Here is a 42114-nt window from a genome sequence, read left to right as displayed (position 1 = left end):
CTAATCACTAATCACTAATCACTAATCACTAATCACTAATCACTAATCACTAATCACTTATCACTAATCACTAATCACTAATCACTAAAGGGTTCAGGGTTCAGGGTTCAGGGTTTTTTGAATCCTCTTCGGCTCAGCCAGCAGGGGGAATTACAGTTCTAGGCAAACGTGACCCCAAGTTCACGGCCATGGGTAAAAGTTGGCTTCCGACGCTGCTTGATCTGCTTGGTCGCGCTTTGGGATAGCCCGGTCACCAGTATCGGCATGGCAATTGTTGGATCGCAATAGACCGAAACACTTCGCAATTCCTTGGAGGGCTTGGTCCAGTTTTCTTTGTCTTCCAAATGACCGGATATAGAACTGCTCATATAGGGTGATTCAGTAATGACTTGCAAAAAGTATTTGTGGTCGCGAATTCGGGAATTGATCACCGACGCCGTTGAGTGGGCTTGTTTTACAAAATTTGGTGGTGTCCCGGTTCCGAAAAAGGTCGCCCCCGTGTTTACGGAACCCGCCAGAATATGAGCCATTTCGACCACATCTTGAATCACATCAAACATAAATGGTGACTTGCGATCAATTCGACTGGCTGCAATCCCTCGGGCTAACACTGAGTCAACCACACCTGAACAAAATACCGGAACACGGGCTTTAAACGCCGAGGTCAGAATGCCATCTTCATTGGCAATTTCAGAAAGCTCGTGACCAAGTAAATGAAGAAATTCACGGGTGGAATACGGGCGATTTTGTTCGAGCGTGTTGATAAAGGAGGCCAACCATTGATCAGCTTCGCGGAATTCCTCTTCGCTCATCAGGGTGTCGTACACCCGACCAATCGCCAGATTCTGCAATTCAGCGCTATCGAGACTGGGAGAGCCCAAATAATGCTGCCGCCCCAGTGTTTCATGGACATCATGAAAAATGTTGGCGCCATTTGAAACCACCACGTCAACATACCGATTGCGAATCAACCAGGCGATGATCCGTCGCATCCCTGCCGCCACCAACGCTCCGGAAATCCCCAAGACAATGGTCGTGTTATCGTCCAACATGTTGAGCCAGATGTTATGGGCGATAGCCAGATTGCGGGCCTGGAATGAAGACGTCTCCATCTTGTTCAATAGACCAGCGACGCTCCGATCACGATCAATCTGGACGGGTTGGGTTGGGTGCTTGAGGTACGGGGAGGTTTTTGATTTTTTCATCATACGCCGGTTGGAATCAGGATTGGAGAAAGCCGAAAATGGGAAAAATCAAACGGGAAGTCGTTCTTTTTCCCATTTCTCGAGCTGGAAGGTTGACAGCAGCAACCAGCTACCCGAGGTAGGTGTAGTAATTGATGCTGTTTTCGTACTCACGACATAACTTGTCAGCCTCAGATGGAGAGAGGTCTCCAGCTTTGACTTGCTCGGCAGCCAGACGCGAAAAGCTGTCGTGGAGGAATGAGCGCTCATAGCGGGCAGTGGCCGAGGCATCTCCAAGATTGCTTCCCTGGACCACTTTCGTGACCAGATAGCCGCCATCCTGGATCAAGACGTGAGCTTCATTGATGGATCCAAACAGGTTGTGACCATTTCCCATCACTTCCTGATACGCCCCCACCAAAAAAATACCGAGGAAATACGGTTCACCTTTGAAAGGATGCAATTCCAGGGTTTCCTTCACATCCTTTAAATCAATAAACTTGTCAATGATCCCGTCTGAATCGCAGGTAATGTCCACCAGGGTGGCACGTTCGGTTGGGCTGGTATTGAGCTTGTGAATCGGCATGATTGGGAACAGTTGCTCAATTGCCCAACTGTCAGGAACCGACCGGAAAATCGAGAAATTACACAAATACTTGGCCGCCAGCATCTGGCTCAGTTCTTCATATTCATCAATGAAGGGTTTGTGCTTGTTCTGCTGAGCCAGTTTGACTGTCTTTTCGCACACTTCCCAAAACAAAATTTCACCTTTTGCCCGATCTTCGAGGCTGATGATGCCCAGATTAAACAAGGTGAACAGTTCGTCTTTATGCTCAAGGGCGTCGTGGTAATACTCGGTGTAGTTCTTTGAGGTGATCCCTTCACAGACATCCTTGAGTTCAAACAATACCTGGGGATCATCGTCGTCAATTTTCACTGAGCCATACTCACCGACAACCGTTTCAATTTCTTCGTGAATATTGGTGATGAGTACGGCGTGATAGGCAGACAGGGCACGACCGGATTCAGTGATGATGTTGGGTTCAGGAACGTCTTCATCTTCACAAACGCTTTTGATGGTGTAAATAACGTCGTTAGCAAATTCTTGGGGGGTGTAGTTGGCGGATGAATCGGAGCTGGTTTTGCTGCCATCATAATCCACCCCCATGCCCCCGCCAACGTCCAGATACTTGACGTCAATGTGCATCGCCCGAATCTTGGCATAGACCCGTGCCGCTTCTTTCATCGCGTTTTTGATGCGTTTGATGTTGGTAATCTGCGAACCGATGTGGAAATGAAGCAGTTTGAGCTGGTCAATTGAATTCCGGTCCCGTAACAACCGGATGACTTCCAAAACTTCACTGGCGGTCAACCCGAACTTGGCCGTCTCGCCACCTGAGGTTTCCCACTTCCCGCTTCCCCGTGAATACAGTTTGACCCGGATGCCAATCATGGGCTTGATGCCGGTTTCTTCAGTCAATCGCAGAATGGTGTGAAGCTCACCCAGTTTTTCAACCACAATGACCACGTTTTTCCCAATCTGGGTACCAAGAAAGGCCATGCGGATGTAGGCTTCATCCTTGAAGCCGTTGCAAATCAAGAGTGATTCCTCAGACTGCTCCAGGGCCAGTGCCGAATACAATTCCGGCTTACTTCCAACCTCAATTCCAAACCCATACCGCTTGCCACTGCGCAAAAACTCCTCGACCACTTCCCGGCGGGGATTGACTTTCATGGGAAAAACTCCGAGGTAACGCCCTTTGTAGTCAAACTCTTTAATGGCAGCCTGGAACGAATTGGAAAGTTTGCGGACTTGATTTGCGAGAATTTGTGGAAATCGAAGCAGGATGGGAGATTTGATGTTACGCCGGGTCAGATCGTCAATCAGTTCCATTACGTCAACGGAACGCCGATCTCCCGAACTCGGGCGGACAATGAGATGTCCTTTCTGGTTGATGTCAAAGTAGCCGGCACCCCAGTTTTCTATGCCGTATGTCTGGGCGACTTCTTCAAGTTTAGCTTTCATCCTCGTCTCTCTAGGTGGAATGTAAAGGGGTGTGGAGGGTTGTTTAGAGCCTCTGGCACAAGTCGCGAAATGTAGCAAGCTTTTGGGGCAGTGTCAAAAAAATATTTTTCCAGGACAAGGCTGAGCGGACAGTTGGGCAGCATATCGCAAGACATATCAAATCTTTTATTTACAAGTATTTAAGAGAAATAACCGGAATTTCTTTCGTGGGCCCTGGCAGCCTTAAAAAAGTTGTTGAGAAATTGCGTCGAATGCATTTTTCGACTTGACAGCCGTTTTCACGGGACCAGGAATGGGAAAAGCCGACAGCGGGTCTCAATCGCGCTGACCCAATATCGGCTTTCAACCAACAAGCTGCAGATTGTCAGATTCGTTTTTCCTGAAAAGGTGAACGGTGAGTCCGGCTGACCAGGTAATCAGGTGTGGCATGGATACTCGAAATCACCGGTGCCCCAGGTGCCACCGCGATTCAAAGAAGTTTTGGGGTTCAAAGCTGAGCCACTCCACGCACATCCTGGCTAGGAATCCCACGGCCATAGGTGAAAGAACAGGTTGACAAGCAATTGACCGTCTTTCGTCACGAAGCTTTCTGTGAGTGGGACTGATGGTCGTGTTTTTCAATCGAATGCGATGGAAAGGTAACAAATAACTTGCCGTGCTTAATTCCTTTTAAGTTCAGGATTGAATCGGCCAGGGCACGGACCCGGCTGACGCTGCCACGAAGCAACAGCACTTCCATGCAATCGTGGTGGTCAATGTGAACGTGGGTGACGGAAACCACGATGTCGTGGTTGGCATGCTGCTTTTCAGCCATTTGGGTAGAGAGGTTTCGGGCGTGATGGTCATACACAAAGGTCAGACTTCCAACAACTTCCGGATCGGTCTCCGCACTTCGTGACTCCAATCGAGCCTGGACGAGTGCATCGCGGATCAAATCGCGGAGCGCTTCCGAGCGGGTCGCATACCCACGGGTACTGACCAGATGGTCAAACTTTTCAAGCAATTCGTCTTCGATGCTGACGCCAAACCGGACAAGTTCACCCATAGTTCACCTTATTCGTGCCTGGTTTTTGGTTCTTCCGTTATTGAAAGAGATTGATTTCCAAACCCTCAGCCCCAACCCCCATATGCGCCAGGATAAGGATTTGAGGCCCGCAGGGTCGTTGTGTAATAGCCGTGGTGCGAAGCCCACGGTCACGGCCAGGACGAGATCCAAACCCTACAAGATCGTCGTTCAATGCCAACGGAAAGGACACGGGGTTTCTTATCCTGGTGCTTATGGCCCCAAGCCCTTAGCCCCAACCTCTACGTGCCAAGTACGGTTGCGAGAATCCCCCGAACCACATCGTTTTGCGCGGCATACCAGACGCCAAACAAAATACTAAACACACTGGCCACCACTTGCAGAACGTGGTGAAAGCGATTGACCCACACTGCACTGAGGATAAAGGGAATTCCAACCAGCCCCGACATCGCCAACATTCCTCCGATTGATCCGACGCCAAACACCGTCAGATATAACAACCCGAGAAACGGCGACTGGATTTGACTGAGCACCAACAGGGTTAAGGCAGCCGAACCAGCCAGACCATGGGCGGCACCAACCAGCAACGGTTTTAACCCAATCTGTTTTACAAAATGAAGATGCTGGGCATGCGCCTGCTCATGGTCGGTACCAGGGTCGTGAAAATGAATATGTGAGTGTGGCGTCCCATCATGATCGTGGGTGTGAATGTGAACATCTGACCGTTTTCGAAGTGCTTTGGATAAAGCATTGGCGCCAAGGCCGATAATCATCAGGGCAACGCCAAATTCAAGCCAGGGTGAAGCCCAATCCAACCAGGGTGCAATTTGGTCGGGGATAAATATGCGGAGGATTAACACCAGCAAGCCCACGACAACCAGCGAGATCGAGTGACCAATTCCCCACAATCCGCCAACGATAGCGGCACGGCCAAGACTTTTGTGCTCGCTGACGATGGTTGAAACCGCAACCACATGGTCAGCTTCGGTGGCGTGTTTGAGACCAAAAACCAGCCCTAAGCCTAATACCCCCAATACGCCAAGCCCAACCAGCGAAGGACCATGCTCTTCTTCGGTTTGGGGAGTTTTTTGGATAACAGGCGCTGGTGTTGACGAACTCGTCAGCGGCTTAAAGTCCGGAAGTGTTTGAAAACAAATGATAATTCCAACACAGGTAATAAATACTGCGCTCAAAACCGGGGTGTAGCGCAATGCCAACCGGCTCAGCGTGGCAACTGTTCCAGTGGTTGTTTCTTTTGTTTTTGATTCAAAAAAGCGCCCAGCATACACAAATGCCAGACCCACCACAGTCAAGACACCAGCTAACCCGAAGCTAAACGCCAAGACCAGCAACAACCCATACCCAACCCGATGCAGGGAAATCGCCGAGAGCAATAAAACCAGGGCTGAAGGACAAGGAAGCAAACCACCTGAAATACCAAGTGCCAGGAGGCTCCGCCAGGTTACCGGTTCATCGCCAGATCCCGGCGGCAGATGCGAATGAGTGTGTCCATCGTGGGTATGCACACCCACGCCATGATGATGGTCATGTGAATGGTGATCGTGATGGTGATGGTCGTGATGATGGTGGTCGTGTGAGTGGCCTGGACCAGCCATTGCCAGTCGAGCCCGACTCCAGGCCATCCTTAATCCAACACCCACAACGATTAACCCTGAAAGTAAGCTTAAAATCGGAAACAGGCGCTCTGGCAAGATAAAGTGTGAGGCAAAAAGGGTTATCACCCCAAGGGCCAAAACTCCCGCCGTGTGGGTAATGGTCACGGTTAAACCAAGAAATGCGGCGTGGCGGGCGGTGCCGCGTGCCCCAACCAGATAGGCGCCAACAATGGCTTTCCCATGCCCAGGTGAGAGGGCATGCATGCCCCCCAGAAACGTGGCAATCAGTAACCCAATCAGGGCAATGGTTGGGGTTACTTCGGGAACGGCAATCAATTCGGCCAGCCGATCACGAGTTTGAACAACTGGTTTACCTTCACGGGTTTGAAGGGCGACTGAATTTGCTGGCGCGGCCCCCGATGTCATTGAAAATTCTGCCAGCCGTTCATCAAGCGGGGCAGTAAGCAAACTTTCCGGATAGGCTTTTAATTCGTCAGTCAACGTCGAGCCATAAGCCGAGCTATTGAAAATTGAGATGCCAGTCTCTGGAGTAACCACAACTTCGCGCCACCCAAGACGATCCTTAAAATTGGTATCTTCAAATCGGATGCGACGGTTTACCGAAACAACGGCGGGAAATTCACCAACCAGATCACATTCAATTCGGAGTGTGGGAAGTCCACCACTGCCAGTCGGAAGGGAGATTGCTTTGGAAAGAGGGCGAAGCGGCACCCGCGTCGCATCTACGGTCAAAACAAGCCCGTTGATATATTCAGCGACGACTCGTTCACTATACGCATTTAACCAGGCTCGCGTCGGTTGCTGGTCGGGTCCCTTGTCAGCCGCCTGAATCTCCTGAAATGCCGGAATTTCAGCCATATCAATCACATATCGAATGGTTACCCGCTCATTGCTCACCTGCAACCGGGCAAAATGATTGATCGTGAAATTTCCAAGTGGATGGGCAATCACCGGCATAATCGCCCCCAGGAGGATTGAAAGCCCGCCGAGAATAACAAGTAACTTGTTGATATACCTGAACTTATATAAGAAACAACTCATAATGCACGTAAGGATCTTTTAACGGATGTATTGAAGAAGATGAAGGATCAAATAATACCATTTTGGAATGAAGTGACCGTATTAGAAAACAGTCAAGCAGTTCAATCAATTGAAGTTAGTGAACTACTGACTACGATCTACTGACTACAAACTGGTATAAATGGATTGAGGATGTGATTCCAGATTGCGTCTTCATCCCGCTTTCTTTAGCCCCAGGCCCAATATCTTCAATCCGAAAGAGTTAGGAAGCCTCGGCTAGTGCTTTTCGGGCCACAACCACCTGGAGCGGGTCAAATTGCGGATTGAGTTTGAACGCGTCATCCAGATATTTCCGGGCCGCCGACTTGTTCCCAACTGCCAGTTCAATCATCCCGGCGTGGTAAAACAACATGGCATCCTTGGTTCCAAGTCGGAGCGCCTGTTGAATGACCGTTTGAGCTTCGACCAGTTTGCCAGCTTTCAGAGCGGTCCAGGCAACAGCATCAGCACCATAAATATCACGACGAACTTCAAATTCTTTGATCGCCATCGCATAGGCTTCATCAGGCTTGAGGTCGTGATTGGCATAAAACATGGCCAGATTTCGATTGTACACCGCGCCATTGATGGCTGATAGATGACCGATTTTCTCAACCAGTTCATATTGGGCCGTGGCTTCTTTGTCACGACCGGCCAGTTTATATAAATCTCCAAGAGCGGCCACGTAGGTGGGATCAGGCAAAATTTTGACCGTTTGCTCATAGTGGGTGATAGCACCCGTCAGGTCTCCCCGAGCGGCCAGGACTCGTCCCAAAGATGCCAGGGCCCGGTAATAGTTGGGAAAGGTCGTTAGCGCATCTCGGTAGTGTTTTTCAGCCCCCCCCAAATCACCAATTGAGAAGGCAATTTCGCCTAATTGCCAGCGGCACCAGGCAATGTTTTCCCGCGACAGCGGGATTTGATCCAGGGCTTTGGTCAGGGCCACAGCCAGGTTTTCCTGAGCTGCCGACGGCTTGCCATTTAATTGCGCCAGCCGCGCCATGCGAATAAAAGTACCGACACCATGGTTTCGGCTTTCCAGATTTTTAAAGAGCTTTCCAGCCTGATCATATTCACCCAACTCGATCAGGGCTTCACCCAAAATCTGGTACGGGTAGCTTTTATGGGGTTCAAGTTCAACGAGTTTTTGGGCGTATTCACGGGCAAGCCCAAATTCATGGGTGGCACAGGCGACCTGAGCTTGCAGTGAAAGCCCGGTGATATTTTGTTCAGCCGGCATGGCCTTGAGTGAAGCCTGAGTGGTACGACTGGCCAGGTCCAAATAACTTAAATCGCCAGTTTCACGCAGTTTTTGCAGGTATCGTTCGGCTAACTTATTCAAGGCAATAAAATCGTCGGGATCTTTTTTGACCCGATCTTCTAAAAAACGAATGGCGGAGAGGGTGGCCGCTTCATCATCCATAATTGGCTGGGCAGCCGGAATAAGCGGTTGGGTAGGCGGTGGTGGGGCCGAAGCCGTGGTACAGGCAACCGAACTACTCAACACCCCCAGTACCAGAATCGCGCCAGCCCAAGATTTCAACCTGGTTTCAAATACAGTCATATCAATCAAAGACACTCAGCCAATCAATATTTCGACGAATTTTAGAAAGAAGAAAGACCACAAAGCGCATAATTGAAGGCTCAACGCGGTTCTTTGTGGTCTTTCTCAGACTCAACCAATCAAGATTGGATTAGTTACGGGTGTTGTCATCAACCACACCTGGTTCGCGTGGTTGCTGTGACGCCCCAAAGAATGGAAACGCGTCACGAAATGGCACGTCGTTCACATTGGCGTTGTCACTGAGTACATTTTGATTGGCAATAAAGAAGAGAATGGTGTCAACCGTATCGTCTACGAGACGGCGGCCATTTGGGTAAGCCGCTTCAGGGTTATTTCCACCACCCGTACCACGATTTGGCTTGGCTGGATCAACCCGCAGGTAATCACCACGCTGGAGCACAACCGAGGCCAAAATATTGATGTTTTCTTCCGTGGTGCCCAGGGCTTTCAAGGAGTTGATAATGTCTGGAGCAAACGTTGCACGGGCATCATCTTCAGGTGTCCCAAAGTTGTAGGAATTCTTTTTCGGGAATGGAATCAAAGCCACGTTGACGGCTGGATTTCCCATCCGGTCAATGGTGACAAAGTCACCTTTGCCCACATAGCCACCATTTTTGAAGGTCATCTTCGTTTGGCGCTGTGAGAAAAAAGTAACTCCGATGTCTTTTCCAGTGGCTTTAAGAAATGACAGCGGAATGCTGAGGGCAATCCCAAGCGTGTTGTAACCGGCAAAACTATCGCGCCCACGCTTTAAGGCATCAGGATTGGGGTTCCCTGACGTTACTGAAGCCACAAAACGGTTAAACCCTGGAATGTCAAAGGTAAACGGATCATCAACCACACCGCCAAAGAATGAAATGCCCGTGGCTGGATCAGTTGTTACCCGTGGTTCAGGTGCCGTTGGGCTGAGACTGGCAGGTGTTGTAAGCGCCTGGAAGGTCCGGTTGCCGGGCAGGGTAATCGTGGCGGTTTGGGGTTCAGAACCACTGGTTCGGCGTTCAGTAAACCGCAGATCAAAGAATTGATCTGCCTTCACATCACCGCTGGTTTCAAGGGCAAACCGGTAGCGGACATTTTGATCAAAAGCGCCGAAATTGACCGCCTCGCCAGGAACGATAAAGCCTTGAATCGTGACGGCAATTACCAGCTTGGTATTGTCATTGGGATCCAGAAATGCATAGACGTCATTGATATCGCAGGAGCGATCTTCATCAGGCAAAGGGGCATCACCGTGGTCAGCCGCGTTAATTTGGGGTGTTGGAATCAACAAAGTTGAAGCAATCAATAGCAGGGTCAAACTTGCAAACAAAAACTTTCGAAACGAAAAACGATGCATGGGTATCCTCCTCCGGATTATGTCTCCGGTTGTGAATTCTATACTTCAGGTTGTCAAAATAGAGTCTCGCTTCACAGTTTCAAACTGGTGTTCTCAAGGAAGTGTCATCGTATTCATTCAAAAGACTCGCGATAAAGTCTTCAGCAAAGGATCAGACACAGGTCCTTGATTAAGGAATGCAAAAATGCTTTTTTGAAATTTGAAAGGGTGAAAAGTCGGAAGTCCGCTACGGCACATAAGAATTGTTTGGATTTCACTGTGTGGAAAGTTTGCTCCAAACAACTCTCTAACAGCAGTTAAGATTGTCAAAGTCCAGGGTTTTCATTCAAAAATCCGTGTCTCAGGTGAATGACTCAATTGTTGGAAAGGTTCTGGTCGAAAAAAACATGATTGTCGGCTCAGAATGTACCACTTACAAAGCTGTGCTCAACAGATATTTTTCACCAGTTGGCGAAGGAACCCCCTGTTCTGGTTCCAAGGTCACGGCAAAGAGTGATGCAGATCGCCCCGGATTTGGCACCTGGCCTTCCATTTCAGCTTTTCCACGTTGGTCAATTTTAAAAACACCACCCGAAACAGGCACCCCATCGGCAATAAACCAGAGTTGATAGGCTTTACCGGGGGGGGGGGGTGGCAGGTTATAAACAATCAAAACAGTTCGTCCAGTTTGTGGGTCATAACTGAGTTTCGCCTGGGCGGCTGGCGACTCTTTGGTACCGAGCAACCGGGCATTTACTGCCTGCGGAGAGGCCAGCCAGGCTGCTTTTTCTCGTTCTTGCAGCAACTCGCGCTGAACCTGGGCCAGTTGTTGCTGGCTCTCACGAACCTGCGACTGCTGCCCTCCAAGTTGTTGCCATAACATCAGGCTTCCGGCGGCAAACGAGATAAAACCGATTGAAGCGACAAGTGCCCACCACCGAAGCCACTGACTTTCGGCCCGGGCTGGGGGAAGGATGTGGCGACTGACATCGGGTGGATGGGCTGGTCGGCGAAACGGCAAAATTTGGGCTTCAGACTGGATGGCAGTGAGCAACTGCGAGCGAAGTTCAGCCCGCGGTGAAGCCGGCTCGGCAGCAAATCCAAGCTCAGCCATCATTTCACGCCAAACGGCGACTTCCTGACGGCAGTCAAGACACTCAAGAAGATGCGCTTCAACCTGTTTTGAGTCTATGCTGTCAAGCGACCCAAGTGTATATAATTCAAGGAGTTCTTTGATTTCTTCGTGCTTCATTCCCTAAAAAATGCCCAAAAGAAAAAGAGTAAAAATCAGCTCAGGCAAAAATGATCTTGCCTTGAGTTTAGAGGGTTGACAATCAATTTATGTGAGTTGGTGACGGACAATCTTGACGAGCCTGGGAATCCATACTACTTTGCAACGGTCTTGGGCCATTACGGGTGGTTCTCGCTCATTAGACTTCACACATCATATTCTTTTTCTTGTGGCATCAATTGTGTTCGCAGTTTATCCCTAATTCTTAATGCCTGTGCAAGAAAACCAAACCGCGCAAGGAGGGTTTATTGTGCCCTCAGCGAATGACAAAGCTGAACTTCGTGCCAAAGAGCAGGGCTTTCTGGAATTGATTCGTCAAATTGCCAGAGGCGACCAGGCCGCTCTTGGGCAACTTTATGACACCACACACCGCCAGATTTTTGGGTTTATCCTTCGGATTTTAGGGGACCCTGGGGCGGCTGAAGAGGTGACACTTGAGGTCTTTATGCAAATCTGGCGGCAAGCCGCCGATTATGACCTGCAACGTGGAACTCCTTCCGCCTGGATGATGATGATGGCTCGGAGCCGGGCCATTGATCGGTTCCGGTCAGGCGACCAGGAACGGCGACGAGCCGAAGCCTTAGACACGGTGGCGGCAGTCAGATCCAAAGAACGCAGCCCGGAAGAATCCGCCGCCCAGGCTGAACGCCGCCAGATTGTCCAGCAAGCGCTTTCCTCACTCCCTCCTGAGCAACGGCAATGTATTGAACTGGCTTATTATAGCGGTCTGAGTCACAGTGAAATTGCTGATAAACTGAGCCAGCCACTCGGCACCGTGAAAACACGAATTCGCCTGGCCATGGGGAGACTTCGTGAGGCACTTCAGGTTTTTGAATAGGGGGTGTGGTGGTGGAACCTACAACATACGAAACAGCAGATCTATCACTGAGCGAATTGAGTTCACTGTATGTGCTTGGGATGCTTGACGAGGCAGCGCAAGCTCAATATGAAGCGGCGTTCCTCAATCACCCGGCTCAAGCCCGGACTGAGCTTGCGGGCGCCGAAGCTCATCTGGGATATCTGGCGTTTGCCATTCCCCCCTGCGATCCATCGCCATCGCTTCGTTCACGCTTAATGGATGCGGTTCAGGCCGAAGGCTCCCAGACTTCACCACGTCACAAGGCTTCAGTTCAGCCAGCCCCTGCCCTTAAACCAGATTTTGTGTCAGAGACGATAGTGGTCCATTCAAACGAGTTGCCCTGGAAACCCTTTCTCACCCCTGGGTCACAGGCCAGGCACCTCTACACGGATTTTCACAAACGAGAGATTGTTTACCTGGTTCGGGCTGAACAAGGAGTTTCCTTTCCTCCGCACCGCCATGCTGACTGTGAGGAGTTTTTCATGCTCAAAGGGGAGCTTGAAATTGATGGGGTAGCCTATGCAGCCGGAGATTATGTGCGAGCAGCGGGTGGAAGTGTCCATGGTCCGAATCACGCCCTCAGTGATTGCATGTTTTTACTGAAAGTCTCAATTGATAACCAAATCTTATCCCAAGAAGAATACCAGACACTTTCCTAATCAGCCGGTTTGTCCTAATCTGTGCGTTCCTAACGCTCATCCTTCCGAAGAGAGTGTCCAGGCTCAAGTCATCATTTCATCATTGCGTTCAACGCCCAGTTTCATTCCTTCATTCTTCAATTTGCTGAGGAGAATTTTATGGCTATTGTCCGTCCGTTTCGTGCTGTGCGGCCTCCAGTTGAGAAAGTAGAACTTGTCGCCAGCGTTCCGTATGACGTGGTGAATACCGAAGAAGCACGCGCTCTGGCAGCGGGGAACCCGTATAGCCTGCTCCACGTCTCACGCCCTGAGATTGATTTGCCTGAAGACACTGACATCCACAGTGATGAGGTTTATGCCAGGGGCCTTGAAAACCTCAAGCAACTGGAAACTGATCTCCCGCTGCTGACTGAAGAAACGCCCCACCTCTATATCTATCGTCAGGTTATGGACGGACGGGCTCAAACCGGCGTGGTGGGATGCTGTGCGGTGGATCAGTATGACAGTGACATCATTCGGAAACACGAGCGCACACGCAAAGATAAGGAAGATGACCGGACACGCCACATTATTACCCTCCGGATGCAGACGGGTCCGGTCTTTTTGACCTACCGGAAACAAGATACCATCAATCAACTCGTGGCCCAGTACTGTGCTGAAGCACCGCTCTATGATTTTGTCGCCCCAGATAAGGTGCGACATACGGTGTGGTCAGTACCTGACCCTGATGCACTGGCCGATGCCTTTTCACACGTTCCACAACTCTACATTGCGGACGGTCATCATCGAGCCGCCAGCGCCAGCCGGACCCGGGCCCATTTCCAGGCTGAAAACCAGTTCCACACCGGAACTGAAGAGTACAATTTCTTTCTCACCGTCATGTTCCCGGATGAACAGCTAAAAATCCTGCCGTACAACCGGGTCGTGAAAGATCTGGCTGGCCGGACACCGGAACAATTTCTGGCTGCGGTGAAGGAAGTCGCCGAAGTCTCGACCAGCCCATTTCCGGCTCCAACCCAGAAATGGACCTTCAGCATGTATTTGCAAGGCCGCTGGTATGGGCTCTACCTCGATACCGATACCATTGACAAGGATGATCCGATCAAATCCCTCGATGTCAGCTTGCTTCAGGATCGCATTTTGGCGCCGCTGCTGAATATTGAAGACCCGCGCACTGACAAACGCATTGATTTTGTGGGTGGAATTCGGGGAACAGAAGAACTGGAACGCCTGGTGAACGAAGGAAAAGCAGCCGTGGCTTTTTCGATGTTCCCGACGTCAATGGACGAATTGATGCGAGTGTCGGACGCCAACGAAGTCATGCCGCCAAAATCAACCTGGTTTGAGCCCAAACTTCGTTCCGGCCTGCTCATGCACCGGATTTAAGAAAGAGCGCGATAAACAATTCTTTGGGGCGCGGTGACTTGTCACCGCTTTTCAAAGAAATATTGAGATGAATGGTGCTTCCTGGCTACCCAACCTATTTTGAGTGGAACACCCTATGGCCAGGTCCTTCCAAAACGGCATTTTAATCGCCCTTGACAGCGTTGGAATTGACCCGCTTGGCCACGCGCGTCCTGAATCAGTGTATGCTGAGAGCGCGTTTCTCTTTCCTCGGAAATCGGCTGGACCAGTTTCAGTTCTCCTCAATGCGCCAGTCACTGGGGTATTGTATGAAACCGATGTGACCGATGGATGTACCCAGGGTGCAATTGAATGCGCGTTGACTTACACGACGCTTTTTTCAGGGATCAATGCCATCCGCGAGCATGGGTTGATGCAGGGGTTGGGACTCAAAAATACGCTTCTGGAGTCACTTATCCGCCAGCAGAATCTTTTTTCTCTGATTCCGGACTCCTGTCTGGCTAATGCTGTTTTTCCGGTCCACTTTCCCTGCTTCGGAAGCTCTTACCTTCAAAACTGCCTTCCCTCATTTTCCAAAAGTGAACTCGAAAACAGCGTTCGGTTTCGGCATCAGGCGCTCAAACTGACGGGGCCAGCCAAACACGGAATGGCTGAACTCTATACCCTGGCTGAAATCAATCAGAATATTTTTGTGTATGCGGCTCAGCAGGCTGGAATTCGGCTCCGCACCTGGCGCGATGTCGAACAAGGAACCGCGTTAACCTCATCATTAACCCACGAACTGGAAGCTGAGTTTGACTTTTCAGCCTTTGGAGCTCCACCTCTTCCGTCCCGAACACCGGAACAGGCCGGTGAAATTCTGGTTTCGCTCGCCAGCCAGCACCAGTTTACCTTCTACAAATATCAGATCCCTGACCTGGTCAGTCACACTGGTCAGATTGAGGCTGCCAGGGCGGTATTTGCCACGATTGAACGCTTTCTCAAGACAATACTGGAAGGCATTCATCCGGAGCAAACCTGCGTCGTCGTCACCAGTGACCATGGCCACCTGGAACAGATTGCCTTCACTCGCGGACACCCAAAATCGAAAGTTCCAACCTGGTGTTTTGCGCCAGATGCCGCCCACCACCACCTGGGCTCTCCGGCAGCCATTTTCAAGTTCTTTGCCGACCGGTTTGGTGTCAGAGAACCTTCCCTTGCAGCAAGATAGCCAAATCGAGTAGGTTCGCATCAACGGCGGAATCATTCCGCACGCATTCATCACTGACTTCATTTTTCTTCCTGGAGGTTAGGTCATCACCAGTGGTGGTGTCTAAAATTTTTATGAAAGTACTTGTTGCCGATAAATTTCCAAATGCAGCCATCGAAGCCCTGCGCACAGCCGGCTGTGAAGTTCATTATTACCCTGATTTGAAAGAAGATACCCTGGCCGAAGCCGTCAAGGAGACCGGAGCGGAAGTGCTGGTCGTGCGTTCCACCAAGGTCAACGCCGCGGCTCTTTCGGCAGGTTCACTGAGTCTGGTGGTTCGGTCTGGCGCCGGATACAACACCATTGATGTGGCCACCGCCTCAGCCCGAGGGATTTATGTTTCAAACTGCCCTGGAAAAAACTCGATTGCCGTGGCTGAACTCGCCTTTGGGTTGATCCTGGCACTTGATCGGCGAATTCCTGATAATGTCCAGCAATTCCGTGATGGTCAGTGGAACAAAAAAGAATTTAGCAAAGCAAAAGGGATTTTTGGCCAGCGGCTGGGGTTGATCGGTGTCGGCCAAATTGGAAAAGAAATGATCGCTCGGGCGAAAGCATTTGGCATGCCCGTGATGGCCTGGTCGCGCTCCTTAACCGAAGAAGCCGCGACTGAACTCGGAGTCGAGCGCAAAAACAGCCCGGCTGAAGTCGCCGCCGCCTGTGACATTTTGAGTGTCCACGTCGCGCTCAATGCCGATACCCGAGGCTTGATCAATGAAGAAGTTCTGGCGGCACTGCCCAAAGGCGGTGTGTTTATCAATACCGCACGTGCTGAAGTTGTCAACGAAGCGGCACTGGTCAAGGCCATTACCGAGCGTGGGTTGCGAGCTGGGGTTGATGTCTTTACGGGTGAGCCAGGTGGTGGGACCGGAACGGTTGAATCCGAGTTACGATCATTGCCTGGAGTGTATGTCACTCACCATGTCGGCGCCTCAACCGATCAGGCTCAGGATGCCACATCCGCCGAGACGGTCCGGATTATTCTGTCCTTTAAAAACACCGGGAAAGTTCCAAATGTGGTCAATCTGGCCAAGCGGACACCTGCCACCCATATGCTGGTGGTACGTCACTTTGACCGGGTCGGCGTGCTGGCACACGTCTTCAATGCTTTAAAACAGGCTGGAATCAATGTTCAGGAAACTGAAAATATTGTGTTTGAAGGTGCTGGCGCCGCCATTGCCCGCATTCATCTTGATCAGGCAACCAGTCAGGCAACCCTCGATGAAATCCGAAGCGGAAATGCTGACATCATTGATCTTTCCTTGCTTGCACTGTAAGAAAGCGGGCTGAAGATATCGGGAATTCTGCTTTGAACCCAACTTCTTCAGCCCCGAGCTTGCGAGTCTTCAGCCCCAAGCCCTCAGCCCTGGTTTTTTCAGCCCGCTTTCTTCGAAACCAGGTACATCTGTAACAATATCAAGGCGATACAGGCCAGCAGGTTGAACCCCATCAACCAGACTGAATACTGGTGATAGTTGTTAAACATAATTTTGAGGGGATCAGTCACCGCAATCCGGTCAATTTCGCCCATCATCTGCCGGAGCGACGCCATTTTGGCCGACACCACCCACTTTGAAATCGCACAATTGATCGCCATGACGGCTGGCAAGGCAATGACTATCCACCCGAGCATTTTCTGGTGGTTTTGAGTCAGAACAACGGTTGTTGCCAGCAAAACAGTCAGGATCAGACCTGTCCCAACTCCCAGCCATTCCACTTTTCCAAGCACTGCATTCACAATCGAACCAGCCATATGGCGGGTCGGTAAGACTTTAAATGCACTGGGTGCCATCAGGAAACTAAAACAAATCATTGACCCAAGCCAAACTGCTAATAACAAACGGGTTATGCCATCAATTAACGTCAGGTCCATGGGAAGTTTTTTCTCTGCCGTTATGGGTGAAGTGTGTGAATTGAATGTCGAAGATGAGGAATCTACGGTTTGGATCATATTGAAAAGAAATTATGTGTGAAGCCTAACCAGAGCTACGAGAAATCATGTCTGTTCTGGTGATGAGGCATTTGATTCGGTTGAAAGAGGAGGTTCAGGCGGAAGGAGTTCATCAGAGTCATCGGCTCCGGTCGGATCTGGGAGCCCCTCCGGGCAATATCGGTAAAAATCTGATTCTCGATAGAGTTCGGTCATCAGATCCAGCAAAACCCGACTGATGGCCAGCACTGGAATCGCCACGATAATTCCTAGAATCCCAAATAAGTGATGCGCCAGAATCAATCCCACAATCACGATAAATGGATGCAATTCAAGGCTTTCGCCTAAAATCATCGGAGTCAGGACAAACCCTTCGGTTGACTGTACAACCGGATACGTGGCAATCACCAAAACAATCTGCATGGCCGTTGGCTCATTCAAAATAGTGAGTAACAGCGTCAGAACGGCGGCGGTAAACGTCCCGATGTACGGAATCAGGTGACCAAATCCGGAAAGGACTCCCATCGTTAACGGATGCGGGACTCCCCACAACCAGAACCCAATCACATATAAGGCAGACATGGCCGAACAAACAAGTAACTGGCCGCGCACATAGTTGCTCAACATGCCATCCATCTGACGGATTAACCGGCGAGCCATTGGCTGGTTACGAAGCGGGATGAGATCCAGCACATGGTCGCGTAAAAGATGGGTATCAGTGAGGATGTAATAGACGAAAAACGGAATCAGAATCAGATTGAGGATAGTTCCCAGTAGCTTGACCAGATTGGAAAACACCGACCCAAACCCTTGAATAATGGGTTCGAGGAGTTCCGATGGATTTTGGAGATGGGATCGAACCTTTTCAACCACATGATCATAGGTGGCGGGATACCGGTTATGGAGTGTATCCAGACGAGGTTGAACCCAGGTTTTCAGGCTTTCAGCCACTTTGGGAATTTTGGTGGTGGCATCAGAAAGCTCAACGCCGATGGGAATGAGCAGGGTTAACAAGAGAACCAGAACCCCGCTCCCAATAATCATGGCAACCAGCACCGCCAGGTGACGCTTGAGTCGAAGACTTTGCAACCAGTTCACCAGTGGACTGAGCAAATACGCCACCGCAACTGAAATTAACAACGGGACAAAAACTGGTTTCAAGACATCAGAAACCGCAGCCATTGCGGTCACCACAACCTTGATCCCAACCAGCAGTAAAATAATGCCAACCAGGAGCGGCAACGAGCGCGGCCAGCGCAGGCGGTTCCACCAGGCAGAAGGTTCATGGGCAATAGGTAATGATTGAGCTGGAGTTGGCGGCACGGAAGAGGAAGATGGCTGGTTCATCGGACAATCACTGGAGGTTGAGGTGAAGAATTATTCTCATCTGAGTCTGACTTGATTGTTGCCCCAGATTGGGCACCCATTTGTGACCGGAGTGGTTTTCGCTGGGCAAAGGCATTCAGTTGGCGATTGACACGATAGCCATAATGAAACCCGGAAAACAAGGTCATTCCAGCCGTAAAAAGACTGGCAGCCACAATCCAGTTCCGAGCAGGCCCCCATAACTGGGCAATCAGGAAGAAAACAATAAAGCAAACCTGAATGACCGTGCTGATTTTCCCAGGCAACGATGGTTTGAAATCACGAAATCCCGTCCGCCAATAAATCACCGCCGCCGCACAAACAATGGCAATATCACGTCCGATGACACAAAACGTCAACCACCACGGAATCGGTATATGATAACTGCCGGGAAGGGCAAGAACGAGGAAACTGGTGACCATCAAAAGCTTATCCCCAATTGGATCAAGCATCTGGCCTAATATTGTCCGTTGATTCAGACGCCGGGCCAGATATCCATCCAGCCCATCGGAAATACCCGCAATGGCAAAAATAGTCAGCGCCCAGTCATACCGCCCAATCAAAATACAGCGTAGAAAAACCGGAATAAGCATAATCCGGAACGTGGTAATCAGATTGGGCCAGGTCATTACCTGGCGCGAAACTTCAAATGATGATGGCTGGGGGGAGGTGTCAGGCATATGGCTTCATCCCAACAGACAGCAATGGAGAGGACTCATTGCTCAGAGCATCAATGGCTTGAGTGGATCAGCCGTAAGTTGTAGCAACGAAATCTCCGGCGGGCATTGATAGCGCACGGGGACAAAAACAGTGCCAAGTCCACGATTGACGTAAATCTGGGTATCCTCCATCGCCGCTAACCCACGGGCATACCGTCGCCCATATCGGTTGAGGGCCATGGGTGATCCAATGAGCGGAAGCTGGAATTGCCCGCCATGGGTATGGCCGGCCAGCACCAGATCAACCTTTGAAGAGGCTGCTTCTTCAATAATTTCCGGGTTATGCGAAAGCAAAATGCGAGGGAACTTCGACGTGGTTCCTTTGAGTGCCGCTGGCAAATCGTGAAAGTGCATCATCAAATCACCAATACCACTTAACCAAATGGATGACCCCCGAATCGAAATTTCGGTGTTGATATTGGTCAGCACATGGATGTGATGGCGTTCAAAGGCTTTGGTCACGGCACGGGCATTGACCCAGACATCGTGATTCCCCAACACGGCATACACGCCATGCACCGCTTTTAAATCCCCTAATCGTTCGGCACAGGGCTCAATATACACAGCCGTATGGGTAATGTAATCTCCAGTCAATACAATCAGATCCGGCTCCAGACTGTTGGCAATCGCCACGGCTTCAGACAGGTGCTCAAGCGTCAGATATGGACTATGATGAATATCTGAAAGCTGAACGATGCGAAATCCTTCAAACTCAGAAGGCAGATTCGGCAGGTAAATCGGCTGATGTGTAACTTCGAAAGCATAGGTTTCTTTAAAATCAACCTGTACACGCTTCAGAAAGCCGGCGGTCAGCACCAGCAATTCGTCTCGGCGCGCCAATTTGTGTTGAGAAACAGCACGGGGTCGGCGTTTGCGCATAAGAGGTATCCCTTGTATGAAGCCAGAGTGAAACTCAACTGAGCCAGCAGAAAAAACCATGGAAGCCAGTCGGATAGTACCATACCTGACTGGCCAGGTGTGACATCATTCGAGGTTGTGCACAATCTACTTGCCCTCTTCACACACCGCATATATACTTAAAGGCTTACGCAAAGGTGGGCAGCAACGCCCACCTTGATTTACATACAGCAGATCTCAAGTTTGCGCTCACAGCCGTGACCTTCAGCTTCAGAAAATCACGACTGTGACCCCAACTCCCTTCATCACGCGTGGACGAGCAAGTAAAAGAATTGATCGAGCAGGTTATAACTTCAGCGGGCTTTGAGTTTGTTCACTGTGAAGTGACGGATGAATCAAAGCAACGCGTGCTACGGGTATTGGTTGACCATCCAGAGGGGATTACACTCAACCACTGCTCGTATCTGAGCCACCAAATTGGACTTCAACTGGATCAAGCTGATCTCATCCCTCAGACTTATTTGTTGGAGGTCTCCTCACCAGGCGTGGAACGCGGCCTGTATCGCCTCAAGGATTATCAGCGTTTTGCCGGCCACCAGATCAAACTCCGCACATCTCAACCAATTGATGGAAGCCGCAACTTCCGGTGCATACTCCTTGGTGTGCGTGAACCGGAGGCTTCCCTGGAAGCCTCATCCGGTCCCGCCGAGCCGGTTGTGATGATCTCCATCAAAGGGAACCGCAAAATCGACCGTAAGGACCTGGAAATTCCGTTTTCCTGGATTGAAAAAGCGCATCTGGAAGTCAATTTACCAGACCTCTTCCGGGTCGCTAAAGAAAAATCTCAGCAGCGTAAGCCGTCGTAGGCCGTGGAAACTGTCACTCACGACATATCCCCCACGCCTCTTCCGCCGATACATACCGCATATTCCTTCGAATACACGGAGAGTCTATGAGCAGCAGTCCCTTAGCGGAAACAATTGAACAATTGTGCCGCGAAAAAAATATTGACCATTCAATCGTCATCAGCGCCGTCGAAGACGCCGTGGCAACCGCCGCGCGTAAACATTTCAAAACCAAAGAAGATCTGCACGTGATCTATAACGAAGAGACGCAACAGCTTGAACTCTATGCACTCAAGCAAGTGACGGACGAAGTTGATTCGCCTGAAACTGAAATCTCACTCGATGAAGCACGGGCAATTTTTGGCGAAGATGTCGAGGTCGAAGTTGGCGACATGCTGCAATTTCCGCGCCCGATGGAAGAAATGGGACGCATTGCCGCACAGACGGCCAAACAGATTATTTTCCAAAAAGTCCGCGAAGCTGAACGCAATAACATCTACAATGAATATGTCAGCCGCATCGGCGAGATGGTCAATGGCTTTGTCAAACGCTTTGAACGCGGTAACATGATTGTTGATTTGGGAAAAATCGAATCCATTCTCCCCCGCTCTCAGCAGTCTCCGGTTGAACCCTTCAACCAGGGGGACCGCATCCGCGTCGTCATCAACAATGTCAGCAAAGAAGCCAAAGGTCCACAGGTCGAAGTTTCACGCACCAGCCCCGAACTTATCAAGCGCTTGTTCGAAACCGAAGTCCCGGAAATTTATGATGGGACAGTGGTTATCAAAGCCGCCGTCCGCGAACCAGGTGATCGGGCCAAAGTTGCAGTGTACTCAAACGACCCGGATGTGGATCCAGTTGGCGCCTGTGTGGGAATGAAGGGTTCACGTGTCCAGGCCGTGATTCGTGAACTGCGGGGTGAAAAGATTGACATTATCCCCTGGTCGGAAGACCCGGTGGTCTTTGCCGCCAATGCGCTGTCACCCGCCAAGGTCAGCAAAGTCCAGATCGTTGATTTTCAACGTCAGCACCTGGAAGTGGTGGTCGAGGATTCCCAACTGAGTCTGGCCATCGGCAAAAAAGGACAAAATGTGCGCCTCGCCGCCAAACTGGTTGACTGGCACATTGACATCCGCAGTGAAGGCGAAATGAAACGTCAGGTCGCCAGCCAAATGGAGGCATTGTTGTCAGCACCAACCGTACCGCTCGCCGCCGTCGGAGAAATGAATTCCTCCTACCTCAAAAAACTGGCCGAAGCTGGAATTGAAACGGTTGAACAGTTGGCCGAGTGTAGCGTTGATGACGTGGCTCATATCCTGGACGTCAGTTTGGATGAAGCCCAGACGCTGGCCGAACAAGCCTATCAAATTATGCAGATTAAATCAGAACGGATGAGTGAACGCGAAGCTGCCGCGGCTCACCTCGAAACGTTCTCCGACCCTGAAGGGGAACCATCTGCCGCCGCCGATTCGACTTCTGAACCAGAGGAGGGAGCTGAATCGGCCACCCAGGACTAATCAACCAGACATTGGCCAAAGGCTGCCCAGTCGGCCACTGACCAGCCTGGCGCTATCGCAATTACTGCAATCAAAACGGAGTGTGCATGTCGAAGATCAGAATTTACGATCTGGCCAAAGAGTTGAAGCTGGACAACAAAAAGATCATGGATGAGGTGCGTCGCCTCGGATATGACGTTCGCGTAGCGTCAAACTCCGTCCCAGACGATATTGCCGAGAAAGTACGCAATCTCTACTTTCCCAAACGGGCGACTCCGGCGGCTCCGGTTAAATTGATGAAGGGTGGGCATGTTGTCAGTGAGGCAGTTCAACCGCCGCCAAGCGCCACTCCCCCTCCCCGGCCAACCACTAATATGCCCAAGTTAATCAAGGGGGTGAGGCGGGTTGAATCACCCACCATATCAACACCGAGCCACGAATCAGAGAGTACAGCGCCTGAGACCCAACCGCTCAGAGTGGTGCCACTCGCCCCGCCATCACAAGTGATTACCCCAATTCCAGCTCCGCGAGTGCTGCCGACAGTTCACTCAATTCAACCTCCCCCCCCGGTGACCGCTCAACCTGAACCACCCGCGGTTCCACCGGCAACCATCACCAGTGCCAGTCCAGTTCAGGTTGAGGCACCAGCCAAAGCACCTGAGCCCGAAGTCACGACCACGCGGGTCATTCGGATTGAACCACCTACCGCGCCGCCGGTGACGCCACCAGTAACACCATCAGTTCCATCACAAGAAATGACCCCTCAACCAGCTCCTGTTTCAAAATCCGTCCCTGCACCAACCGTTCGCGAGATCTCAGTTCCAAAACCAACACCACCTCCGGTCGAGCCGAAAGTGGCCACGCCGCCGCAATCAACTCCGTCGGTGTTTCAAATTCGTCCAATTACTCCGCCAGTCGTCCCACCAATGGCCAAACCGGCACCACCGTCCGTGGGCCATGGCCCCAGGTCGGGCCCACCGTCACCGCGCTCAGCCGAGGGCGGTACCCATACCGATGACCGGCGATTTCCGCCCCGTGGTCAAGCACCAGCCCGACGCCCACAAGGTGAGGATGATTCCCGTCGAGGTGGTGAAACGCCCCGACCTGGTCCAGCCCGTGAAGCTTCCGCCGAAGCCGCCGCTGCTCCAGCTCCAACCCGGACGACCTACATTCCACCGAAAGACCAAAAGGGCCGGAATGATAAACCTGGTGCCCGCCGACCTGGCGGAGGCAAAGATCCCAGAACGGATAGCACCGGGAAGCGCGAACAGCACGAACGTGATATCCGCCTGCGTCCCAACCCAACCAAACTCATCACTCCGGCACCGCGACCAACCTTCACCGAACTGAAGCCAATCCGGGTTCCAGAAGGCACCACGGTCAAAGAGCTGGCTGAAAAACTTGAAGTCAAGCCGAAGGATGTGGTGGCGCTGATCCTGACCAAAGGACTCATGGTGACAATCAACCAGGCCATGACCGAAGAAATGATGCGTGAAGTTGGCCGTGAATTCGGCTTTGAAGTTTCAATCGGCGGCTTTGAGGAAATGGTGGCCGAACAGGAAATCACTGAAGAGCCATCAACTGGAGATTCCGATGAAAACCGCGCACCCGTGGTCGCCGTGATGGGTCACGTTGACCACGGCAAAACCAGCCTCCTGGACGCCATCCGCAACACTCGTGTGGCGGCTGGTGAAGCGGGTGGAATCACCCAGCATATCGGTGCCTATTCCGTGGAGGTTCCCGATCCAGACAACCGTGAAAGAATGCGCCGGATCGTGTTCCTGGATACCCCAGGCCACGAAGCCTTTACCCTGATGCGTGCTCGTGGCGCCAAGGGGGCGGACGTGGCGGTCATCGTGGTGGCTGCCGACGACGGGGTGATGCCACAAACAGTTGAAGCCATTGACCATGCCCGGGCAGCCGGTGTTCCAATGGTGGTGGCGATTAATAAAATTGATAAACCTGAAATCAACATTGACCGGGTGAAAAAAGAACTGGCCGACCACGGCTTGTTGTGGGACGGCTGGGGCGGCGACACCGTCATGGTCGAAATCTCGGCCAAGCAGCGGATCAACCTCGAATCGCTGCTGGAAATGATCATTCTCACCACGGATATCCTTGAACTGAAAGCCAATTCCAAACGGCTTGCCTCCGGAGTTGTTCTCGAAGCCCGTCTTGACCGAGGCCGGGGTCCAGTGGCGAGCGTCCTGGTTCAGCAAGGCACGCTCAACATTGGGGATCCAATCATCGCCGGTCTGAATTTTGGCCGGGTGCGGGCGCTCTTTGATGATCGTGGCCGAAACGTCCAGAGCGCTGGACCGGCAATCCCAGTGGAAATCCTTGGTTTGCAAGGTGTTCCGAAAGCCGGTGATCTGTTTCAGGTGGTGACCGATGCGGCCAAAGCCCAGGAAATCGCGACCTGGCGGCAGTCAAAACACCGGATTGCACAGCTTTCCAGTAGCGCGGCTCGTGGATTGGAAGATGTGTTTGAACAGATGAAAGCCGGAAAACTGAAAGAACTGCTGGTCATCCTCAAAGCCGACGTTCAGGGATCGGTTGAAGTGCTGCGCGATACACTTGAAAAGCTTTCCTCCGAACGGGTGAAAGTTCGAGTCATTCGGGCCGACGTCGGTGCCATTACCGAATCAGACGTGCTGCTGGCTTCCGCATCCAATGATATGGCCCATACCTGTGTCATCATTGGATTTAATGTCCGCCCGGCACCTCGCGTCTCGGAACTGGCCAAACAGGAAAAAGTTGATATCCGCATGCACAGCATTATCTATAAAGTTGAAGAAGAAATGCGCAAGGCCATGATCGGCATGCTGGATCCGACGCTCAAGGAAGTTCAACTTGGCCGGGCTGAAGTGCGCCAGGTGATTAAAATTCCAAAGGTTGGCAACGTGGCTGGATGTATGGTCACGGATGGAATCATCAAGCGGACGGCTCAGGTGCGGGTATTGCGTGACAATACCGTGATCTTTGAAGGTCATCTGAGTTCGTTGCGGCGCTTTAAGGATGATACCAGTGAAGTCAAAACCGGGTTTGAATGCGGAATTGGTGTCGAACGCTTTAATGACATCAAACCGGGCGATGTCCTTGAAGTATTCACCACGGAAAAAGTGCTGCCGACTGAACTGTAATTCCGGCGCACACTCGTGACGCCGTCAATTTACCTGGGTTTGGGGTTTGAGGTTGGGAAGAAAAGGCTTTTTTCAGCAACCGAAACTTCTCTCAACCTGAACCCCTTTTCAATTTGAAAGTCAAAGATAGAAGTATGGGGCGTTTAGGAACGCAGTCGTCACGATCCAGACATCAGAGTGGTTCAGTCAACCACCGGCGTGAACGTCTGGCTGAAAGTGTCCGCGAAGAAATCTGCGAAATCATTTGTTTTGAAGTTTCTGATGACCGAATCCATGGGGTTGATGTCACGGGAGTCGAATTGACTTCAGACCTGCATCACGCCCGGGTCTTTGTGGTCACCACGGGGGAAAACCCTGATACCGCTGTTCTGGTTGATGCCTTAAATCACGCGGGTCCGTTTATTCGACACCAGCTTGCCGCTCGACTCAATTTGCGGAAAACCCCTCAACTCCATTTTGTCTATGATGTTGCTTACGCCCAGGCCCTGCGCGTTGAGCAACTCTTAAGCGAAGAAAAAGGAACATCAATGCCTTTGGAAACAACGGATCAATCCGACTCTGAAGCGTAATTCAGGTCTGCTGGCAACAGAAACTGGTGATTCAGGGATGGAACATCCAGAAATCAAGCACGACCAGAGATCCAGGGCTTTGGCCGGTACACCTCGTTTCTGAGCCGTAGCGTCGGTTGCCTCGCTGGTCCCTCCAGTTGGCCAGATGTTTCTCTCGCTCAATCCTTGCGACCGTTCGGAGATTGCCTATGCTCAGTCAGGTGGTTGAACTCATAGAATCCAAAGACAAGTTTATGATCACATCTCACGTCCGCCCAGACGGAGACAGCGTTGGATCATCACTTGCACTCTATTGGACACTCAAAGCCCTCAACAAAGACGTTTGCGTTATTATCAAAGACAGCGTGCCCTACGCCTATCGGAATCTACCTGGGACCAAAGATATCCTCAAAATGCCGGAGATCACACAGCCATTTGATGCGGCATTTGTGATCGAATGTAGTGATATTGATCGCCCTGGACTGATCGGACTCGAAAAACAATTTGTCGTCAACATTGACCATCACAGTACAACTGCTTTATTTGGACAAATTAACTGGATTGACTCCACTGCCGCCGCAGTTGGGGAAATGATCTATAACTTGTGCAAAGCGCTCGGGGTCACCGTCAATCAAGAGATTGCGGAGTGTGTCTATACGGCATTGCTCACCGATACCGGGTCTTTCCATTTTTCCAACACCACGGAACGCACCTTCAAAATCGCATCGGAACTGGTCCGGCGCGGCGCACGTCCAGCATTCATTTCACATTCCCTGTTTTACTCCAACCCCTACACCAAAATTAAACTTTTGGGTGAGGTTCTTTCGACGCTTCAACGGGATGAAACCGGGCGCATTGCCTGGGTTACCATGCCCAATCACCTGATGGGCCAGGTCGGCGCCAGCGAAGATGACCTGGATGGCATCGTCAACTATCCATTGTCGGTCGGAGAAGTTGAAGTCGTGGCGTTCTTCAAGGAACTGCAGCCAGATAACTTCCGGATCAGCCTGCGCTCAAAAGGCAATGTCAATGTGGCCAAAATTGCCGAAAAGTTCGGTGGCGGCGGTCATCGCAACGCCTCCGGATGTGCCTACAAGGGACCGTTGCAAGCGGCGGAAAATCAGATTCTGTCTTGCCTACAACGAGCTTTGGGAATTACCCCGATTGCGGCTGATTGATCACGCTCCAGTTGAGGGATCGTCCACCTGACAATCCGCTGGTTGGTCACCACCGCCAGCCGCGTTTGTAATGAGCCACTCAGGGATGTGTCAACAACCGACGGGCAAATCCGGTCAGACGTATCCGGTACAGATACATCACTGGCGGTATCAGATTGGAAAAACTGAGCTTTCTTCCAGACACTCTCGGGTGTCACGACTTTGCTTCCCTGGTCACATACCACACACCAACGCATGAATTCAAAACCTGAGATAACTCTCAAAACTCCATTTCCGGCAGTGCCATTCCCCAAACTCTTCACGGCCTGTATTGCGGCGGCACTTATTCCAGGCGCCGGGCATTTTGTACTGGGAAGAGTGGGGCGAGGAGTGCTCTTTCTGGTCTGCATTTATGGCATGGTTGCATTGGGGTTGCTGATGAAAGGGCATCTCTACACCTGGTCTGATATGGACCGATTATCACATTTATATTTTCTCAGTGATGTCGGAATTGGCCTGCTGTATCCGGTTTTATACATTTTCAACGTCGGTCGAGAACTCCTCCCAGGTCAGCCGTTGTTTGAACACGCCAACAATTTTCTGGCAGTCGCTGGATTGCTGAACTATCTGATTATTTTTGATGCCTTTGATATTGGGATGGGTCGCAAAGCCTGAACCATGGCTCAGGGCGAGGGGCTGAGGGCTGAAGACTCGCAGGCTCAGGGCTGAAAACGCCGGGGTGAAGACATCGGACTGAAGAATTGATTCTATTTCGTCCGTCATCCTGCATCCCTTCAGACGTCCATTTTCTTCACATCGGAATACTATGCATTTCCTCTTAATGGTACTTTTTGCGGCATTTGTATCCGCCGTGTTTGCAGGGGTTTCAAGCGAAGTCAATGCGCCGAAAGCACGCCTGCTCTATGGATTGCGGGTCTTCCTTTCATTTATTGGAATTGGTCTGGCCTTAAGCTGGCTGATGTACCTGCTCTAAGCGATTTGCCTTCCTGGTCTCAGTTTGACCTGAACGATGCCCCTGTAACTCCATGAACTTCGATATGCACGACAAATTTCGCGAAGAATGCGGTGTTTTTGGCATTTGGGGACACCCCGAAGCCGCCCGATTAACCTACCTTGGACTTTACTCACTGCAACATCGGGGTCAGGAGTCAGCCGGGATTGTCTCAAGCGATGGAAATCGGTTGTTTAGCGAACGCGGCATGGGTCACGTCAGCGAAATTTTTACCGAAGAAGCCTTTCGCCGGTTGCCTGGAAACCGGGCCATTGGCCACGTCCGCTACTCAACGGCGGGCGAAGTCAGCATCAACGAAGCCCAGCCATTTGCGATCAAATGCCACTGGGGCGAAATTGCGACCTGTCACAATGGAAATTTGCCGTTTGCCAGTGACATGCGCCGTGAACTGGAAGCAGAGGGTGCGATTTTTTCATCCACCAGCGACACGGAAGTGGTCTTGCACAAACTTGCCCGCTCCCGCAAAACCTCGCTGTATGAAGCCGTTGTCGAAACGTTTCGCACCGTCGAAGGAGCGTACTCAATCCTGATTCAAACGCCTGACTGTTTGATTGCCGTGCGCGACGTGCATGGCTTTCGGCCAATGTGCATCGGCCAGCTTGATGAACACTCGTATGTCGTGGCCTCTGAAACCTGTGCCTTTGATTTGATCGGTGCGACCTACCTGCGGGACGTTCAACCAGGTGAAGTCGTCATGATCAACCAGGACGGCATCCACGCCCAATCTCCATTTCCAGAGCACAAACCAGCGTTCTGTATTTTTGAGCACGTCTATTTTTCACGCCCGGACAGCCTGGTTTTTGGCCGAAGTGTGAATAAAAGCCGCCATAAAATGGGAAAACGGCTGGCCCTGGAACATCCAGTTCCGGCTGATATTGTGGTCCCAATTCCAGATTCAGGTGTGGCCGCAGCCATCGGATATGCGGCGGAATCCAAAATTAATTTCCGGTTTGGGCTGGTCCGAAACCATTATGTCGGACGCACCTTTATTGAACCCCAGCAGGCAATTCGACACTTTGGGGTCAAAGTCAAACTCAATCCAGTTCGTGACCTGCTCGAAGGCAAACGCGTGATTTTGGTGGATGATTCGATTGTGCGCGGAACAACCAGCCGTAAGATTGTGGAAATGGTCCGCCGGGCCGGAGCCACCGAAGTCCATATGCGGATTAGCTGCCCGCCAACCATTTCGCCGTGCTACTACGGCGTAGACACGCCGACCTATAAAGAATTGATTGCCTTTAATTCCACCATCGAGGAAATTCGCGAATTCATCAATGCCGACAGTCTGGGCTATTTAAGCCACCAGGGGCTCTTAACCGCCTGTGGCGCCGACGAAGGTCTCTCATTCTGCTCCGCCTGTTACACGGGCAAATACCCGTTACAAACTCCCCATCAATCACAGGCTGAAAAAGCAAAGGTTCTAGCTCACTCAAAACGAGTCGCGAACCACCGTGAATAGCGAGTAGCGAGTAATCAGAAAATCCAGTCACCTTATCACCCAGTCACCTTGTCCCCTTGTCCCCCAGTCACTTTATCACCCAGTCACCTTGCCTCCCTGTCATCCATCCCCTATCTCTCATTTATCTCAAAGCCTCCGTGTATTTTGCCGCCCCTGTTGTATAATGCCTTTTTTTCACTGACCAAACCGATCCCGAGACTCCTTTCTCGTTTCCGTTGACTCAAAACACATCACAACCTGAGCGGACACCTGTTCGCTTATTGGTTCCAGGCAAGGCACTTATGGATGAACTTCAAACTGAGCTGCGCAAACCGTACTTGATTGTGACGGGCAGAAGCATGAATCCCTCCAAGATCGAGATTCCAGGGTCGGTGTTTTCGATTGGGCGCGGAACTGACAACGATCTGCAAATCAGCGACACGCTGATTTCACGCATGCACGCTGAAATACTCATGGTTGCTGATGGGCAATATGTGCTCCGGGATAAAGGCAGCAAGGTCGGAACGATTATCAAGGGCGAACGCATCAACGAATACCTGCTCGAACCTGGCGATGAAATCATTTTAGGTGACCCCAGCATCGCCAAATTGAAGTTTGAATATCCAGCCTACGTTTCCACCAGCAGCTTAAACCCCATTGACACGTCGCGAATTGATCTGAGATTAACTGCCCGCCAGGCCCGGTTTATCAACCTGGAGTTGATGCGTCAGCCGGAATATATCACTGGCCGGACGCTGGAGCGGTTGACATCACTGTATGAAATCACCCGCACCATGCTCCCGATGCAGAGCACCAAAGACCTTACCGAAAGCTGGCTTGAATCGCTGTTTCGGTGTCTTCCGGTTGATTGCGGCGCGATTATGCTGCTCAACCCGGTCACCCAGGAACTGGAGATGGTGGCGCAACGCAATCGCGACATTACCCATACCGAATCAATCAAAGTCAGCCGAACCATCGTCGCCCAGACGTTTCAGGACAATGTCGCCATCCGCTCGACTGATGCCTCAACCGACGAGCGATTTTCAGCTCAGCAAAGCGTGATTATCCAGCGGGTTTCATCCGTGCTGTCAGCACCGATCAATTCGAAAAAACGGGTCTGGGGCGTGTGCTACCTCTACAGCCATATGCCGGGCCTGTTTGATTCCGAAGACCTTGAATTTGTCATGGCAACGGCCCAGGAAGCCGGACTCGTCATTGAAAATATTCGCCTGACCGAGGAATTGCGAGCGACGCAAGAACAACTCGTCCGATCAGAACGGCTGGCCACAATCGGTAAAATCACGTCTGCCATTTCACACGAACTTCGCAATCGGCTGGCTCTCTTGAGCGGTATTGAAGTGATTCAAAAGAAATATGCTGATGACCCGGAGGTCAGTCGCTTTGCGGAGATGGTGATTACCGGTCAGAAGCGAGCCCTGGCACTGGTTGAGGAAATCCGTGAATTTGCCCGGAATCGGCCCGTCGAATATGAAAAAAGCGCCCGGCCTATCGTACCGACGCTCGAAAAAACAGTTTCGCTGTTGCGGCTCGATCCGATTATTTCCAAACGGCAGGTCGAGTTTACCTACACCGCAACCCCCAAACTGGCCTTTAATGATGAAAAACTGGAACAGGTCATCATTAATTTGATCCGAAATGCAGCCGAGGCAACACAGGAAAATAAGGGGCAAATCCAGATTTTGCTGACTGTTGACGGCAACGATGCCCTCATTTCCATTTCCGATAATGGAAGCGGAATTTCCCTGGAAAACCTCAACCATATCTGGGAGCCATTTTTCTCGACCAAAGGCGAAGAGGGCACCGGACTTGGCCTGGAAATCTGCCGCCGCATCATCGAAGCCCACGGAGGAACAATCTCCTGTGAAAGCACTGAAAACGTCGGTACCACGTTTACCATCCGGTTGCCAATCAACCTGGAAACCCAGGAACTGGCAGTTGATATGTTTGACACAATTACCGATGCGTACCCGCTCAAAAAGGTGAAAGCCCCTTCGGTTACACCCGCTCAACTGGCTCAACTCCCAGCGGATGTCCTCAACATCCTGTATCAAGCGGTTTTAGAAGGTGATATCGAAGCCGCCAATCAAGTCATTGACCAGATTATTGACCTTGATGGGTATGTGGCCGAGGTCGTTCAGGCCATGCTCAAAGAATACAAATTTGATGAACTGCAGGAATTGATCGAAGCCGCGACAAGATGACAGGATGACAGGTGACAAGGTAACAGAGTGACAGATGACAAGGTGACAAGGTGACATAGAGACAGAAGCTATGTCTGACTACTCACTATTTGCTTTTGTTCGCTATTTCACTACTTCGCTCCCTGGCTATTTCACTCACCTAAAACCCGATTCGCGATAGAATCCCACTGACTGAGCCCACATACCCACCGCCAAACAAACGCACATGAACCAGAAGCGGGTAGAGATTATACAAATCCCGTCGAATTTCGAAAAACCCTGGTTTAATTGGCTTTAGCTCTTGATACCGGGTAAAAAAAGCCTGGCCGAAGGTGTGAAACAGCGTCGTAAAGGCCAACTCAATTTCAGGGTGGCCATAATAAATCGCCGGGTCAATAAATCCGGTAATGCGTCCCTGATGGCTCAACACATTGGTGGTCCAGACATCACCATGAATGAGTGACGGATAGTCGGGCTCTTCGATCCATTCATCAAGCCGCTCGGCAAATTTCTCCAGCCGGGAAAAGACAGTCCGTGGCAGTTGACTGGACTGTAAGGCTTCCCTTGCCATAAACAACAACCGTTGGTCACGGAAGAATTCGACCCAGGACGCAGTCCAGGGGTTTGGCTGATGCAATCCACCAATCAAAGTATCTTGTTCAAGCCCAAACTGCTTCGCATTGACGGTGTGGAGCGCCGCCAGGAGTTCAGCCGCGTGACGTTCGGCAGCGGTTGGAAAAGTGCTGCCGCCTTCGATAAATTCCATGATGAGCAAATTTGACGACGAATACATCACAGCCGGCACCGGAAGCGACGAATGGTCGCGCAGGTACTGGAGCATAAATCCTTCGGTATCAAGCACGGCAGTTCGTCGCTGATCAACCTTGGCAACAACGGAATCACCGTTTTCAAGCCAGACTCGATAGACCTCGCCCACACAGCCTCCGCTGAGGGCAGAAAGTCGTTTGATCGGCTGACCAAGAATTGTTTCAAGCTGTAATTTCATAGTTAGGGTTCAGGGTTTTCGGAAGGGATGAGGGATGAAAAAATCACCCTGTCACCTTGTCAGTCGGTCATCTTGTCAGGGTTCAGGGTTTTCAAACTCTTTTGATTGACTACTCGCTACTTGCTACTCGCTACTCGCTTTTGTTCGCTACTCGCTACTCGCTTTATCATCAGTTCCACCAGTCAATTTCAGGAAAATGTCTTCCAGGCTTTCACTGGTTTGAGCCGTGCGAAGCTCCTCCATGGTTCCAATTGCAATCACCCGCCCATCAAAAATAATCGCCACCCGGTCGCACATCCGTTCAGCAATTTCAAGAATGTGCGTTGACATAAAAACCGCTGTTCCACGGCTAGCGAGGTCGCGCAAAATGTCTTTAATCAACCGGGCGCTTCGTGGGTCAAGTCCAACTGTTGGCTCATCCAGAAAAAACACTTTGGGATCGTGGAGCAACGCCCCAGCAAGAACCATCTTCTGGCGCATACCGTGTGAATACCCGCCAACCAGTTCATCAGCCTGATCGCTCAGAGCAAAAAGTTTGAGCAATTCTTCCCCCCGACGGCGGGCGGCAGCGCGATCCAGGTTATACAGACCAGCAATGAACCGCAGGTATTCCCTGGCCGTCAGTTTATCCGGCAGGTGCGGCTGGTCCGGAACATACCCGATCAAAGACTTGGCCTGAATCGGTTCTTTCTGAATATCATGGCCACCAATCCGGGCGACTCCAGCCGAGGGCGACAGGAGCCCAACCAGCATTTTAATCGTGGTTGTCTTCCCAGCGCCGTTGGGACCTAAGAAGCCAAAAATTTCGCCGGGATGCACCACCAGATCAACCCCTTTAACCGCTTGATGGTGGCCATAACTTTTCTGCAGACCAATTGCCTCAATCACAGGTACACTTGGATTTTCTTCAGACATCAACAGCTCCCAAAGATTGATATGACCAGTTTGGAGTCATTTCTTGGGATTGGAAAATGATGAACCGCTTATAAAATTTGTATTTCCCCAAACCCTGAACCCCAAACCCTGAACCCTCTCAACGGCTTCAGCTCGCACACCTTACATCAGCAGAAGGAACTCTGGCTATGACGATCCGTGAAGGCAAGTGGAAATGTACCTACTGTGACATGCTCAACCGCGGACGGGACTTGAAGTGTACCGGATGTGGGGCAGTTCGTGAACAAGATGTGCAATTCATTTATGATGAGAATGCCCCGGAAATCACTGACCAGGCTGAGCTTACATCGGCTCAGCGCGGGCCGGATTGGATTTGTGAAACCTGTGGTGTCTCAAATGTGAGTACGGCTGAAGGATGCCGGCAATGTGGTGCTCCACGTGGGAGTTCGGTCAATCGTGAAGTGGGCCTGGTGCCCCCACCCGAAGCCCAATCAATGATGCCCGAACCACCCACGACCAGCGGGAAATCCTGGATGGTCAAGGGGTTACTTGGGTGTGGCGGCCTGGTGGTGGTTGCGGGTCTTCTCTTCCTTGGTCTTGGAATCTATCTCACGCGGACCCACGAAGTCCCGCTCAACGTTACTGGGGTCCACTGGGAGCGAACGGTTGAAGTTGAGCAATTGCAAACACTTACCGAAGAATCCTGGGTTGGCGAAGTCCCATCGGACGCCCGTGAGCTTTCGCGCCGACGTGAATTTCACCACAATGAAAAAGTCAAAACCGGTACGCGGACGGTCACCAAAACCTACACGGAAAAAGTAAAAGTTGGTACCAAAAGAGTCAAAACCGGCACGAAAGACCTTGGAAATGGTTATTTTGAAGATGTTTACAAAGACGAGCCAGTCTATGAAAACCGCACCAAAACTCGAACCGAAGAAGAGCCGGTCTATCGTGATGAGCCAGTCTATAAAGACAAGGTTCGGTATCAGGTAGACCGCTGGCGAACCATCCGAACTGACCGCGCAAATGGTGCCGACACTTCTCCGTACTGGCCAAAAATCCCGGAGGAGGCCAAACTCCGTGAAGGGAAAAAGACTGAAAAATACGTCGTTCAGTTGAAAGATCCAAAATCCGGAAAATCCTATCAACACGAGGTTCCGCTGACTGATTTCCCACGATTTACGGTTGGCTCCACCTCACGCGCAATCATCAACAATGCGGGAACGATCAAGCAGTTACCGCCGCCACAGTAGCGAAATAGCGAAGTAGCGAGTAGCGAGTAGCTCAGCATTACGTTTCAGGTTGTTGCGTTCAACCTCTAAATTCTCTGTCTCTCACCGTTTCGCTATTCACTATTTCACTATTCACTATTTCGCTCACAAGGAGTCATTATGGGTTGTGGATGGGAAAAAGTAACCTTAGGAAGCACCAAACTGAAAGTCAGTCCGCTGGGCATTGGGTCCAGCTACGGGATTGCTGGACGTGATGTTGAGGCTGCCTTTGAGCGCGGCATCAACTACCTGTACTGGGGATCATTCCGGGGTGGTGATTTCGGTCAGGCCATCAGGAACATTGCCGCCAAAAACCGTGAAAAACTGGTCGTTGTGGTTCAAACCTACACCCGAATTGGGATGTTGATGGAGCCATCACTGAATTCAGCGTTGCGAAAGTTGAAAATTGACTACACCGATCTGCTCCTACTTGGCTGGTGGAACGATCTTCCACCCAAACGGATTCTGGATGCGGCACTGGCACTCAAAGAATCCGGCAAAGCCCGCCACATTATGGTTTCGTGCCACAATCGCCCAACATTTCAGCGATTTATCGAAGATCCAAACTATGGGGCAATCATGGTTCGGTACAACGCGGCCCACACCGGCGCGGAAACCGAAGTCTTTCCGTATCTCAAGGCCAAAAAACGACCTGGAGTTGTGGCCTACACTGCAACTCGTTGGGGAGGACTCGTCAATCCCAGAAATGTTCCTCCGGGTGAACCTGTTCCGCGTGGGTCAGATTGTTATCGGTTTGTACTCTCTAACCCGGCGGTGACTATGAGTTTGATCGGCCCCAAAAACCGGGAGGAACTCGACGAAGCAATGGCGGCTCTGGATCGTGGGCCAATGGATGAAGACGAACTGGAATGGATGCGACGCGTTGGGCGGGCCGTGCGAAGCGGATCACCGCAAATTGTTGATAAGATGAGAGACTAACCAGTGACAAGATGACTGGGTGACAAGGTGACAGGGTGACAATAAGTACTTTGCCATAAGTTCCCTGAGATATTGGATCTGATAAGTGTTTGATTCTTTTCGCGTATTTCGTGGTTAAAAATGCCTGGAAATTTTCGGTAAGGTACTTAGGGACCCAGAAGAAAATAAAATCCCACTGAAATCGGGTTCAGGGTTCAGGGTTTCGGCGATGAGTTGACTGATCCGACTCAAGATGAAGACTGGGGAACTGGCGGGTACCACTCAACGTGGAGTATCTGGCCCTGAACCCTGAACCCTGGTGGTATGATATTTCCATCCGACTCCCTTAGATCATTTTGTCACCTTGTCACCTTGTCACCTTGTCACCCTGTCATTCTATCACCTTGTCATTCCTCAATCGGCGGTCGCCGGATCAGGCGGGTAGCTTCGCGGGCGCGAGCGGCAATATGTGGATGGGAATCAACCAATCCAGTGAGTTGTCCGAGCAGGTCAGCGGTGCGTAAAATCAATCGGACAATATCGCCTTCGCTGGCTTCGGTCAGTTTCAAAAGCTCTTCCCATGGTCGGGTGACATCGCCCCAGAGCCACACCAGTTTGGCGGCCTCTTTGTCAATCCACATTGGGCAGTAAAACGAATGCTGATCCTGAATCGCTTCAATCGCCTTGGCAATCCCAACGGCTTTTCTCAGGGTCGCCAGAAATGGTTCCGGCTGGTGATAACTGGTTGTGAAATCACGATCTTCAGCCGCTAACCCACCACACAGCGCCGCCATTGTCCGGGCATCTGGTGTGTCAAAAAACCCATCGCGGAGCAACTCGGCAATAAACAGCGTGTTATCAACCCGCAGAAACGACGCCCAGTTTCCCTGCTCAGTTGGGCGCCAGTTATCATCAATATAATCAAAGTGTTGCAGGATTTTGACGCAGTCTTCGAAGCCCGACCAGAGACCATGTTCAAAGCTGTCCATGCGGTCTTCGAGGCGGGTCAGTTCTTCGTAGTTGTGCGCGATTTCTCCGGCCCGTTGCGGACAACGTTTCAGTTGCGAGCAGGTCCCACACGGCAAATCATCGCGTTTGGCCAGAAGTGTCCGGAGGGTGGTTTCCTCTTTTTCGAGGCCCTCCATCAAGCTTTTCGTCCATTCCGGATCCATTCCGGCGGCAACTTGTTCGCGATCCACCATGCGCCGTAGTGATTTGACCTGTTTGCGCGAACGATTGAGCGTGTGTTCCAGCTCCTGATACCGCATGATTGTTTTTACCCGGTTTCCAGCCGGGCACTGTGCAGCATCGTCATTGACCAGTTTTTGAATACGTTCCAGCCGTGGCCGGAGGCGTTGGGCCTGCTCAATACGCTGAAACTGAAGGAAACTCCGTTCGACCAGGGCCCGCGCCGACTCTGGGGAAAGCTGTTGGAGCAGATTGAGTACCATCGTGTAGTTGGCATTGAAACTGCTTTCAATCGGTTCTGGTGGTTGGAACAGGCGTTCTTGAATCAGGCGGATGTCTTGAAATGGGCCGGGGATAAACACCGCAAACCCAACTTTGTCACGTCCCCGACGACCAGCCCGCCCGGTCATTTGGGCCAGTTCGAAGGCTTTAATATCGCGGTGTCCCTCGTCGCCTCGCAAACTGGAGGCCGTGATCACCACAGATCGCGCCGGCATATCAATTCCGGCAGCCAGTGTGGAGGTTGAAAAAACCGCCCGCAACAAGCCGGAGGACATAAGTTTTTCAACCAGATGCTTCCAGGCCGGCAAATGACCGGCGTGATGGGCCGCCACTCCCTTTCGAAAGACCAGCGAATAATGCCGATGTTTCCGCAGGAATGGTGCTTCGTCCCCAAATGAGTCAATAATGGCTTCAATCTGGTCAATCTGGTCAGAAGACAGGCCAACCGAACGAATTGAGCGAAACGATTCAACCGCATCATCACAGGCCCGGCGGCTGGGTAAGAACACAATGGCTGGTGTCAGGGCATGGCGCACCAGCGTTTGCACTAAATCAGTAAATTTTGGTGGATCAAGTGGAATTCGCATTTACAATGAGGAAACAAACCTGAGTGGAATGCCCGGATAGTACCAAAAAACCTCACTTTCCTTGAAACACTTTGCCAGAAAAGGAGATTACCCATGGAATTTCATGCCCTAAAAAGCGAACATCATTTTAATTGCACCGTGAAAAATGTTGATGAAAAAGGAAAAGAGTCGGTGTGCAATGGATGTTTGAAAGAATGGATGACCGCTCCACCTGAAGTTCAAAAACAGGTTGGAAAAGATGAGGCCCTGTACCGATGCCGCCGATGTGGCGCCGTGTATAAAGGTCGAGTCAAACGGCACTTATCTTCGGGAAAAAAACTGTTCAATTTGCCGCCTCAATTCCCATTTCTTCGCTAGAAAAACAGATCTTTTTATTTTCGTAGAACCATCTATGTTCAACAATCCCTTTCGTTGAATCCTTGCTGAAAACTTTACCGAAATCTGCCTCAGTTTCAACCAGTTACAGCCGATGTTCCGTGAGGGCTTCGATTGATTTGAGAAAATTATTTCTTGGAGGATTATTTCTTCAATATCTTTCTTGAATATCTTTTTATCTCCCAGTAATTTGGCCCTTCACCTTCTGGTTAAACAATTGAATCATTTTTCCACTTAGTTGCAAATCACTTTATATCTAGTTAATTTAAAAGCACTTATGTTGTATTTTAAATTACCTGCGCGTTAATCTCCTTTTGAAAAACTGCATTTCATTCATTGAATGAAGCCTCTTTTTTTGAGCGATGCATGCTTGTTTTTTTTGCTTCAACCAGGTATTTTTTCAAATACTGAAAGGATTATGCAGGTACTCCTTCACGCATTTTCACTTCAGCATTTTCGTTCAAGAATAATGAATGAAATTTCCTGCCAAAATCATCTTCAGCAAGTCATCTATTCTTAAACCGGAATTTTTCTTTTTCATTCAGGAGGCTTCACATGCCACGAGTTAAAAAAGCAGCGCCAGAACCTGCCCCCAGCACCGAAAAAGCGTCATCAAAAGTCAGCCGGCGGGGTCGTCCATCACACGTTATTTCAGTTCCCGTCAATCGTCAGACGCTTTCAATTTTAGAGACCTGTGTCACGCTTGGGCAGGCAACCTCAACTTCTGCCGTGGCGGCAAAACTCCTGGCTCGGGCAGCCGAAGATCTGAAAAATTCAATTGCCCAGCAAGTCTCAAATAACTTTCTTGGGAAGGAAAAATAATATCATTCAGGGTTCGGAGTTCAGGGTTCAGCCGGAGAGAAATACAATAGTCTCCCCCTTCGTCCTGGTCGTTCAACAACATCCCCGCCTTTTCAAATTTTTTTCGGCATCCAGCGCCAACACCTGATTAAGTTGTTGGCGTGGTTGCTTTTAGGCACAAAAGAAGTCTTGAAACGAAAGGTGAAACTGCATGCTGGTTACCTATACAGCCCAAGCCACCGCTGAATTGCCAACCATTGATGTACTGGCAATCGGAGCCCACCCCGACGATGTTGAAATGAATGTCGGAGGCACACTGCTCAAACTCAAAGCTCAGGGGCATCGAACAGGCATCCTCGATATGACCCGAGGCGAAATGGGAACGCGCGGAACAGTCGAAATGCGGGCGCTCGAAGCCCACAATGCAGCACAAATCCTGGGACTTGATGTCCGCGCCAATTTGGGACTTCCCGATGGCCACATTTCGGCGGATGACACGTCACGTCGAAAACTGGTGCGTGCCCTGCGCCGGTTGCGACCCAAAGTCATTTTTGCGCATTACCCGGAAGATCCCCACCCGGACCATGCCCACTCGGCCCAGATCATCCGGGAAGCCGCCCATCTGGCTCACCTCGCCAAATATGACGCCGATTTTGGGTTGGAACGGCACTACATTTCAGCTATCGCGCACTATCTGTTTCCGCGCACCGTGTCGCCAACCTTTCTGGTTGATATCAGTGCCCACCGCGAAGCCAAATGGGCCGCCCTGGCCGCGCACGTTTCGCAATTTCACAACCCAAACAGCCAGGATCTGCAAACGCTGCTCTCAGGTGAAGATTTCTTTGACCGCTTGAAAGCGCGTGACCGCTATTTTGGCGGATTGATCAATGTTCGTGACGCTGAAGCCTTTGTCGTGAAAGAAGCCCTCAATGTCGCCGACCCGATGGCGCTACTGACCCAGCCCATGAATTTTTATTCATAGGGTTCGGGGTTCGGGGTTGCGGGGTTTGGCAAGCGTCAAAACCAAAAGGACCAAAAAGACAAAAAGGACCAAAATTTGCCCTCCGAACCCTGAACCCTGAACTCTGAACCCTGGCCCTGCTTCCTGATTCCCTTGCTTTCCTTGCGTCAAGAAAGATAAATTGCGCGACTCTAATTTCGCACTCAAATCATTCTATTTAGAAGGAAAGTCTGTATGCAGAACGCTGCCAATGGTGCTCGTCGTGTCGTAGTGACCGGGATCGGACTGGTCACTGGAATTGGGAATACTCGCGAAGAAAACTGGACCTCGATGATGGAAGGTCAGTCAGGTGCTGGCCCGATCACGCATTTTGACGCATCTGGATTCCAGGTTCGGTTTGCTGTCGAAGTCAAAAATTTTGACCTGTCAAAGTACTTTGATCATCGCGAACAACGACGCACGGCGCCTTATATCCACTATGCCGTGGCGGCTTCTGAAGAAGCTCTGGCCGATTCCGGTCTGCAAGTGACACCAGATAATGCGGATCGTATCGGTGTCTATATCAGTAGCGGGATTGGTGGCTTTGGAATCATCGAACGCGAACACGCCCGGTTGATGAAAGAAGGACCGCGTCATATTTCGCCATATTTTATGATTTCCTACCTGGTGAATATGGCTGACGGCTATGTTTCAATCCGGCACGGCTTAAAGGGCCCAAGCTCGGCAACCGCCACGGCCTGTGCGGCTGGGGTTCACGCGATTGGCGAGTCTTTCCGATTGATCCAGGACGGAGACGCCGATGTCATGGTGTGCGGCGGGACCGAAGGCGCCATCACCCCAATGGGGGTTGGTGGGTTTAGCGCCGCCAAAGCCATGTCAACCAACAACGACAATCCGAAAGGTGCCTCACGTCCCTTTGACCTCAATCGTGACGGCTTTGTGCTTGGCGAGGGTGCCGGGATTATGGTGATTGAAGAATATGAGCATGCGCGGGCTCGCGGTGCCAAAATTTATGCCGAAGTGGTTGGCTACGGCATGAGCGCCGATGCCCATCACATTACAACCCCAGCTCCGAATGGAGACGGCGTGTACCGGATGATCCGCAATGTGCTGCGCGACGCCCAGGTTGAACCCGAAGTGGTTGACTACATCAACGCTCACGGAACGTCCACGCCATACAATGACAAGTTCGAAACGCTGGCCATCAAGCGCGTTTTTGGCGATCATTCGTACAAACTGGCGGTGAGTTCGACCAAATCTATGACCGGACACGCGCTGGGGGCGGCGGGCGGTATCGAAGCCTGCTACACGGCGCTCGCGGTCGAACGGCAAATCCTGCCACCGACGATCAACTACGAAACACCCGACCCGGAATGCGATTTGGACTATGTGCCCAATCGGCCACGACCAGCGAAGATCACCTACGCCATGTCCAATTCCTCGGGCTTTGGCGGCACCAATGCCGGGCTACTCTTAAAGCGGGTTGAATAAAAAACTGACACGTATTCAACGCCCTTCCCTCCCCAAGACGACCCACCGCCTTTTTCAATCCTCACAAATGTTCGATGAAAAGTCTGACCTGTCAGTAAAACTCAACTGACAGGTCAGACTGGCGGCGCATTAAAACTGTGTCAAAATATTGAATTTGATCACTGAAAACACCTTTATTTGATTCTGGCGCCTTGATGCGGTATTTTGAGTTAACCTCTAAGAAAGAGGTCGAGTTAAATTCACCAAACAAGATGATTAAGTAGGTGATAAAAAGTCCCTTGACACAAGTCAAAAATCTCTCTCCCAACTCCCGACAGGAAGGGAGATAATTGAGGTGGCAATGTTTCAATTTTTGCTGGTGTGCTCGATAGTATTTCTCCTCGTGGTTTTTCCGGG

Annotated in this window: 34 protein-coding genes; 20 read left to right on the top strand and 14 right to left on the bottom strand. The window is 51.0% G+C overall.

Annotated features, from left to right (window positions below):
- Positions 1-158 precede the first annotated feature (158 nt).
- The 7 genes from HY774_26230 to HY774_26200 all read right to left on the bottom strand — a co-directional run bounded on the left by HY774_26230 (position 159) and on the right by HY774_26200 (position 11061).
- The gene (locus HY774_26230; protein ID MBI4752000.1) at positions 159-1208 is read right to left on the bottom strand and encodes a deoxyhypusine synthase family protein; all 1050 of its coding nucleotides are present in this window, start codon (positions 1206-1208) and stop codon (positions 159-161) included.
- Positions 1209-1314: 106 nt separating this feature from the next.
- On the bottom strand, positions 1315-3210 hold the full coding sequence (speA, locus tag HY774_26225) for a biosynthetic arginine decarboxylase (GenBank protein ID MBI4751999.1): 1896 nt from the start codon (positions 3208-3210) through the stop codon (positions 1315-1317).
- 577 nt (positions 3211-3787) lie between these two features.
- A complete protein-coding gene (gene nikR, locus HY774_26220; GenBank protein ID MBI4751998.1) occupies positions 3788-4255 on the bottom strand; it encodes a nickel-responsive transcriptional regulator NikR in 468 nt (155 codons plus the stop codon).
- Positions 4256-4515: 260 nt separating this feature from the next.
- Positions 4516-6276, bottom strand: a complete 1761-nt coding sequence (locus HY774_26215) for a hypothetical protein (GenBank protein ID MBI4751997.1) — start codon at positions 6274-6276, stop codon at positions 4516-4518.
- Between the two features lie 877 nt (positions 6277-7153).
- Positions 7154-8494 (bottom strand): tetratricopeptide repeat protein, encoded by a 1341-nt coding sequence (locus HY774_26210; GenBank protein MBI4751996.1) that lies wholly within the window; start codon positions 8492-8494, stop codon positions 7154-7156.
- A gap of 130 nt (positions 8495-8624) precedes the next feature.
- Positions 8625-9830 (bottom strand): DUF4331 family protein, encoded by a 1206-nt coding sequence (locus tag HY774_26205; protein MBI4751995.1) that lies wholly within the window; start codon positions 9828-9830, stop codon positions 8625-8627.
- A 412-nt stretch (positions 9831-10242) separates the two neighbouring features.
- On the bottom strand, positions 10243-11061 hold the full coding sequence (locus HY774_26200) for an anti-sigma factor (GenBank protein ID MBI4751994.1): 819 nt from the start codon (positions 11059-11061) through the stop codon (positions 10243-10245).
- 289 nt (positions 11062-11350) lie between these two features.
- On the opposite strand from HY774_26200, the gene HY774_26195 reads away from it, so the two are divergent.
- The 5 genes from HY774_26195 to HY774_26175 all read left to right on the top strand — a co-directional run bounded on the left by HY774_26195 (position 11351) and on the right by HY774_26175 (position 16488).
- The gene (locus HY774_26195; protein MBI4751993.1) at positions 11351-11938 is read left to right on the top strand and encodes a sigma-70 family RNA polymerase sigma factor; all 588 of its coding nucleotides are present in this window, start codon (positions 11351-11353) and stop codon (positions 11936-11938) included.
- An 11-nt stretch (positions 11939-11949) separates the two neighbouring features.
- Complete coding sequence (locus HY774_26190) at positions 11950-12618, top strand: cupin domain-containing protein (protein MBI4751992.1); 669 nt, start codon at positions 11950-11952, stop codon at positions 12616-12618.
- A gap of 138 nt (positions 12619-12756) precedes the next feature.
- Positions 12757-13983, top strand: coding sequence for a DUF1015 domain-containing protein (locus tag HY774_26185; protein ID MBI4751991.1), 1227 nt, complete (start codon positions 12757-12759; stop codon positions 13981-13983).
- Positions 13984-14098: 115 nt separating this feature from the next.
- Positions 14099-15172 (top strand): hypothetical protein, encoded by a 1074-nt coding sequence (locus HY774_26180; GenBank protein MBI4751990.1) that lies wholly within the window; start codon positions 14099-14101, stop codon positions 15170-15172.
- 113 nt (positions 15173-15285) lie between these two features.
- Entirely contained in the window at positions 15286-16488 is a 1203-nt protein-coding gene (locus tag HY774_26175) for a hydroxyacid dehydrogenase (protein MBI4751989.1), read from the top strand.
- A 98-nt stretch (positions 16489-16586) separates the two neighbouring features.
- Here the strand turns inward: HY774_26175 and HY774_26170 are convergent, their stop codons facing one another.
- The 4 genes from HY774_26170 to HY774_26155 all read right to left on the bottom strand — a co-directional run bounded on the left by HY774_26170 (position 16587) and on the right by HY774_26155 (position 20104).
- Positions 16587-17084 carry a DUF4149 domain-containing protein gene (locus HY774_26170; GenBank protein MBI4751988.1) on the bottom strand — a complete coding sequence of 166 codons (498 nt, stop codon included), beginning with the start codon at positions 17082-17084 and terminating at the stop codon, positions 16587-16589.
- A gap of 123 nt (positions 17085-17207) precedes the next feature.
- Positions 17208-18488 carry an AI-2E family transporter gene (locus HY774_26165; protein ID MBI4751987.1) on the bottom strand — a complete coding sequence of 427 codons (1281 nt, stop codon included), beginning with the start codon at positions 18486-18488 and terminating at the stop codon, positions 17208-17210.
- The gene (locus HY774_26160) at positions 18485-19186 is read right to left on the bottom strand and encodes a CDP-alcohol phosphatidyltransferase family protein (GenBank protein ID MBI4751986.1); all 702 of its coding nucleotides are present in this window, start codon (positions 19184-19186) and stop codon (positions 18485-18487) included. Before HY774_26160 ends, HY774_26165 begins: the two co-directional genes overlap by 4 nt.
- Before the next feature lie 42 nt (positions 19187-19228).
- Entirely contained in the window at positions 19229-20104 is an 876-nt protein-coding gene (locus HY774_26155; protein ID MBI4751985.1) for a metallophosphoesterase, read from the bottom strand.
- A 290-nt stretch (positions 20105-20394) separates the two neighbouring features.
- Between HY774_26155 and HY774_26150 the strand changes: the two genes are divergently transcribed.
- From HY774_26150 to HY774_26110, 9 genes are all read left to right on the top strand, one after another.
- On the top strand, positions 20395-20949 hold the full coding sequence (locus HY774_26150) for a ribosome maturation factor RimP (protein ID MBI4751984.1): 555 nt from the start codon (positions 20395-20397) through the stop codon (positions 20947-20949).
- Between the two features lie 86 nt (positions 20950-21035).
- Positions 21036-22445, top strand: a complete 1410-nt coding sequence (nusA, locus tag HY774_26145; GenBank protein MBI4751983.1) for a transcription termination/antitermination protein NusA — start codon at positions 21036-21038, stop codon at positions 22443-22445.
- A gap of 86 nt (positions 22446-22531) precedes the next feature.
- Positions 22532-25567: a translation initiation factor IF-2 gene (infB, locus tag HY774_26140; protein MBI4751982.1), complete on the top strand. Its 3036-nt coding sequence runs from the start codon at positions 22532-22534 to the stop codon at positions 25565-25567.
- 134 nt (positions 25568-25701) lie between these two features.
- Entirely contained in the window at positions 25702-26136 is a 435-nt protein-coding gene (rbfA, locus tag HY774_26135; protein ID MBI4751981.1) for a 30S ribosome-binding factor RbfA, read from the top strand.
- Positions 26137-26324: 188 nt separating this feature from the next.
- A complete protein-coding gene (locus HY774_26130; GenBank protein MBI4751980.1) occupies positions 26325-27293 on the top strand; it encodes a bifunctional oligoribonuclease/PAP phosphatase NrnA in 969 nt (322 codons plus the stop codon).
- 234 nt (positions 27294-27527) lie between these two features.
- On the top strand, positions 27528-27947 hold the full coding sequence (locus HY774_26125; GenBank protein ID MBI4751979.1) for a hypothetical protein: 420 nt from the start codon (positions 27528-27530) through the stop codon (positions 27945-27947).
- Between the two features lie 151 nt (positions 27948-28098).
- Positions 28099-28266 (top strand): hypothetical protein, encoded by a 168-nt coding sequence (locus HY774_26120; protein ID MBI4751978.1) that lies wholly within the window; start codon positions 28099-28101, stop codon positions 28264-28266.
- Positions 28267-28330: 64 nt separating this feature from the next.
- The gene (locus HY774_26115) at positions 28331-29764 is read left to right on the top strand and encodes an amidophosphoribosyltransferase (protein MBI4751977.1); all 1434 of its coding nucleotides are present in this window, start codon (positions 28331-28333) and stop codon (positions 29762-29764) included.
- 281 nt (positions 29765-30045) lie between these two features.
- Entirely contained in the window at positions 30046-31965 is a 1920-nt protein-coding gene (locus HY774_26110; protein MBI4751976.1) for an FHA domain-containing protein, read from the top strand.
- A gap of 139 nt (positions 31966-32104) precedes the next feature.
- Here HY774_26110 and HY774_26105 read toward each other — a convergent pair whose 3' ends face one another.
- Together HY774_26105 and HY774_26100 are read right to left on the bottom strand one after the other, a co-directional pair.
- The gene (locus HY774_26105; GenBank protein ID MBI4751975.1) at positions 32105-32950 is read right to left on the bottom strand and encodes a fructosamine kinase family protein; all 846 of its coding nucleotides are present in this window, start codon (positions 32948-32950) and stop codon (positions 32105-32107) included.
- Between the two features lie 147 nt (positions 32951-33097).
- Complete coding sequence (locus HY774_26100; GenBank protein ID MBI4751974.1) at positions 33098-33865, bottom strand: ABC transporter ATP-binding protein; 768 nt, start codon at positions 33863-33865, stop codon at positions 33098-33100.
- A gap of 167 nt (positions 33866-34032) precedes the next feature.
- Between HY774_26100 and HY774_26095 the strand changes: the two genes are divergently transcribed.
- Together HY774_26095 and HY774_26090 are read left to right on the top strand one after the other, a co-directional pair.
- Complete coding sequence (locus HY774_26095) at positions 34033-35097, top strand: hypothetical protein (GenBank protein MBI4751973.1); 1065 nt, start codon at positions 34033-34035, stop codon at positions 35095-35097.
- Between the two features lie 138 nt (positions 35098-35235).
- On the top strand, positions 35236-36054 hold the full coding sequence (locus HY774_26090; protein MBI4751972.1) for an aldo/keto reductase: 819 nt from the start codon (positions 35236-35238) through the stop codon (positions 36052-36054).
- Positions 36055-36440: 386 nt separating this feature from the next.
- On the opposite strand, the gene HY774_26085 is transcribed toward HY774_26090, so the two are convergent.
- Positions 36441-38090, bottom strand: coding sequence for a hypothetical protein (locus HY774_26085; protein MBI4751971.1), 1650 nt, complete (start codon positions 38088-38090; stop codon positions 36441-36443).
- Between the two features lie 93 nt (positions 38091-38183).
- Here HY774_26085 and HY774_26080 point away from each other — a divergent pair, with 93 nt between their 5' ends.
- The 4 genes from HY774_26080 (at position 38184) to fabF (ending at position 41718) form a co-directional block, all read left to right on the top strand.
- Positions 38184-38447: a hypothetical protein gene (locus HY774_26080; protein ID MBI4751970.1), complete on the top strand. Its 264-nt coding sequence runs from the start codon at positions 38184-38186 to the stop codon at positions 38445-38447.
- A gap of 573 nt (positions 38448-39020) precedes the next feature.
- Positions 39021-39287 carry a hypothetical protein gene (locus HY774_26075; protein ID MBI4751969.1) on the top strand — a complete coding sequence of 89 codons (267 nt, stop codon included), beginning with the start codon at positions 39021-39023 and terminating at the stop codon, positions 39285-39287.
- 190 nt (positions 39288-39477) lie between these two features.
- Positions 39478-40248 carry a bacillithiol biosynthesis deacetylase BshB1 gene (gene bshB1 / locus HY774_26070; protein MBI4751968.1) on the top strand — a complete coding sequence of 257 codons (771 nt, stop codon included), beginning with the start codon at positions 39478-39480 and terminating at the stop codon, positions 40246-40248.
- Positions 40249-40461: 213 nt separating this feature from the next.
- The gene (gene fabF / locus HY774_26065; protein ID MBI4751967.1) at positions 40462-41718 is read left to right on the top strand and encodes a beta-ketoacyl-ACP synthase II; all 1257 of its coding nucleotides are present in this window, start codon (positions 40462-40464) and stop codon (positions 41716-41718) included.
- The last annotated feature ends 396 nt before the right edge of the window (positions 41719-42114 follow it).

This window comes from Acidobacteriota bacterium (assembly GCA_016208495.1).
In the GTDB taxonomy this organism is placed as follows: domain Bacteria; phylum Acidobacteriota; class Blastocatellia; order Chloracidobacteriales; family Chloracidobacteriaceae; genus JACQXX01.
Note: the sequence above shows the minus strand (reverse complement) of the source record. Positions and strands in the feature narration are given on the sequence as shown.

Bases quoted from the DNA above. Each gene is read 5' to 3' on its own strand.
- HY774_26125 (MBI4751979.1), top strand. From the start codon at position 27,528: ATGAATTCAAAACCTGAGATAACTCTCAAAACTCCATTTCCGGCAGTG.
- HY774_26210 (MBI4751996.1), bottom strand. From the start codon at position 8,494: ATGACTGTATTTGAAACCAGGTTGAAATCTTGGGCTGGCGCGATTCTG.
- rbfA (MBI4751981.1), top strand. From the start codon at position 25,702: ATGGGGCGTTTAGGAACGCAGTCGTCACGATCCAGACATCAGAGTGGT.
- bshB1 (MBI4751968.1), top strand. From the start codon at position 39,478: ATGCTGGTTACCTATACAGCCCAAGCCACCGCTGAATTGCCAACCATT.
- HY774_26175 (MBI4751989.1), top strand. From the start codon at position 15,286: ATGAAAGTACTTGTTGCCGATAAATTTCCAAATGCAGCCATCGAAGCC.
- HY774_26100 (MBI4751974.1), bottom strand. From the start codon at position 33,865: ATGTCTGAAGAAAATCCAAGTGTACCTGTGATTGAGGCAATTGGTCTG.
- HY774_26115 (MBI4751977.1), top strand. From the start codon at position 28,331: ATGCACGACAAATTTCGCGAAGAATGCGGTGTTTTTGGCATTTGGGGA.
- HY774_26185 (MBI4751991.1), top strand. From the start codon at position 12,757: ATGGCTATTGTCCGTCCGTTTCGTGCTGTGCGGCCTCCAGTTGAGAAA.
- HY774_26165 (MBI4751987.1), bottom strand. From the start codon at position 18,488: ATGAACCAGCCATCTTCCTCTTCCGTGCCGCCAACTCCAGCTCAATCA.
- HY774_26130 (MBI4751980.1), top strand. From the start codon at position 26,325: ATGCTCAGTCAGGTGGTTGAACTCATAGAATCCAAAGACAAGTTTATG.
- infB (MBI4751982.1), top strand. From the start codon at position 22,532: ATGTCGAAGATCAGAATTTACGATCTGGCCAAAGAGTTGAAGCTGGAC.
- HY774_26230 (MBI4752000.1), bottom strand. From the start codon at position 1,208: ATGATGAAAAAATCAAAAACCTCCCCGTACCTCAAGCACCCAACCCAA.
- HY774_26215 (MBI4751997.1), bottom strand. From the start codon at position 6,276: ATGACATCGGGGGCCGCGCCAGCAAATTCAGTCGCCCTTCAAACCCGT.
- HY774_26120 (MBI4751978.1), top strand. From the start codon at position 28,099: ATGCATTTCCTCTTAATGGTACTTTTTGCGGCATTTGTATCCGCCGTG.
- HY774_26200 (MBI4751994.1), bottom strand. From the start codon at position 11,061: ATGAAGCACGAAGAAATCAAAGAACTCCTTGAATTATATACACTTGGG.
- HY774_26090 (MBI4751972.1), top strand. From the start codon at position 35,236: ATGGGTTGTGGATGGGAAAAAGTAACCTTAGGAAGCACCAAACTGAAA.
- nikR (MBI4751998.1), bottom strand. From the start codon at position 4,255: ATGGGTGAACTTGTCCGGTTTGGCGTCAGCATCGAAGACGAATTGCTT.
- speA (MBI4751999.1), bottom strand. From the start codon at position 3,210: ATGAAAGCTAAACTTGAAGAAGTCGCCCAGACATACGGCATAGAAAAC.
- HY774_26170 (MBI4751988.1), bottom strand. From the start codon at position 17,084: ATGGACCTGACGTTAATTGATGGCATAACCCGTTTGTTATTAGCAGTT.
- HY774_26110 (MBI4751976.1), top strand. From the start codon at position 30,046: ATGGATGAACTTCAAACTGAGCTGCGCAAACCGTACTTGATTGTGACG.
- nusA (MBI4751983.1), top strand. From the start codon at position 21,036: ATGAGCAGCAGTCCCTTAGCGGAAACAATTGAACAATTGTGCCGCGAA.
- HY774_26205 (MBI4751995.1), bottom strand. From the start codon at position 9,830: ATGCATCGTTTTTCGTTTCGAAAGTTTTTGTTTGCAAGTTTGACCCTG.
- HY774_26160 (MBI4751986.1), bottom strand. From the start codon at position 19,186: ATGCCTGACACCTCCCCCCAGCCATCATCATTTGAAGTTTCGCGCCAG.
- HY774_26155 (MBI4751985.1), bottom strand. From the start codon at position 20,104: ATGCGCAAACGCCGACCCCGTGCTGTTTCTCAACACAAATTGGCGCGC.
- HY774_26075 (MBI4751969.1), top strand. From the start codon at position 39,021: ATGCCACGAGTTAAAAAAGCAGCGCCAGAACCTGCCCCCAGCACCGAA.
- HY774_26080 (MBI4751970.1), top strand. From the start codon at position 38,184: ATGGAATTTCATGCCCTAAAAAGCGAACATCATTTTAATTGCACCGTG.
- HY774_26095 (MBI4751973.1), top strand. From the start codon at position 34,033: ATGACGATCCGTGAAGGCAAGTGGAAATGTACCTACTGTGACATGCTC.
- HY774_26180 (MBI4751990.1), top strand. From the start codon at position 14,099: ATGGCCAGGTCCTTCCAAAACGGCATTTTAATCGCCCTTGACAGCGTT.
- fabF (MBI4751967.1), top strand. From the start codon at position 40,462: ATGCAGAACGCTGCCAATGGTGCTCGTCGTGTCGTAGTGACCGGGATC.
- HY774_26085 (MBI4751971.1), bottom strand. From the start codon at position 38,090: ATGCGAATTCCACTTGATCCACCAAAATTTACTGATTTAGTGCAAACG.
- HY774_26105 (MBI4751975.1), bottom strand. From the start codon at position 32,950: ATGAAATTACAGCTTGAAACAATTCTTGGTCAGCCGATCAAACGACTT.